47 protein-coding genes and 1 pseudogene (1 of these 48 running past the window's edge) are annotated in these 57,671 nt (G+C 68.3%); 14 read left to right on the top strand and 34 right to left on the bottom strand.

Annotated features, from left to right (window positions below):
• The 3 genes and pseudogenes from AB1634_02380 to AB1634_02390 form a co-directional block, all read right to left on the bottom strand.
• Window positions 1-1,433, bottom strand: a 1,433-nt coding sequence (locus tag AB1634_02380; protein MEW6218362.1) for a DEAD/DEAH box helicase, incomplete at its 3' end; no start/stop codon positions are given.
• Between the two features lie 97 nt (window positions 1,434-1,530).
• A pseudogene (locus tag AB1634_02385) lies at window positions 1,531-2,708 on the bottom strand (glycosyltransferase).
• A gap of 47 nt (window positions 2,709-2,755) precedes the next feature.
• Window positions 2,756-3,412 (bottom strand): DUF5752 family protein, encoded by a 657-nt coding sequence (locus AB1634_02390; protein ID MEW6218363.1) that lies wholly within the window; start codon window positions 3,410-3,412, stop codon window positions 2,756-2,758.
• Window positions 3,413-3,870: 458 nt separating this feature from the next.
• Between AB1634_02390 and AB1634_02395 the strand changes: the two genes are divergently transcribed.
• Window positions 3,871-6,153, top strand: coding sequence for a methyl-accepting chemotaxis protein (locus AB1634_02395; protein MEW6218364.1), 2,283 nt, complete (start codon window positions 3,871-3,873; stop codon window positions 6,151-6,153).
• Window positions 6,154-6,459: 306 nt separating this feature from the next.
• Here AB1634_02395 and groL read toward each other — a convergent pair whose 3' ends face one another.
• The 6 genes from groL to AB1634_02425 form a co-directional block, all read right to left on the bottom strand.
• Complete coding sequence (gene groL / locus AB1634_02400) at window positions 6,460-8,094, bottom strand: chaperonin GroEL (protein MEW6218365.1); 1,635 nt, start codon at window positions 8,092-8,094, stop codon at window positions 6,460-6,462.
• A 72-nt stretch (window positions 8,095-8,166) separates the two neighbouring features.
• Entirely contained in the window at window positions 8,167-8,457 is a 291-nt protein-coding gene (groES, locus tag AB1634_02405) for a co-chaperone GroES (GenBank protein MEW6218366.1), read from the bottom strand.
• Between the two features lie 199 nt (window positions 8,458-8,656).
• On the bottom strand, window positions 8,657-9,100 hold the full coding sequence (locus tag AB1634_02410; GenBank protein MEW6218367.1) for a cereblon family protein: 444 nt from the start codon (window positions 9,098-9,100) through the stop codon (window positions 8,657-8,659).
• Window positions 9,101-9,134: 34 nt separating this feature from the next.
• Window positions 9,135-10,118: an arsenosugar biosynthesis radical SAM (seleno)protein ArsS gene (arsS, locus tag AB1634_02415; GenBank protein ID MEW6218368.1), complete on the bottom strand. Its 984-nt coding sequence runs from the start codon at window positions 10,116-10,118 to the stop codon at window positions 9,135-9,137.
• Between the two features lie 13 nt (window positions 10,119-10,131).
• Entirely contained in the window at window positions 10,132-10,464 is a 333-nt protein-coding gene (locus AB1634_02420; GenBank protein ID MEW6218369.1) for an arsenosugar biosynthesis-associated peroxidase-like protein, read from the bottom strand.
• Window positions 10,465-10,533: 69 nt separating this feature from the next.
• Window positions 10,534-11,937, bottom strand: a complete 1,404-nt coding sequence (locus AB1634_02425) for an NAD(P)-dependent oxidoreductase (protein ID MEW6218370.1) — start codon at window positions 11,935-11,937, stop codon at window positions 10,534-10,536.
• 270 nt (window positions 11,938-12,207) lie between these two features.
• On the opposite strand from AB1634_02425, the gene AB1634_02430 reads away from it, so the two are divergent.
• Window positions 12,208-12,690, top strand: coding sequence for a chemotaxis protein CheX (locus AB1634_02430; GenBank protein MEW6218371.1), 483 nt, complete (start codon window positions 12,208-12,210; stop codon window positions 12,688-12,690).
• 85 nt (window positions 12,691-12,775) lie between these two features.
• Here the strand turns inward: AB1634_02430 and AB1634_02435 are convergent, their stop codons facing one another.
• The 14 genes from AB1634_02435 to tgt form a co-directional block, all read right to left on the bottom strand.
• Entirely contained in the window at window positions 12,776-13,189 is a 414-nt protein-coding gene (locus AB1634_02435) for a F0F1 ATP synthase subunit epsilon (GenBank protein MEW6218372.1), read from the bottom strand.
• 27 nt (window positions 13,190-13,216) lie between these two features.
• Entirely contained in the window at window positions 13,217-14,647 is a 1,431-nt protein-coding gene (atpD, locus tag AB1634_02440; GenBank protein ID MEW6218373.1) for a F0F1 ATP synthase subunit beta, read from the bottom strand.
• Window positions 14,648-14,696: 49 nt separating this feature from the next.
• A complete protein-coding gene (gene atpG / locus AB1634_02445) occupies window positions 14,697-15,569 on the bottom strand; it encodes an ATP synthase F1 subunit gamma (protein ID MEW6218374.1) in 873 nt (290 codons plus the stop codon).
• Window positions 15,570-15,603: 34 nt separating this feature from the next.
• Entirely contained in the window at window positions 15,604-17,124 is a 1,521-nt protein-coding gene (gene atpA, locus AB1634_02450) for a F0F1 ATP synthase subunit alpha (GenBank protein ID MEW6218375.1), read from the bottom strand.
• A gap of 5 nt (window positions 17,125-17,129) precedes the next feature.
• Window positions 17,130-17,675: an ATP synthase F1 subunit delta gene (gene atpH, locus AB1634_02455; protein ID MEW6218376.1), complete on the bottom strand. Its 546-nt coding sequence runs from the start codon at window positions 17,673-17,675 to the stop codon at window positions 17,130-17,132.
• Window positions 17,672-18,307, bottom strand: a complete 636-nt coding sequence (gene atpF / locus AB1634_02460; protein ID MEW6218377.1) for a F0F1 ATP synthase subunit B — start codon at window positions 18,305-18,307, stop codon at window positions 17,672-17,674. Before atpF ends, atpH begins: the two co-directional genes overlap by 4 nt.
• Before the next feature lie 2 nt (window positions 18,308-18,309).
• Window positions 18,310-18,735: an ATP synthase F0 subunit B gene (locus AB1634_02465; GenBank protein MEW6218378.1), complete on the bottom strand. Its 426-nt coding sequence runs from the start codon at window positions 18,733-18,735 to the stop codon at window positions 18,310-18,312.
• A 243-nt stretch (window positions 18,736-18,978) separates the two neighbouring features.
• A complete protein-coding gene (alaS, locus tag AB1634_02470; GenBank protein ID MEW6218379.1) occupies window positions 18,979-21,627 on the bottom strand; it encodes an alanine--tRNA ligase in 2,649 nt (882 codons plus the stop codon).
• Window positions 21,628-21,756: 129 nt separating this feature from the next.
• The gene (gene recA / locus AB1634_02475) at window positions 21,757-22,827 is read right to left on the bottom strand and encodes a recombinase RecA (GenBank protein ID MEW6218380.1); all 1,071 of its coding nucleotides are present in this window, start codon (window positions 22,825-22,827) and stop codon (window positions 21,757-21,759) included.
• Between the two features lie 102 nt (window positions 22,828-22,929).
• Complete coding sequence (locus tag AB1634_02480; GenBank protein MEW6218381.1) at window positions 22,930-24,183, bottom strand: CinA family nicotinamide mononucleotide deamidase-related protein; 1,254 nt, start codon at window positions 24,181-24,183, stop codon at window positions 22,930-22,932.
• 10 nt (window positions 24,184-24,193) lie between these two features.
• The gene (gene mtaB / locus AB1634_02485) at window positions 24,194-25,510 is read right to left on the bottom strand and encodes a tRNA (N(6)-L-threonylcarbamoyladenosine(37)-C(2))-methylthiotransferase MtaB (protein ID MEW6218382.1); all 1,317 of its coding nucleotides are present in this window, start codon (window positions 25,508-25,510) and stop codon (window positions 24,194-24,196) included.
• Window positions 25,511-25,538: 28 nt separating this feature from the next.
• Window positions 25,539-26,597: a tRNA 2-thiouridine(34) synthase MnmA gene (gene mnmA / locus AB1634_02490; GenBank protein MEW6218383.1), complete on the bottom strand. Its 1,059-nt coding sequence runs from the start codon at window positions 26,595-26,597 to the stop codon at window positions 25,539-25,541.
• Between the two features lie 139 nt (window positions 26,598-26,736).
• Window positions 26,737-27,111: a preprotein translocase subunit YajC gene (gene yajC, locus AB1634_02495; protein MEW6218384.1), complete on the bottom strand. Its 375-nt coding sequence runs from the start codon at window positions 27,109-27,111 to the stop codon at window positions 26,737-26,739.
• On the bottom strand, window positions 27,099-28,331 hold the full coding sequence (gene tgt / locus AB1634_02500) for a tRNA guanosine(34) transglycosylase Tgt (GenBank protein MEW6218385.1): 1,233 nt from the start codon (window positions 28,329-28,331) through the stop codon (window positions 27,099-27,101). The genes yajC and tgt overlap by 13 nt, the downstream gene beginning before the upstream one ends.
• Before the next feature lie 142 nt (window positions 28,332-28,473).
• Between tgt and AB1634_02505 the strand changes: the two genes are divergently transcribed.
• Complete coding sequence (locus AB1634_02505; protein ID MEW6218386.1) at window positions 28,474-28,914, top strand: MerR family transcriptional regulator; 441 nt, start codon at window positions 28,474-28,476, stop codon at window positions 28,912-28,914.
• Between the two features lie 66 nt (window positions 28,915-28,980).
• Here AB1634_02505 and AB1634_02510 read toward each other — a convergent pair whose 3' ends face one another.
• Window positions 28,981-29,469 carry a nitrous oxide reductase accessory protein NosL gene (locus tag AB1634_02510; GenBank protein ID MEW6218387.1) on the bottom strand — a complete coding sequence of 163 codons (489 nt, stop codon included), beginning with the start codon at window positions 29,467-29,469 and terminating at the stop codon, window positions 28,981-28,983.
• A gap of 233 nt (window positions 29,470-29,702) precedes the next feature.
• On the opposite strand from AB1634_02510, the gene AB1634_02515 reads away from it, so the two are divergent.
• Genes AB1634_02515 through AB1634_02530 form a run of 4 tightly spaced genes read left to right on the top strand, consistent with a single transcriptional unit; the run spans window position 29,703 to window position 34,779 of the window.
• Entirely contained in the window at window positions 29,703-30,608 is a 906-nt protein-coding gene (locus AB1634_02515) for a phosphate/phosphite/phosphonate ABC transporter substrate-binding protein (GenBank protein ID MEW6218388.1), read from the top strand.
• Window positions 30,605-33,034, top strand: coding sequence for an ATP-binding protein (locus AB1634_02520; GenBank protein MEW6218389.1), 2,430 nt, complete (start codon window positions 30,605-30,607; stop codon window positions 33,032-33,034). The genes AB1634_02515 and AB1634_02520 overlap by 4 nt, the downstream gene beginning before the upstream one ends.
• A gap of 10 nt (window positions 33,035-33,044) precedes the next feature.
• Complete coding sequence (locus tag AB1634_02525) at window positions 33,045-34,391, top strand: diguanylate cyclase (protein MEW6218390.1); 1,347 nt, start codon at window positions 33,045-33,047, stop codon at window positions 34,389-34,391.
• Window positions 34,366-34,779 carry a response regulator gene (locus AB1634_02530; GenBank protein ID MEW6218391.1) on the top strand — a complete coding sequence of 138 codons (414 nt, stop codon included), beginning with the start codon at window positions 34,366-34,368 and terminating at the stop codon, window positions 34,777-34,779. The genes AB1634_02525 and AB1634_02530 overlap by 26 nt, the downstream gene beginning before the upstream one ends.
• On the opposite strand, the gene AB1634_02535 is transcribed toward AB1634_02530, so the two are convergent.
• Entirely contained in the window at window positions 34,738-36,828 is a 2,091-nt protein-coding gene (locus AB1634_02535) for a bifunctional aldolase/short-chain dehydrogenase (protein ID MEW6218392.1), read from the bottom strand. The two genes, AB1634_02530 and AB1634_02535, sit on opposite strands and share 42 nt — an antisense overlap.
• A 48-nt stretch (window positions 36,829-36,876) precedes the next feature.
• A complete protein-coding gene (locus AB1634_02540; GenBank protein MEW6218393.1) occupies window positions 36,877-37,590 on the bottom strand; it encodes a hypothetical protein in 714 nt (237 codons plus the stop codon).
• Between the two features lie 247 nt (window positions 37,591-37,837).
• On the opposite strand from AB1634_02540, the gene dnaG reads away from it, so the two are divergent.
• The 5 genes from dnaG to AB1634_02565 all read left to right on the top strand — a co-directional run bounded on the left by dnaG (window position 37,838) and on the right by AB1634_02565 (window position 45,488).
• On the top strand, window positions 37,838-39,661 hold the full coding sequence (gene dnaG, locus AB1634_02545; GenBank protein MEW6218394.1) for a DNA primase: 1,824 nt from the start codon (window positions 37,838-37,840) through the stop codon (window positions 39,659-39,661).
• Window positions 39,662-39,677: 16 nt separating this feature from the next.
• Entirely contained in the window at window positions 39,678-41,339 is a 1,662-nt protein-coding gene (rpoD, locus tag AB1634_02550) for an RNA polymerase sigma factor RpoD (GenBank protein ID MEW6218395.1), read from the top strand.
• A gap of 242 nt (window positions 41,340-41,581) precedes the next feature.
• Window positions 41,582-42,700: a DNA-processing protein DprA gene (gene dprA / locus AB1634_02555; GenBank protein ID MEW6218396.1), complete on the top strand. Its 1,119-nt coding sequence runs from the start codon at window positions 41,582-41,584 to the stop codon at window positions 42,698-42,700.
• 42 nt (window positions 42,701-42,742) lie between these two features.
• A complete protein-coding gene (gene topA, locus AB1634_02560; GenBank protein ID MEW6218397.1) occupies window positions 42,743-45,028 on the top strand; it encodes a type I DNA topoisomerase in 2,286 nt (761 codons plus the stop codon).
• Between the two features lie 106 nt (window positions 45,029-45,134).
• Entirely contained in the window at window positions 45,135-45,488 is a 354-nt protein-coding gene (locus AB1634_02565; protein MEW6218398.1) for a flagellar basal body rod C-terminal domain-containing protein, read from the top strand.
• Window positions 45,489-45,901: 413 nt separating this feature from the next.
• On the opposite strand, the gene AB1634_02570 is transcribed toward AB1634_02565, so the two are convergent.
• The 6 genes from AB1634_02570 to AB1634_02595 form a co-directional block, all read right to left on the bottom strand.
• A complete protein-coding gene (locus AB1634_02570; protein MEW6218399.1) occupies window positions 45,902-46,480 on the bottom strand; it encodes a CPBP family intramembrane glutamic endopeptidase in 579 nt (192 codons plus the stop codon).
• Between the two features lie 65 nt (window positions 46,481-46,545).
• A complete protein-coding gene (gene amrS, locus AB1634_02575) occupies window positions 46,546-47,559 on the bottom strand; it encodes an AmmeMemoRadiSam system radical SAM enzyme (GenBank protein MEW6218400.1) in 1,014 nt (337 codons plus the stop codon).
• A gap of 28 nt (window positions 47,560-47,587) precedes the next feature.
• Entirely contained in the window at window positions 47,588-48,877 is a 1,290-nt protein-coding gene (locus tag AB1634_02580; GenBank protein ID MEW6218401.1) for an NAD(P)/FAD-dependent oxidoreductase, read from the bottom strand.
• An 82-nt stretch (window positions 48,878-48,959) separates the two neighbouring features.
• Window positions 48,960-49,502, bottom strand: a complete 543-nt coding sequence (locus AB1634_02585; GenBank protein MEW6218402.1) for a hypothetical protein — start codon at window positions 49,500-49,502, stop codon at window positions 48,960-48,962.
• 135 nt (window positions 49,503-49,637) lie between these two features.
• The gene (locus AB1634_02590) at window positions 49,638-50,909 is read right to left on the bottom strand and encodes a copper oxidase (protein MEW6218403.1); all 1,272 of its coding nucleotides are present in this window, start codon (window positions 50,907-50,909) and stop codon (window positions 49,638-49,640) included.
• A 7-nt stretch (window positions 50,910-50,916) separates the two neighbouring features.
• Window positions 50,917-52,314 (bottom strand): TolC family protein, encoded by a 1,398-nt coding sequence (locus AB1634_02595; GenBank protein ID MEW6218404.1) that lies wholly within the window; start codon window positions 52,312-52,314, stop codon window positions 50,917-50,919.
• Between the two features lie 624 nt (window positions 52,315-52,938).
• Here AB1634_02595 and AB1634_02600 point away from each other — a divergent pair.
• Window positions 52,939-54,675 carry an NAD-dependent malic enzyme gene (locus AB1634_02600; protein MEW6218405.1) on the top strand — a complete coding sequence of 579 codons (1,737 nt, stop codon included), beginning with the start codon at window positions 52,939-52,941 and terminating at the stop codon, window positions 54,673-54,675.
• Window positions 54,676-54,845: 170 nt separating this feature from the next.
• Complete coding sequence (locus AB1634_02605; GenBank protein ID MEW6218406.1) at window positions 54,846-57,011, top strand: methyl-accepting chemotaxis protein; 2,166 nt, start codon at window positions 54,846-54,848, stop codon at window positions 57,009-57,011.
• Window positions 57,012-57,017: 6 nt separating this feature from the next.
• Here the strand turns inward: AB1634_02605 and AB1634_02610 are convergent, their stop codons facing one another.
• Both AB1634_02610 and AB1634_02615 read right to left on the bottom strand, forming a co-directional pair.
• Window positions 57,018-57,467: a hypothetical protein gene (locus AB1634_02610; GenBank protein MEW6218407.1), complete on the bottom strand. Its 450-nt coding sequence runs from the start codon at window positions 57,465-57,467 to the stop codon at window positions 57,018-57,020.
• A 23-nt stretch (window positions 57,468-57,490) separates the two neighbouring features.
• Window positions 57,491-57,671: the end of an FAD-dependent oxidoreductase gene (locus AB1634_02615; GenBank protein MEW6218408.1), read on the bottom strand. Its footprint extends 1,451 nt past the window's final position; 181 of the gene's 1,632 nt are visible here — the last part of the coding sequence; the start codon falls outside the window, past its right edge; it ends in the stop codon at window positions 57,491-57,493.

The following is a 57,671-nucleotide window of genomic DNA, read 5'->3' on the forward strand; positions in this document are numbered from 1 at the left end:
AAGGTGCACGACAGGGGCTTGCCCAGCAACTGCTCGATGGGCGGCAGGTAGAAGGCCTCGTCCTCGGTGGCGAAGGAGACGGCGATCCCGGAGGCCCCGGCCCGGCCGGTGCGGCCGATGCGGTGCACGTAGTCCTCGGGATCATGGGGCAGGTTGTAGTTGACCACGTGGCTCACGCCTTCGATGTGCACGCCGCGGCCGGCGACGTCGGTTGCCACCAGCACCCGGATGCCGCCGCTGCGGAACCGCTCCAGGGTGGAGAGCCGCTTGCCCTGGGCCACATCACCGGAGATCTCGGCGCAGCTGATGCCGGCGCGGCCCAGTCGCTCGCCCAGCCGCCGGGTCTCGTCCCGGCGGTTGGTGAAGACCATCACCCGCTCCAGGCTCTGGGTGGTGATCAGGTTGTAGAGCACCGCGAACTTCTCGTCGCTGGTCACAAGATAGACCACCTGCCGCACGGTCTCCACCGCCACCTGCTCCGGCTCGATCTCGACATGGACCGGATTCCGGGCCCACTGGTAGGCCAGCCGCTTGACATCCTCGTTGATGGTAGCGGAGTACAGCATGGTCTGCCGCTTCTCCCGGGCCGGCAGCCGATCCACCACCCGCCGCACATCCGGGATGAAGCCCATGTCCAGCATGCGGTCTGCCTCGTCGATGACCAGGATCTCCACAGAATCCAGGCGCACGATGCGGTTGCGGATGAAATCGAGAAGCCGGCCCGGCGTGGCGGCCACCACGTCCACGGGGACACTCTCCACCGCCCGCTGCTGCTTGTCGTAGTCGGCGCCGCCGAAAAGGGCCACCACGGCCAGGGGGCAATGGCGGCTCAGGGTCTCGCCATCGGCGGCGATCTGGATGGCCAGCTCCCGGGTGGGGGCCAGGATCAGGGCCCGGGGCGAGGCAACAGGACGATCGGCGGCCGGGGGCTGGGCCAGCAGGCGCTGGAAGATGGTGACGAGAAAGGCCGCGGTTTTGCCGGTGCCGGTCTGGGCCCGGCCCACCAGATCCCGGCCGGCCAGGGTCTCCCGGAGGGTCTCGGCCTGGATCGGCGTGCAGTAGCGGAAATCCAGATCCGCGATGGCGTGCATGATCCGGAGATCCAGCGCAAAGTCGTGGAAACGGGCCAGGCCTTCCTGGGGCGTCACCGGGAAGGCGTCGAGCTCCCACGCCTCTTGGACCCCGGCCGCCGCCGGGGCAGGGACGGCTTCGGCCGCCGGCTGGTCTGGGCTGCCGGCACCCTTCTTGCGGCGCCGGCGGCGCCGGCGTACCGCCGCCTCGGCCAGCGCCTCGCTGGCATCGGCGGCAAGGGGTGAGGAATCCGGCTCCCCCTCGGCCGGCCGGACCTCCTCTGTGGACAGGGCCGTCGTCCGCCGGTCGATTCCCACCAGGCGGCGCAGGCGGTTGCGGACAGTCTGCAAAAGTTTTCGCATGCTCTTTTCCCGATGATGGCTCCCTGACGCCGGCCACGGCCAGCCGGAAACCCCCGGCTCCATGCCCGGCTGGCTGGCATTCCCTATGGCAGCGACACTATACCTCGATACGGGCCTCGCTGCCGCCAGTCAAAAGGGCATGGATCAAGGTCAGGTATTCCCGGAGATGGCGGGTGAGAAGAAAATTCTCTCGCACGAATTCCCGGGCCTTGTTTCCCATCTCGGCGATCAGCTCCCGGTGATGGAGGAGGAAGCGGGTCCGGTGGGCGGTCCCTTCCGGGGTGCTGACCAGAAAGCCGGTGTGATAGTTCACCACCTGCCGCCGGATGCCCCCCACATCCCCGCCCAGAACCGGCTTGCCCTTCCACAGCCCCTCGGTGACGGTCAGCCCGAAGCCCTCGCGGGTGGATTTCTGGATGACGATGGTGGCCAGGCGCTGCAGGGCGTTGATCGTACGGTGGGCGTCCGGCGGCAGGAGCAGGACATGGATGTCCCGATCCCCCTCGGCGGCCGCCAGCACCTCGTCCAAGACCTCCCTGCCCTCCGGGTCGTCGGTGGCGCCCCCCCGCCGGCCAGGACCAGCTGCACGGGCAGGATCTGCCGGACCAGGCGGTAGGCCTTGATCACGCCCAGGGGGTCTTTGAAGCGATCGAAGCGGGAGATCTGGACCAGGAGGGGCCGGGCCGGGTCCAGGTTGAAGCGGTTGCGCACCGCCTCCAACTCCTCGGCCTCCAGATCCCGGTTCTTGGCGCTCAGGGGGTCGATGCTGGGAGCCACCAGAAACTGGGGGTGGGGCAGGATCTGGGCGAACTCGGCCATGGAAAAGATGCTGGCGTCGTACTGGGCGACATAGGGCTGCAACGCCTTCCAGACCGCGCGCACCGGCTGGCTGATATCGATATGCCCCCGCCAGATCCACTTGCCCTTGCGGTTGGGACAAAGCGCCAGGAGGGCCGCCGGCTGCGGATCGTGGATGACCACCACCTCCGCCTCCTCCAGCAGCGGCCTGAGCCTCTCGGCGTTGTCCGCGTTGACCTCTTCGTAGACCCGCCAGGCCTTCCGGTCCAGAAGCACCGGGTGACCCTGGAGCCCGTTATGGATGGACTTGGTGACGGCAAAGAACTCGCCGCTACCCTGGAGCACCTCCCAGTGGGCATCAAGGCCCAGGTCCCGCATGAGCGGCAGCATCCAGCCCAGGATCTCGGCCACCCCACCCCCTTCCCGGGTGGAATTCACGTGGATCACCCGCCGGCCGGCCAGCTTCCGACCCAGCATGCGCAGCTGGTCGATCACCGCCGCCCCCACCACCGCCTCGTAGGCATCTAGCACGGCTGCCCTCCGTGCTCCCGGAGGCGCCGCACCACCTCGGCCCGCAGCTCCGCCAGGGTGAAGAAGGTGATATCGATGCCATGCAGCGCCTCGACGGCAGGCTGGTATGCCGGACCGGCATCCGTGAGCCAGGCCGAAAAATCGTCGCTCCCCGCGCGGGTCCGGCGCCGGGCCTCCAGAAAGTGGTAGTAGACGGAGCTGGTGGTCATCCGCTCCACCGCCCGGCACAGCTCCTCGGGCCGGGCCACCCGGCGGCCGGTATCGAACACCACCGTGGTGGCCTCCATGAAGAAGAGCTCCGAGCCGACAGGCGCCTGCGGCACCACAAAAACCTCGCTCAGGCGCTGGTCGAGGAGCTCCACGACCTGCTCCCGCAAGGCCTCCAGATCAGGATAGGCATAGGGATCGATGGTGCCCAGCCGCTCGGCGAGAACCCGATCCCCGAGGTGAAACTTGGCCCAGACCGCGAAATCGTTCCGGTAGTCCGGGTTGTCGAAGGAGGGCACCAGGGGCGTTTCACAGAAGTGGTGGTACAAAACCGCAGGGCTTGCGACCGCCAGCCGCTCCCGGAGCTCCCGCAGGTTGACGGCCGCCGGCAGGCCACTCATGCGGATCAGAAGGGCGCAGTCGCGGATGACGAATTCTCCCATGCCTTGGCCCCCGAAGCGTGAAAGGCGGCTGCCGGTCGGCGGTTGCCGCCCCGGGTCACCCAGGACCGGAGGCAACAGCTGGCCGCCAGGCGCCAATCCTCCTGGTCGGATACCTGAATCCACCGCCGGCTGTCAAGGGGAACTGTCCCGGCCGGATGGCGGTGGCCGCTGCCGCCTGGCCGCGGCGCGGGGCCTATCCTGGCCTGTTTCCGCTACGATTTGCTGTTCCCACCCGGAGACGCCTCTGCTATCCTGAGAAGGGCCTTGACCGCAGACCGCTTGCGGCGTGAGCCTGCTTCACACGGATGACACCTGCTGCACGGAGCCGACAACGGGCACGCTGCCTGGAGCCAACGGCCTGTCCCCGGAAGAGCCGTTCGTGTCGGCCACCGGCTGTGGCCGGTTCCCGGGCTGGGAGGGAGGGACGCAGGATGAGCAGGATGACGGTTGGAGGGCGGATGGGGATCGGTTTCGGCACGGTGCTGGTGCTCCTGGGGCTGGTTCTGGCCTTGAGCGTCGCGGGCATCAGCTCCATTGTCGGCACCGCCGGCGGGGTGGTGGCGGGCAGCCAGCTGGACACCGAGCTGGGCAACCGGTTCCTGGACCATCTGCGCTGGCGGGACAAGGTGCTGGCGGTGCTGAGCGAGGGCACCGCCGCCTCCTTCGAGGTGGAGAAGGACCCCCGGCACTGTGCCTTCGGCCAGTGGTATTACGGTGCGGGCCGGCAGGAGGCCCAGGCCCTGGTGCCTGCCCTGGCGCCCCTCCTGGCGGAGATGGAGGCGTCCCATTCGGCCCTGCATCAGTCGGTGGTCGACATGGAGGCCCTCTACCGCCCGGCCGACCGGCTTTTGCCCACCACCCTGGCCACGATCCAGAACGCCCACCTGCGCTGGGCAGCGGCGGTGCGGGATGCCCTGGTGGAGAAACGGTCCAGCCTGGGGGTCGAGCTTGACCCCACCCGCTGCGGCCTGGGTCAATGGCTGGCCGCCAGCGGCTCCCGGCAGGCCTATGCAGCCGCCAGCCCGGCCTTCCGCCAGGCCTTCGACGCCCTGGTGGCCGCCCACGAACGGCTCCATGCCTCCGGCCGGGCCATCGAGGGCAAGATGGCCTTCGAGGCTGCGACCGCCGCCGAGAAGGACCTGCAGGCGGCCCAGGCGCAGCTCCACCTGGCAGACAGTGAGGTCTTCTCCAGCATCACCTCTGTGATGGAGGAGTACATCAACCCCAGGCGGGACGCGGCCCAAAGCTCTGGCGACTTGGCCCGCATCCGCCACTGGAACGATCTCGACATGTTCACCAACGAGGAGGTCCTGCAGGGCTTCCTCATGGCGAGCCTGCTCCTGGGCCGCCTCCAGACCGCCGGCGACAGCAGCGCGGTCTGGGACGGATTCCAGGAGCAGTGCCGGCAGCTGGCCGCCGGGCTGGCCCACTGGCAGCAGCTGGTTCAGGGCGATCCCACCCTGGAGGCCCTGGCCGGCCGCGTCACCACGACGATCGACGGCTGGCAGGCGGCGGCGGACGCCTTCTGGCGCGCCCTCCAGGAGGAGCGCCAGGCGGCGGCCACCATCGCCGAGGCCGTCCGCATCCATGATGAGGAGACCCGGCCGCTGCTCCGGGAGGTTCTGGGGCAGCTGGACGCCATGAAGAGCGAGGCCGTGTCGGCCCTGGAAGGGTACGAGCGGGCACGGGACATCTTCAAGACCGAGACCGCTCCGGCCCTGGCCGCGGTGAGCGAGCTGTTCACTCGGCTGCGAGCCACCGTCAGGGAGAGCATCGGCACCGACACCGCCATTCTGGCTGCTGCCGAGAGGGCGCAAGCCCGAGTGCTGGCCGCCGGCGGCCTGGCCCTGACCGCCGGCCTCGTGGCGGCCTGGCTCATCACCCAAGGCCTGACCCGCCTGCTTTCCCGGGTCTCGGCCGGGATGCACCAGGGCGCCACCCAGGTCCGGCAGCAGGCCCAGCAGCAGGCCGGGGCCGGTCAGAGCCTGGCAGAAGGGGTGGCTGAGCAGGCAGCCAGCCTGGAAGAGACCTCCGCAGCCGTGGAAGAGATGGCCGCCATGTCGCAGCAGAATGCGGACAACGCCAGCCTGGCCAACGGGGTGATGCAGGAGGTGAGCGGTGTGGTCCGGCAGGCGGACGCCGTCACCCGGGACCTCACCCAGGCCATGGCCGCCATTGCAGCCAGCAGCAGCGATACGGCCAAGATCATCCGCGCCATCGACGATATCGCCTTCCAGACCAATCTCCTCGCCCTGAATGCTGCCGTGGAAGCGGCCCGAGCCGGCGAATCCGGAGCCGGCTTTGCGGTGGTCGCCGACGAGGTGCGCGGCCTGGCCGGCCGGGCCGCCGAAGCGGCCCGGCACACCGGCACCCTCATCGAGTCCACCATGGACAAGGTCCGGGCTGGCACCGCCCTGGCGGACCGCACCAACCAGGCCTTCGCGTCCCTGGCGGCCAGTGCCGGCAAGGTGGAGGCCCTCTTGGCCGAGATCGCCGCCGCCTCCCGGGACCAGGCCAAGGGGGTCGAGGAGATCAGCACCGTGGTCAGCCGGATGGATCAGGTGGTGCAGCAGACCGCGGCCAATGCCGAAGAGTCCGCCGCCGCGGCCTCCGAGCTGCATCGCCTGGCCGAGGGCATGCAGGGCGAAATGGCGACCCTGATGCTCCTGACCACCGGCCAGGCCGCGGCCACCGACACCCCCCCCGGCTCCGTCCCCGGTCGCCTGACCCTCCCCCGCTGACCAGCCGCCGCATCGCCTCAGCCCTGCCCCGGGGCCGCCCTCCTGCCGGAGAGCGGCCCCGGGCCTTTTTGGCGGCACCGCGGGGGCGCAGCCCCGCTGTCCTGAGCACCTGCCGGCCCGGCAGGTGCCGGCGGCAGCAAAGGCATGGCCCCCACCGCCGGCGGCCATGGCCAGGTGGTGGTTTCGTACGGGTTCTAGGGCTGGCGCTGCCAAGACGCCGCGCCTGGTCTTCCAAAAGACAAGGGGCCGCCCCCCGATGTGGGGAGGGCAGCCCCTTGTTGGTCTTCTGCGGAGGCGGCCAGCGGCCTAGTACATGCCGCCCATGCCACCCGGGCCGCCGGGCATCGGCGGCGCCGGCTTCTCCTCCTCCGGATGCTCTGCCACCATGCACTCGGTGGTCAAGAGCAGGCCGGCCACCGAGGCGGCGTTCTGGAGGGCGAAGCGGGTCACCTTGGTGGGATCGATGACCCCGGCCTCCATGAGGTCCTCGTACTGCTCGGTGCCGGCGTTGAAGCCCTTGGCCCCTTCCATGGCCTTGACGTGCTCCACCACCACCGAGCCCTCGTGGCCAGCATTGCCGGCGATCTGGCGGATCGGCTCCTCGAGGGCGCGCATGACGATCTTGCGGCCCAGGGCCTGCTCGCCCGGCAGAGCCAGAGCCTCCAGAGCCTTGAGGCTGCGCAGATAGGCCACCCCGCCGCCGGGCACGATCCCCTCCTCCACCGCTGCCCGGGTAGCGTTCAGGGCGTCCTCCACCCGGGCCTTCTTCTCCTTCATCTCGGTCTCAGTGGCCGCGCCGACGTTGATCACCGCCACGCCACCGATGAGCTTGGCCAGCCGCTCCTGGAGCTTCTCCCGATCGTAATCGGAGGTGGTCTCGTCGATCTGGGCACGGATCTGCTTGACGCGGCCCTCCAGCTTGGCCTTCTGGCCGCCGCCGTCCACGATGGTGGTGTTGTCCTTGTCGATCACCACCTTCTTGGCGGTGCCGAGATCGTTGACCGTGACGTTCTCCAGCTTGATGCCCAGGTCTTCCGTGATGACCTGACCGCCGGTCAGGATGGCGATGTCCTCCAGCATGGCCTTGCGGCGGTCACCGAAGCCCGGCGCCTTCACGGCCGCGCAGTTGAGGGTGCCCCGCAGCTTGTTCACCACCAGGGTGGCCAGGGCCTCGCCGTCCACGTCCTCGGCGATGATCACCAGGGGCTTGCCCATCTTGGCGGTCTGCTCGAGGACCGGCAAGAGGTCCTTCATGTTGGAGATCTTCTTCTCGTGGATGAGGAGGTAGGGGTCCTCCAGGGCGGCCTCCATCTTCTCCGGATCGGTGACGAAGTACGGGGAGATGTAGCCGCGGTCGAACTGCATGCCCTCCACCACCTCCAGGGAGGTCTCCATGCCCTTCGCTTCTTCGACGGTGATCACCCCTTCCTTGCCCACCTTGTCCATGGCCTGAGCGATGATGTTGCCGATGGTGGCGTCGTTGTTGGCCGAGATGGTGCCGACCTGGGCGATCTCCTTCTGCTCCTTGGTGGGCTTGGAGACCTTCTTGAGCTCGGCCACCACGCAGTCCACCGCCTTGTCGATGCCCCGCTTGATGTCCATGGGGTTGTGACCGGCGGCCACCAGCTTGGCGCCCTCGGCATAGATGGCCTGGGCCAGCACCGTGGCGGTGGTGGTGCCGTCACCGGCCACATCGCTGGTTTTGGAGGCAACCTCCCGGACCATCTGGGCGCCCATGTTCTCGAACTTGTCCTTGATCTCAATCTCCTTGGCCACGGTCACCCCGTCCTTGGTGATGGTGGGAGAGCCGAAGGACTTCTCCAGAAGGACGTTGCGGCCCTTGGGGCCCAGGGTGACCTTGACCGCGTCGGCCAGGGTGTTGACGCCGCGCAGGATGGATTCCCGCGCCTTTGCTCCGTACTTGAGATCCTTGGCAGCCATGTCTCGTCTGTCTCCTTATCGGTTCTTGGTTGCGTCCGTCGATGTCAGCGTCTGCACGACCCTGCCGGGTCGTTACTTCTCCACGATGGCCAGCACGTCGTCCTCCCGGAGGATGAGGTACTCCTCGCCCTCCAGCTTGACCTCGGTGCCGCCGTACTTGCCGAACAGGATGATATCCCCTTCCTTGACGTCCAGGGTCATCCGCTCACCCTTGTCGTTCAGCTTGCCCTTGCCAACCGCCACCACCTTGCCCTCCACCGGCTTCTCTTTGGCGGTGTCCGGGATGATGATGCCACCCTTCGTCTTCTGCTCCTCCTCCACACGCTTGACCAGGATGCGGTCATTCAACGGCCGAATCTTCATTGTGCAAACCTCCTCCTACGCTGTCGAGTTGTTGGGTGATGACCGGCGGGGCGCAGGGCGCCCCAGGGAAAAACACAAGAAAAACAACAAGATCGGCGAGAATCCCCTTGCCGGGCTCGCGAATGGCGCAAATGGTAGTCACGGGCCTTTCGAAAATCAAGGGCAGGCCGGGAAAAATCCGCTACCAAGGGACGAGACGTCAAGGGCGGGCGCGAAGCCGGTCCAGGACCAGACCAAAAAAGCGAAGGCCGCGGCCCTGGAACAGCCAGCCCAGATGGGCGTGGCAGCGGCAGCACAGGACGTAGCTCCAGGCGCAGCCGGGGAACCAGGTATGCTCCAGGGTGGGCAGGCCGGCCGCGCTGGCCCCAGGCGCCGCGTCAAAACAGCCGATGGTGAAGGCAAAGCCCGCCGGGTTGAAGAAGGTGTGGACATGACCACCGGCAACAGCGATCGCAGCCTCGGGCGTGGTGACTGGCTGGCCGCAGGCCGCGCACAGCAGCTGCGGTCCTTCGCCAGGGTGCGGGCGGCCCGGGCGGGCTTCCTCATGCTGCACCGGGACGATCTCGCTGGCCGGGCGCAACAGGTGCCAGGGCAGGACATGGTCTTCCGGGCCGATCCGGGCCGATGGTGACCAAGAAAACATGGCTTTGGCCAACCTAGGCCGCGATGGAGCCGCCTCAGGTGAAGCCGGCACCCGCGGTGCAGGCGTAGCAGTGGTCACCCACCGCGATGGGCCGTCCTGCCAATGGCAGGGTCGCCAAGTCCTGGACCCGGAGGCGACCGGCCTCCCAGGTAAGCCCTGCCGCCAGGTTGAAATCGCAGTCCGCCAGTTGGCCATGCCAGCCCACGGAAACGAGCGTCCGGCACATGAGGCCGTCCAGGGTGCAGGGATTGAAGCACGCCGCCAACCGGCCCTGGTAGCGCTCCAGGTTGCCTGAGGACTTGAGCCAGGAGCGGAAGCGGCCCAGGGGCGCGTTGGCGAAGGTGAAGAGCCGGTTGAAGCGGATCCCCCAGCGGCTGGCCAGGACCCGCCGGAACTGGCGTTGGGCCTGCTCCTGGCCGGGCGGCAGGAAGGCACCGGCGGGATTGACCACCAGGTTAAGGGTCAGGCCGGTGTCCTCCTGGCCGTAGCCCAGCCGGTTAAGGGCCGCCAGCGCCGCCAGACTGCGCTCCCAGACCCCGCGGCCGCGCAGGCTCGCGGTCTGGCCGGGATCGGTGGAGGGGAAGGAGGCCACCAGCGCCACCTGCAGGCGCCGCAGGAGATCCAGCAGCGGCCGGCCGCCGGGCTCGGTGATGAGGGTAAGGTTGGTGCGGAAGAGCAACTGCCGGCCGGGTTGCACCAGGCCGGCCACCAGTTCCTCGATCCCGGGCACCAGCTCCGGGGCGCCGCCGGTGATGTCGCAGACGTCTACCCGGGCGGTGGCGGCATAGGCCATGACCGCAGCCATGGTCTCGCCGTCCATGATCTCCGGGCGATCCGGGCCGGCCTCCAGATGGCAGTGGCGGCAGGTCTGGTTGCACAGCCGGCCGACGTTGATCTGCAGGGTGGTGATCCCCGTGCGCCGCAGCTCCAGGCCCTGGCCCTCCAGGCGCCGGGCAAAAGGCAGCCAGCTGGCCCGCTCCGGGGCGCCCTCCTCCTGGGCGGCGGACTGGAGGCTCACGGGCAGCGGCTGATCACAAGGAGATGTCCCGGGCCCGGCGGCGCATCTGCACGCCGTGCACCAGGGAGGCGCCGCCCCGGATGGCAGCTGCCACATGCACCGCCTCGGTCATTTCGGCCAGGGTGCCCCCCTTCTCCAGGCAGCCAGTCGTGTAGGCATCGATGCAGTACGGGCATTGCAGGGCGTGGGCCACGGCCAGGGCGATGAGTGCCTTCTCCCGCTCGCTCAGCGCCCCCTCGGCGAATACCGACTGGTAGTACGCGAAAAACTTTTCGGCCAGCTCTGGCGCCTCATTGCCGATCTCGGCGAAGCAGGCCAGATCTTGGCACTGGTAGTAGTCGGACACAGCTCTCCTCCGCATTTCTTGACGAGCCGCTCCTGCCGCCACCGTCCGGCGACCGGCGCGGCATCCTGGCTAGGCCGCCTCCGGCAGGCGACCGGCCCGCAGATCCTCGCCCTCCAGGAAGCGCCGGACGGACTCAGCCGCCTCCTTGCCCTGCAGCACCGCTTTGGCCACGGTCTGGGGGCCCAGCACCGAATCGCCGCCGGCAAAGATCCAGGGGATGCTGGTCTGCAGGGTCACCGGATCCACCACAACGGTGCCCCAGCGGGTCAGGTCCAGCGACGCGTCGCCGGTGACCGTGCGGTCAACGTCCTGGCTGATCGCCGGGATGATCGCCTCGGCCTCGATGATGAAATGGGAATCGGGCACCGGCACCGGACGGCACCGGCCCGAGGAATCGCATTCGCCAAGCTGCATGCGGATACACTCCACCCCGGTCATGCGGCCGTTCTCACCGATGATCCGCACCGGCGCCGCCAGGAATTCGATCTTCACCCCTTCCTCCTCCAGGTGGTGGATCTCCGCCCTGGAGGCCGGCATCTCCTCCCGGCCCCGCCGGTAGAGGATGAAGGCCTGGTCGGAGCCGGTACGAAGGGCCGTACGGGCCACATCGATGGCCACGTTGCCGCCCCCCACCACCACCACCCGTTTGCCCAGGTTGAAGCGCTCACCCAGGTTGACCCGGCGCAGATAATCGACCCCGTGTACGACGCCGGCCAGCTCCTCACCGGGAATGCCCAGCTTGCGGCTGACGTGGGCGCCCACCGCCACGAACACGGCGTCGAAGCCCTCGGCCCGCAAGCTGGCCAGGTCCCTGTCCTGGCCGATCCGCACCCCGGTAACCACCTCGACGCCACAGCTCTTCAAGGCCGCAAACTCGGCCGCGACGATGTCCCGGGGCAGGCGGTAGGCGGGGATGCCCACTGTCAGCATCCCCCCCAGGATGGGCAGAGACTCGAAGATTGTGCAGCTGTAGCCGGCATGCGCCAGATAGAAGGCCGCCGCCATGCCCGCCGGCCCCGACCCCACCACCGCAACCTTTTTCCCCTTGGGCAGCGCGCACGGGGTCGTGAGGTCCTTGTCATGGCTCACCATCCAGTCCACGACATACCGCTCCAGCAGCCCGATGGCCACCGGCTCGCCCTTCTTGCCCCGCAGGCACGCGCCCTCGCATTGGAGCTCCTGGGGACAGACCCGGGCGCAAACCGCCGGCAGACAGCTTGTCCGCCGGATGGTCCAGTAGGCGTCCTCCACCCGCCCCTCCCGCAGGCAGGCAATAAAGCCCGGAATGTCGTTGCCCAGTGGGCAGCCCTTGCGGCAGCCCGGCTTCTTGCAGGAGAGGCACCTCTCCGCCTCCAGGCGGGCCCCAGCCTCGTCGATACCGCAGCTCACCTCGGCAAAGCCCTGCACTCGCTCGGCGACCGGGAGCTCCCGCGGCTGCTGGCGGGAGATCTTCATCCGTTCTTTGACATCCATGACTGCTCGTTCCTCCTCAGGCAGTTTCTCCAGGCCACGGACCCGTGGCCGGGGCGGCTCGTTGATGCACGGCGAAGGTTAGCAGCCTGAGCCAGGAATGCAACGCGTTTTTCCAGGCCGGCCGGCCAGCCTCCGGTGGGCAACCCGCGCCGCTTCCTGCCGTTTTCACAAATCCTTTGGCCTTGTTGCTTGACAAGGAACTGAGTATTATCGGAAGCTGAAAAGGATGTTGGGCCTTCGTCCGTCAACCAGCTAGCGGGTAAGATCTGCATGGATGCCAATCTGATCAATCCCTTTCTGATCGCGGCCAAAAACGTCATCGAGACCATGGCGCAGACGCCGGTCAAGCCCCAGAAGCCGCGGCTCAAGCAGGCCAAGACCACCTACGGCGAGGTGACCGGCATCATCGGCATGATCTCGGATCAGGTGGCCGGCAACATGATCCTCTCCTTCAGCAAGGCCTGCATCCTGAAGATCGTCGCCAACATGCTCATGGAGCCGGAGAAGGATCAGGTGGATGATTCCATCATCGACGCCGTGGGCGAGCTCACCAACATGATTTGCGGCGGCGCCAAGGCGGAGCTGGCCAAGAAGGGCATGAAGTTCAATCTGGCCACCCCCACCATGGTGGTCGGCAAGGGTCTTGAGATCTCCTACTACTCGGAAGCTCCGACCATCGTCATCCCCTTTGAGACCCCGGGGGGGGAGTTCGTCATCGAGGCCAACCTGGGCACCCGTGCCAACAGGGGTTGAACAGGCTCGCTACAAGCACAAAAGGGCCATCGCCTGAGGCGACGGCCCTTTTGTGCTTGTAGCTCCTGCTGGTGGGGGGAGACGATCAGCTGCCCCGCGCCACCTTCAGCCGTGCCATGGCCCGCTGCAAAGCTGCCTGGGCCCTGGCCACATCGATCTGCTCCCGCTTCTGGACCGCCTCGGCCAGCCGTTGCTCGGCCCGCTCCCTGGCCCGCATCGCCCGGTCGACGTCGATCTCCTTACCCCGCTCCGCGGTCTCCACCAGGAAGGTGATCTTGTTGTTGGAGACCTCACAGAAGCCGCTCGAGACCATCAGCGTCTCCTCCTTGCCCCCGGCCTTGTAGCGAAGTATGCCGATCTTGATCGTGCTCAGGAAGGGCGCGTGGTTGGCCAGGACACCGAACTCGCCGGCGATGCCGGGGGCGGTGACGATGTCCACCTCCTCGCTCACTGCCGCGCCCTTCGGGGTCACGACCTCCATCTTGATCCGTTCAGCCATGGCGAGATCTCCTTGTCCCTGGCGTCATCAGGCGCTGGCCTGAGCCTTCGCCTTCTCCACCGCCTCTTCGATGCCGCCGACCATGTAGAAGGCCGCCTCGGGCAGATCGTCGTGCTTGCCCGCCAGGATCTCCCCGAAGCCCCGCACCGTATCCTTCACGGACACGAACTTGCCCTCCTTGCCGGTGAACGCCGCGGCCACCGTGAACGGCTGGGACAGGAAGCGCTGGATCTTGCGGGCCCGGGACACCGTCACCTTGTCCTCCTCGGAAAGCTCGTCCATGCCGAGGATGGCGATGATGTCCTGGAGGTCCTTGTACTTCTGCAGGGTCATCTGCACGCCCCGGGCCACCCGGTAATGCTCCTCCCCCACGACGTAGGGGTCGAGGATCCGGGAGGTGGAGTCCAGGGGGTCCACCGCTGGATAGATGCCCAGCTCGGCAATCTGCCGGGAAAGCACGACGGTGCCGTCCAGGTGAGCGAAGGTGGTCGCCGGCGCCGGGTCGGTGAGGTCGTCGGCCGGCACATACACGCACTGCACCGCGGTGATGGAGCCCTTGGTGGTGGAGGTGATCCGCTCCTGGAGCTCGCCCAGGTCCGTGCCCAGGGTAGGCTGGTAGCCCACCGCCGACGGGATGCGGCCCAGGAGGGCGGACACCTCGGAGCCGGCCTGGGTGAACCGGAAGATGTTGTCCACGAAGAAGAGCACGTCCTGGCCCTCTTCATCCCGAAAGTACTCGGCCGCCGACAGGCCAGTCAGGGCCACCCGGGCCCGGGCGCCCGGCGGCTCGGTCATCTGGCCATAAACCAGGGCGGCCTTGGGGAGCACGCCGGAGTGCTTCATCTCCATGTACAGGTCGTTGCCTTCCCGGGTGCGCTCGCCCACGCCGCAAAACACCGAGATGCCGCCGTGGTGCATGGCGATGTTGTTGATCATCTCCATCATGATGACCGTCTTGCCGCAGCCGGCGCCGCCGAACAGGCCCATCTTGCCGCCCCGGGGGAAGGGGACCAGAAGGTCCATGACCTTGACCCCGGTCTCCAGCACGTTCACCTTGGTGTCCTGCTCGGTGAAGGCCGGGGCCGGCTTGTGGATCGGCCGCATCTTGTCCGACTGGATGGGTCCGAGGCCATCCACCGGCCGGCCCACCACGTTCATGATCCGGCCCAGGGCCGGCGGGCCGCAGGGCAGCTGGATGGGCGTCCCGGAGGCCCGAGCCTTCATGCCCCGCACCAGACCGTCCGTCTGGTCCATGGCCACACACCGCACCACGTTGTCGCCCAGGTGCTGCGCCACCTCGATGACCAGGTTCTCCGGCTGGTCGTTGATAGCCGGGTTGCTGACATAGAGCGCCTCCATGATGGAGGGCAGCTGCCCCGGCTCGAACTCCACGTCCACCACCGGCCCGATGACCTGGGTGACCTTTCCGAACACATTCCCTGCTGATGGTGCGCTCATATCGTAGAAGCCTCCTGGACGAGATGTGAATCCTGTTGAGCTGGCAAAGCTAGGCCTTGCGGAGCGCCTCCGCACCGCCGACGATATCCATGAGCTCGGCGGTGATCCCTGCCTGCCGGGCCTTGTTGTACGAGAGCGTCAGGGCGGCCGCCATGTCCTTGCAGGCCCGGGTGGCATTGTCCATGGCGCTCATCCGGGCAGCGTGCTCGCTGGTCGAGGTCTCCAGCATGGCGTGGTAGACCATGACGTTCAGATACAGGGGCAGGAGCATGCCCATGATCTCCTCGGGCGACGGCTCGAAGATGTAGTCCGCTGCCTTCCTGGTCGCACCGGCCTCTGCCGCCGGCGGCTGGATGGGCAGGAACTGGGCGGCGGCGGGCCGCTGGGTCGCCACGTTGATAAAGCGGCCGTACATGAGCTCCACCGCGTCCGCTCCCCCGGCCAGGAAGTTGGCCGCCACGTCCTGGGCAATGGCCCGGGCGTTGTACATCTGGAAGGTGCCCATGATGTCCGTGAAGGCCTTGCGCACCCGGCCGGTCTTGCGGAAATAGATGTTGGCCTTGCGGCCAACCGCCACGATGGACACGGTCTTGCCGGCCTTCTCCAGCTCCCGGATTCGGGCCTCGGCCTGCTTGAAGATGTTGGAGTTGAAGCTGCCGCACAGCCCCCGGTCGGAGGTGACCACCAGGATTTCGACTGCCTTCACCTCCCGGGCCTCCATGAGAGCAAACTGGCCGCCGCTCATCTGGCCAGCCAGGCTGGCCATGGCGGTCTGAAACTCCCGGGCATAAGGCCGGAAGGCCTCCATCTTCGCCTGCGCCCCGCGAAGCTTGGACGCGGCCACCATGTTCATGGCCTTGGTGATCTGAGAGGTCTTCTTGATGGCCCCGATCTTCGTCTTGACGTTCTTTAGGCTAGCCATTGCGCGGTCCCCTGACCTGAAGAGAAATCCCGAGTTAGAGGCCCTTGGCCGCCTTGAACACCCCGGCAAAGGCGGTCAGGTTCTTGCGCATCCGCTCCTCAAGGGCGGCATCAATCTGCTGCTTGTCCTTGAGCTCTTTGTACATGCCGGGATCGTTCTGCTCCACATAGCTGAAGAGCTGCTCCTCGTACTCCGCCAGCACCGTGAGAGGCAGCTCATCCAGGAAGCCGCGCGTGCCGGCAAAAAGGATGGTCACCTGCTTCTCCATGGAGAGCGGCTTGTACTGGGGCTGCTTCAGGATCTCCACCAGGCGTGCCCCCCGGTTCAGCTGATGCTGGGTGGCCTTGTCCAAATCAGAGCCGAACTGGGCGAAAGCCGCCAGCTCCCGGTACTGGGCCAGGTCCAGACGCAGGGTGCCGGCCACTTGCTTCATGGCCTTGCACTGGGCGGCGCCGCCCACCCGGGACACGGACAGACCGACGTTGATGGCCGGCCGGACGCCCGCGAAGAACAGGTTCGGCTCCAGATAGACCTGGCCGTCGGTGATGGAGATCACGTTGGTGGGGATGTAGGCCGAGACGTCTCCGGCCTGGGTTTCGATGATGGGCAGCGCAGTGAGTGACCCGGCGCCCAGCGCATCGCTGACCTTGGACGCCCGCTCCAGCAGCCGGGAGTGGTTGAAGAAGATGTCGCCAGGAAAGGCCTCCCGTCCGGGGGGCCGCCTGAGGAGCAGGGACAGCTGCCGGTAGGCCACCGCCTGCTTGGACAGATCGTCGTAGATGATCAGAGCGTGCTGGCCGTTGTCCCGGAAGTACTCGCCCATGGCGCAGCCGGCATAGGCGGCCACGTACTGCAACGGCGCCGGATCCGAGGCGCAGGCCGCCACCACCGTGGTGTACTTCATGGCGTCGTGCTTGCGCAGGGCCTCCACCACCAGGGCGACGGTGGACTTCTTCTGGCCGATGGCCACGTAAATGCAGTGAACGTCGGTCTCCCGCTGGTTGATGATGGCGTCCACGCACAGCGCGGTCTTGCCGATCTGGCGGTCGCCGATGATAAGCTCGCGCTGGCCACGGCCCACCGGCGTCATGGCGTCCACCGCCTTGGAGCCGGTGTACATCGGCTCATGCACCGACTTCCTGGCGATGACGCCGGGAGCCAGCACCTCGATCCGGCGGTTGTCCTTGGCATCGATGGGGCCCAGGCCGTCGATGGGCTTGCCGACGGCGTCCACCACCCGGCCTTCCACCGCCGGCCCCACCGGCACCTCGGCGATGCGGCCGGTCCGCTTGACGATGTCGCCTTCCTTGATGTGCTCGACATCGCCCAGGACCGCGCAGCCGACGTTGTCCTCCTCCAGGTTCAGCGCCAGCCCCAGAATGCCGCCAGGAAACTCCAGGAGCTCCATGGCCATGCAGTTCTCCACCCCGTGGACACGGGCGATGCCGTCACCCACCGAGATGACCGATCCGGTCTCGCTCAAATCGATCTTGGACTGGTAGTCCTTGATCTGCCCCTTGATGATCTGGCTAATCTCTTCGGCTTTGATCTGCATGATCGCTACTCACTCCTCTTGATGGAATCTTTCAGCCCGACCAGCTGGCTCTTGATGCTCCCGTCCAGTACCAGGTCACCCACCTTGGCGACCATGCCACCGATGATTGCTGGATCCACGCGGGGCTCCAGAACGACCGTCTTGCCGGTGATCTTCTCCATGGCCGTCTTGACCTTCTTGGCCATGGCGGCATTGATGGGCAGCGCTGTGGTCACGGTTGCCCGGCAGACGTTACGGACCTCGTCCACCATGGCCTCCAGCTGGCGGGCGGTGTCGACGATGATGCCGGCCCGCCGCCGACTCACCAGGAGCCGGAGAAAGTTGGCCACCATCTCGGGCGCCCCCATGGCCTTAATGAGCTCCTCCATGCACTTGGCACGGGCATCCAGGGGATAGAGGGGGTTGCTCAGGGCGTCCCCGATCTCCGGATGCGCCGCGAGCACGGCGGCCAGGCCGCTCAGCTGCTGGCTGTAAGCCTCGTACTGGCCGTCTTCCTTGCCAAGGGCAAACATGGCCTTGGCGTACCGCTTAGCGAGGACTGTACTGGTCACTGGATGCGCCCCATGCCTTTCTGGTAGTCTTGGCTGGCTGCCCGCTCGAGACAGCTCTCAAGCAGCCGCATCTGATCCTCGGCCTTGATCTTGTCACGGATCATCGCCTCGGCCATCTCCACTGCGCCCTCGGCCACCTCTTCCCGCAGCCGGCGGATGGCGGCAGCCAGCTCCTGCTGGATGGCCATCTCCGCCTGGCGCTTCAGATCAGCGGCAGCCCGGGTCCCCTCCTCGATGATGCGGGCCTTCTCGGCCTCCCCCTGCTTCACTGCTCCATCGATGATGGCCGTGACCTCCTGCTCGATGGCCGTAAGCTTCTGCTCATACTCCCGGTAGGTCCGCTCCGCCGCCGCCTTCTGGCTTTCCAGGTCGGTGAACTGCTGGCGGATGGACTCGCGCCGGGACGCCAGGCCATTGGCAATGGGCTTCTTCAGATACTTGATCAGGATCAGCAAGAGGGCGGCAAAATTCAGGGTCCGCCAGAGGAGATCCCACCACTTCTCCGGCGGATAGCCGCCCCCATGGCCGCCGGCCTCGCCGCCGCCCGAGGCATATGCCACCGCCGCCGCCACCAGGACGGCCACCAGGGAAAGCCCGATGGCCGCCTTCCTGCCCCACGTCTTGGCTCGCATCGTCACACCGCCCTCCCCAGCACCTTGCTGGCAATCTCCTTGGCGAAGGAATCGATCTGCCCCTTGAGCTCGCCCTGGGCTGCGACCAGCTGCCGGCCAATCTCGGCCATCTGGGTCGCCTTGCCCGCGTCCAGTTCCCCGCGGAGCGCCGCCAGGGCCTCGGCCTGCTCCTTCTGGGCCACTCCCCGGACGCCATCCAGCTCGCCCTTGGCCTTGGCCCGGGCGTCCCGCAGCTTGCGCTCGATCTCCTCCAGGCGCAGCCTGGCGTTCTTGTTGAGGTCGTCGATGGACCTCGTCAGGCCGGCCAGGGCCTTCTCCCGCTCGGCAAGGACGCCCCGGATCGGCCGGTACAAATACATGTTGAGGACCACGATGAGCAGCAGGATGTTGATGATCTGGATCGGCATCGTGATGTCTATGTCGATCATGGGCGCCTCCTTGGGGTGCCGCCCCGCGTGGACGGCCTGGGCTGCTGGTGTGAGACTGAATGACGATTCAGAAATCAAGACCGTTTTCTAATCGATTCTCCCATACCTGTCAACGCTTTTTGTCGCTTTTTTGAACAAGGAGGCTGTGGCCCGCGGGCGCTACGGCCATAAGGCTCCCCGGCAGGCGCCGTCCGGTGGCCGGCGACCGCAGCCCTCTCCGGGCGTCGGAGCACCCCCGGTCGCTCAGGGCGCCACCGACGTGAGGATATATTCATAAAGATGCGCCAGAGCGGCAGCCAGGTTCTCAACCTGGGGGCCACCGGCCTGGGCCATGTCCGCCCGGCCGCCACCACTCCCCCCGACCCGCGCGGCCAGATCCTTGGCAATGGTGCCGGCGTGGAAGCGGCCTGCCAGATCCCGGCTGACGATGACCAGCAGGGCCGCCTTGCCATCCAAAACCCCGCCCAGGGCGGCGATGCCGGAGCCCAGGCGGTCCCGCACCCGGTCGCCAATCTCGCGCAGGGTCTTCGGGCTGTCCAGGGGCACCTCGGTCGCCAGCACCCGGACGCCGGCCACGCTGCGGGCCTCGGCCACCAGGCGGTCCAGATCGCTCACCGCCAGCCTGGCCATAAGCTCGGCCCGCTCCCGCTCCAGCTCCTTCTGGCGGGCCAGGAGCCGCTCGGCACGCTCTCCCAGGTCAGCAGCCGGCACCTTGAAGAGATCGGCCAGGGCCGCCAGCTGAGCCCCTTCCTCCTGGACCCGGCCCAGGGCCGCCGCCCCGGTCTGGGCCTCGATGCGGCGGATGCCGGCCGCCACCCCGCTCTCGCTCAGGATCCGGAAAAGCCCGACCTCTCCTGTCGCCTGGACATGGGTACCGCCGCACAGCTCCCTGGAAACCTCGCCTACCGAGACCACCCGCACCTCCGCCCCGTACTTTTCCCCGAACAGGGCCACCGCCCCACTGGCGATGGCCGCGTCCCGGTCGAGGACAGCAGTAGCCACCGGCCGGTTCTCCCGTACCAGGGCATTGACCCGGTTTTCAATCTCCCGCAGCACCGGGGCCGCAACCGGTGTGAAGTGGGTGAAGTCAAAACGGAGCCGCTCGCTGTCCACCAGGGAGCCGGACTGGCTGACATGCTCGCCCAGCACCTCTTTCAGCACCGCCTGCAGGAGATGGGTGGCGGTGTGGTTGCAGGCGGTGCGTTGGCGGCCGCCCTCGGCCACCACCAGCTCCACCTCCTCCCCCTCCGTCAGGGTCCCTTCCAGAAGCTGCGCCTGATGGACAATGATCTGGGGCAACGGCCGCCGGGTATCCTGCACCACGGCCCGGCCGAGGGGACCGCGGATCTCGCCCCGATCCCCCACCTGCCCGCCAGCCTCGGGGTAGAAGGGGGTCTCGGCACAGACCACCAAGAGTCCCACACCGCTGGCCGCACTCCGCAGCCGGCTGCCGTCCTCGGCCAACAGGGCCACAATGGAGCTTCGCGCCCGGCGGCAGTCGTAGCCCACAAACGAGGTGGCCAGGCCCGCTTCGGCCAGAGCCCGCAGGCCAACGCCAGCGGCCGCCGCCAGCTCGCCGCTCCAGGCGGCCCGGGATTGGCGGCGCTGCCGCGCCATGGCCTCGGCAAAGCCGGCCTCGTCCACGGCCAGCCGGTGCTCGCCGGCCACGTCCCGAACGATGTCCACCGGCAGGCCGTAGGTGTCGTACAGCCGGAACAGGAACTCGCCGGTGACGGTGTCCAGGCCGGCAGCGGTGAGCCGCTCCACCTCGGCGGCCAGCATGGTCAAGCCGAAATCCAGGGTCTCCAGGAACCGGCCCTCCTCGTTGCTCACCACCTGGCGCAGGAGCTGCCGGGCCCGGTCGAGATGCGGCGAGCTCGCCTGCATGCCTGCCACCACCTGATCGGTGATCTCGGTGAAAAAGGGCCGGGGCAGCCCCAGCACCCGGCCAAAACGGATGGCCCGCCGCATGATGCGCCGCAGAACGTAGCCGCGGCCCTCGTTGCTGGGCAGAACCCCGTCCGCGACCAGGAAGGCCGTGGCCCGGCTGTGATCGGCGATGACCCGCATGGCGGTGTCCAGGCGAGGCTCGGCACCGTAGGCGCGTCCGGCGAGGCTCGCCACCTTGGCGATCAGGCCGGAGAAAAGGTCGGAGTCGTAGTTGGTGTGCCGGCCCTGGCAGACGGCGGACACCCGCTCCAGTCCCATGCCGGTGTCGATGCACGGGCGAGGCAGCGGCGACAGCTTGCCAGCGCCGTTCCGGGAGAACTGCATGAAGACCAGGTTCCACAGCTCCAGATAGCGGTCGCAGTCGCAGCCCACTCGGCAGTCGGGCCGGCCGCAGCCCACCTCCGGCCCCTGATCGATGAGGATCTCGGAGCAGGGGCCGCACGGGCCGGTGTCGCCCATGGCCCAGAAGTTGTCCTTTTCCCCTAAACGGACGATGCGGCCGGGCAGCAGGCCGTCGGCCTTCTCCCACAAGGCCGCCGCCTCGTCGTCGTCACGGAACACCGTCACCCACAGCCGCTCCTTGGGCAGGCCCAGGATCCGGGTGAGAAAATCCCAGGCGTAATGGATGGCCTCGGCTTTGAAGTAGTCACCGAAGCTGAAGTTGCCCAGCATCTCGAAGAAGGTGTGGTGGCGGGCCGTGTAGCCGACATTCTCCAGATCGTTATGCTTGCCGCCGGCCCGGACGCAACGCTGGCAGGAAACAGCCCTGGTGTAGCTGCGCCGCTCTTCCCCCAGGAAGACCCGCTTGAACTGCACCATGCCGGCGTTGGTGAACAGCAGGGTCGGGTCGTCCTCCGGCACCAGACTGGAGCTGTCCACGACCGCATGGCCGTGCTCGGCGAAATACTGCAGGAAAAGGCGGCGGATCTGATCGCTCAGCATGGGCAACAATCCCGAAAGAGGTGTGAGTGGACAGCAGGTCCGTCTCCGGGGCCGGGCGCGGCCGTGGGCCGCAGCCGCCGGACAGGTCGGACGGGTCGGACCGGTCCGACCCGGAACAGAGCCGGTTGGTCAGCGGCCGGCCGCGGCTTTGCCGCCCGGGGGAGGCGTCTCAGGCCCGGCACCGGTGGCGGCCTCTGCGGCCAGGGCCGGCAGGGCATAGGCCAGGCGCACCTTGTTCTCGATCTCCGCACAGATCTCCGGATGCTGGCGCAGAAACTGGCGGGCGTTCTCCTTGCCCTGACCGATACGCTCGCCGCCGTAGGAGTACCAGGCACCGCTCTTGTCGATCACCTCGATGGCCACGGCCAGATTGAGGACGTCACCCTCCCGGGAGATGCCTTCGCCGTAATAGATGTCGAAATCGGCGCTCTTGAAGGGCGGCGCCACCTTGTTTTTCACCACCTTGACCCGGGTCTCGTTGCCGATGACCTCCTGGCCGTCCTTGATGCTCTGCTGCCGCCGGATGTCCAGGCGCATGGAGCTGTAGAACTTGAGGGCATTGCCGCCGGTGGTGGTTTCCGGATTGCCGAAGGTGATGCCGATCTTCATCCGGATCTGGTTGATGAAAATGAGGGCGGTGTTGGTGCGCTTGAGGACGCCGGTGAGCTTGCGCATGGCCTGAGACATCAGCCGGGCCTGCAGGCCCATCTGGGGATCGCCGATGTTGCCCTCGATCTCCGCCTTGGGCACCAGGGCTGCTACCGAGTCGACGACGATGACGTCCACCGCGCCGGAGCGGATCAGAAGCTCGGCAATCTCCAGGGCCTGCTCGCCGGTATCCGGCTGGGAGACCAAGAGATCGTCGACATTCACCCCCAGGCGGCCGGCGTAGGCCACATCCAGGGCGTGCTCGGCATCGATGAAGGCGGCTGCCCCACCCCGCTTCTGCGCCTCGGCGATGACGTGCAGGGCCAGGGTGGTCTTGCCGGAGGACTCGGGGCCGTAGATTTCGGTGACCCGGCCCCGGGGCACCCCCCCGACGCCGGTGGCGATGTCCACGGACAGGGAGCCTGTGGGGATGACCGGGATGTGCTCGTGCTCCTGGCCGCCGAGACGCATGATGGCGCCACGACCGAACTGCTTGTGGATCTGGGTGAGGGCGATCTCGATGGCCTGACGCTTCTCTTCGGTGACGGTCATGTCTTCCCCCTGAGGCGGCGGGGCGCCGGGGGCTCTCCCGGCGGTCCGCCGCTCATGGCTTGTGTTGTCGGAAGCCTGAAGTGCTGGCCCCAGTCCTGGCCTTCAGGCCCCGGCCCGGACGACCAGCAGCCGGCGCCGGACCAGATCGAGGCCGGTGTGGGCCGCCAGCTCCTGGATCTGCCAGCGGTCGCCCGAGAACAGGAAGCGGTGGACCTCCCCTCCCCCTTCCCAGGCCAAGGCGATATACACGGTGCCCACGGGCTTGTCGGCGCTCCCGCCCCCAGGGCCAGCGATGCCGGTGAGACCGAGGCCCAGGTGGGCGCCGGCCAGCCGGCGCACCCCCTGGGCCATGGCCTGAGCGGTCTCGGCACTGACGGCACCCCGGGCAGCCAGGATGGCGACCGGCACGGCCAGCACCTGCTCCTTCAGGCGATTGGAGTAGGCCACCACCCCGCCTTCAAAGCTGGCCGAGATCCCCGGCACCCGGACAAGTGCCTGGCAGACCAGGCCGCCGGTGCAGGATTCAGCCACCGCCAGGGTGCGCTTGGCCTCACCCAGCAGCCGCCCCACCTCGGAGGCCATGGTCGTCCCCTCGTGGCCGAAGATGGCCCCCGCAAGTCTGGCCTCCACCTCCCTGCCGGCGGCGGCCAGCAGCCGCTCCACCTCGGCCTCGTCCTCGTCGATGGCGGTCAGCGACAGGTGCACCTCCGGAAAGACCGGGTAGTAGCCGATGCGGACCCGGGGGTGATCCCGCTCCACCAGGGCCAGTCGCTGGTTGATGGCGCTCTCCTCCAGGCCGAACACCTTGTACAGCCGCTGCCCCACCTTCTTGCCGGCGTCTTCGGCCCAGGCATCAAGCCAGGGAATCACCCGCTCCACCAGGAGCTCCCGCATTTCGTGGGGCACGCCGGGCAGAAAGAAGATTGGCTTGCCACTGTGAACCAGGAGGTAGCCGGCCATCCTGGCCTGGGGGTTCAAGACCTCGGCCCCGGCCGGCAGCCAGGCCAGCTTTTCCAGGCGGGCCTGCGCCTCCGGATCCCGGCCAGCGGCGCTGGCCCTGATCCGGGCCAGGATCTCGGGGTAGAGGGTGACTGGCCGGCGCAGAACCCGGGAGACGGTCTCGTTGGTGCGGTCATCGGTGGTCGGGCCGAGGCCGCCGGTCACCAGCACAAAGTCGGCGCGGTTCAGGGCCTTCTCCAGGGCCTCCTCGATGGCGGCAGCGCTGTCCCCCACTGTGGCCATGGCGATGATCTCGTGACCAGCGGCAAAAAGCTTGCTGGCAGCGAAGAAGCTGGTGGTGTTGAGAATCCGGCCCGAGGTCAGCTCGTCGCCGATGGCAATGATCTCCCCCAGCACAGCCCCCTCCTCAACCGGCCACCACACTGGCCAGAAGACCGGCCGCGGTGGGCGGCCCGATGCGCACCCGCACCAGGGCATTGACCAGGGCCGATGACCCCTGAACGATCACCGGCAGATAGTTGTCGGTGTGGCCGGTGAGGCCGATGCCCCGCCGCGGGCGGCCCTCGATGAGGGCGGGCCGTTCCTGGCCCAGGAAACGGCCGGCAAAGGCGGCCCGCTTGTCCCGGTCCAGGCCGGCCAAAAGCTGCCGCCGCCGCTCCTTGTCCGCTGGCGGCACCTGATCGGCCATGGCGGCCGCCAGTGTGCCGGGGCGGGGCGAGTAGGCAAAGACATGCAGGGAGCTTAGAGGCAGCGCTTCGACCAGGGCAGCCGTGCGGCCAAAGGCCGCGTCGTCTTCCCCGGGGAAGCCCACCAGCACATCGGCGCCGATGGCCGCCTCCGGCAAAGCGGCATGCACCGCCTGCACCACCGCCCGGTAGTCTTCCATGCGGTATGGCCGGTGCATGCGGGCCAGCACGCCGTTGTCGCCGCTTTGCAACGGGATATGGAAATGGGGCATCAGCCGGGGCTGGGCGGAAAAGAGGGCCAGCAGCTCCGGGGTGATCTCGCTGGGCTCCAGGGAGCTCACCCGCAGCCTGGGCACGCGGGTCTCGGCCAGCAGCAGGCGCAAGAGGCCGGCGAGGGATCGGGGCGGCGCGAGATCGTGGCCATAGGCGCCGGCATGGATGCCGGTGATGACCAGCTCCCGGTAGCCGGCAGCCGCCAAGGCCTGCGCCTGGGCCAGCACCGCCTCCGGCGCCAGGCTGCGGCTCGGTCCCCGGGCCTGGGGCACGATGCAATACGTGCAGCCGTTGTCGCAGCCGTCCTGCACCCGCAAAAAGGCCCGGGTGCGGCCGGCCATGGCCGGCAGCGGCAGCTGCGCCACGTGGCGGCAGTCCGTCATGGGTGCCAGGTGACGACCGGCCGCCGGCCAGGGCTCGGCCAGGGCCAGGGCCACCAGCCGGTCCTTGGCGCTGTTGCCCACCAGACAAAGGGGCGCGGCCACCGATGCCGCCAGTTCGTCCGGCGCCGTCTGGGCATGGCAGCCGGTGACCACCAGCCGGGCCGCCGGCTGCAACCGGGCGACGCGCCGAACCAGCTGCCGGGACTGGCTGGCGGCCCGGGCGGTGACCGCGCAGGTGTTGACCACCACGATGTCCGCCGGCCCCCCCCAGGGCACCACCGCCAGGCCGGCCTGCCGGAAGCCGGTGGCCAAGGCCGCGGTCTCGTACTGGCTCACCTTGCAGCCCAGAAAGGCCAGGGCCGCCGTGCGAGGCTCGGTCATGCCGAAGCTCCCCCGGCCGCCAGCAACCTCAACCCGTCGCCGGCGGCACGATCTCGCCGCCCCCCAGGACCAGGTCACCCAGGTAGAGGACAGCGTACTGACCCGGTGTGACGGCGCGTTGCGGCTGATCGAAGACCAGCCTCCCTCCCAGCCCTCCCGGGACGGGATAGAGGGTTGCCGGCGCCTGGCGCTGGCGGTAGCGGATACGGGCCGCGCAACGCAACGGCAAGGCCGGCGGCCGGCCCGCCACCCAGGACAGGGGGGCCACCAGGACCTCCTGCTGCCAGAGGTCGGCCTCTTTGCCCACGACCACCCGGTCGCGATCGGCATCGATGGCCAGCACATAATAGGGGGAAGCGTCAGGAATGCCCAGCCCCCGCCGCTGGCCCACGGTGAAGTGGTGGATGCCCGGGTGCCGGCCCAGCACCCGCCCCATCCGGTCCACCACCTCGCCAGCCAGCCGGCCGGCACCCGGGCGGGCGGTCAGAAGATCCTCCACCGCTCCCCCAGCCAGAAAGCACACGTCCTGGCTCTCCGGGCCATGGAGCCCGGCCAGGCCGAGAGACCAGGCCAGCCGGCGCACCGCGGCTTTGGTCAGGCGACCCAGGGGGAAGCGCACCTCAGCCAGCTGCTCCTGATCGAGAAGGGCCAGGAAATAGGACTGATCCTTGGCGATGTCCCGGCCCTGGCCCAGGCCGATCCCACCGTCAGGGAGCGCCAGCCGGCGGGCGTAGTGCCCGGTGGCCAGGAACCGGCAACCCAGTTGGCGAACCCGGTCCAGGAGAGCGCCGAATTTTATTCTTCGATTGCAGATCGTGCAAGGATTTGGCGTGCGGCCGGCCAGGTAGGCCGCGACAAAGGGGGAGAGCACCTCCACCTCGAAGCGGTCGGCCAGCTCCAGAACTTCGAGCTCAATACCGAGGCGGACCGCAATACCCGCCACCCGGGACTCCTGGCGGTCGGCATCCGGCTGCCCCAGGTGCAAGAACATGCCCTTGACCGGCAAGCCTCGGCGGACCAGGAGGGCGGCGGTGACGGAGCTGTCCACCCCGCCGCTCATGGCCACCGCCACCGGTGCCCCCGGCATCAGCCCCTCTCCTGCCAGCAACGATCGGCCTCCGCCAAAACGCCTTCGGCCCGGTCAGGGCGCTGGGCGCTCTGCCGGGCCGAAGCCCAGTGCCACATGCTCCGTCCCATCACCGATGAGACTACGAGCGCCGGATCCCTCAACCGCCACCGGCGCTGGGGGTGGCGCAGGACTCCTCCTTGCCCTCTTTCAAAGCCTCCACCGAGCCTTGCACATGGGCCCGGGAGACCTTCACCCGCACCTTGTCCGCGATCTCCAAGGTCACCACCTTGTCGGTAAGACCGGTAATCATCCCGTGCAAGCCGCCGCTGGTGATCACCTGATCGCCCTTCTTGAGGCCGTCCAGAAACTGCTGGTGCTCCCGAGCCCGTTTCTGCTGCGGTCGAATCAGCAGGAAGTAGAAGATGCCGAAGATGAGGATGAGGGGGATGAAGGAAGCGATACCGGCGGCCGGGCCGCCTTCGCCTCCTGGCGGAGCACCGCCGGCGCCCATCGCGAAAGCTATTCCGTACATGGCTGTTCCTCGCAAACCAGGGTTCTCATGGGGACACAGGAGGACCCCGGGGACTGGCGGGACCTGGGAGCCTCCGGATCCTCTTCCGCAATGTCGGCGGCCGGGCCGCGCCGGGCATAGAACTCGGCCCGGAAGGCCGCAAAACGATCCGCCACGATAGCCGCGCGCATCTCCTGAACCAATCTGACGAAGTGGTGCAGATTGTGGATGGTGCTCAGGTGGTAAGCCAGGATCTCGCGGGCCAGAAACAGATGCCGCAGGTAGGCCCGGGAGAAGGTGCGGCAGGTGTAGCAGCTGCAGAGCGGGTCCACCGGCCCGGGGTCGGCCGCGTATTTGGCGTTCTTTATAACAAGCCGGCCGGAGGAAGTAAAGAGCATTCCGTTACGGGCGTTCCGGGTGGGCATGACGCAGTCAAACATGTCCACGCCCCGGTAGACCGCCTCCACCAGATCCTCCGGCCGGCCGATACCCATGACGTAGACCGGCCGCTCCTGGGGCAACAAAGGGACCGTCTCGGCGATGAGCCGGTACATCAGCTCCGGGGGCTCGCCCACGGACAGGCCGCCCAGGGCGTAGCCGTCAAAGCCCAGGGCCACCAGCTCTGCGGCTGCCTGGGCACGCAGCTCCGGATAGACGCCGCCCTGGACGATACCGAACAGGAGCTGGTCGGTCCGGGTACGGCTGGCCAGGGAGCGCTCGGCCCAACGGCCGGTGAGGCTGGTGGCGGCCTCGGCCTCCTGGCGGCTGGCCGGATAGGGGATGCAGGTGTCCAGGGCCATGATGATGTCCGCGCCCAAGGCCTCCTGGATGGCGATGGCCCCTTCCGGTGACAGGAAAAGCGAGGCGCCGTTGAGGTGGGAGCGGAACCTGGCCCCGTCCTCGCTGATCTTGACGTTGGCGGCCAGACTGAAGATCTGGAAGCCGCCGCTGTCGGTCAGGATTGGGCCCGGCCAGGCCATGAAGGCGTGCAGCCCCCCCAGCTTTCGGATCAGCTCCTGACCGGGACGGATATGGAGATGATAGGTGTTGGCGAGCACGATTTCAGCTCCCAGGGCGGTGAGGTCCCGGGGGCTGATGGCCTTCACCGAGGCCTGGGTGCCCACTGGCATGAAGACCGGTGTGCCGATGGCGCCATGGGCAGTCAGGATCTCGCCCGTGCGGGCGGCACACTCTGAGGAGCGGTGCCGCAGCCGAAAAGGGGGGGGAGGGCAGGAAACCATTTTTTGCATTTCGCGATTGTCAATATTCAATTAAGTTATTAGCGCTCAGAAATTGGTCAAGAATCGCGGGTGCTTTTCGTTGTCAACCATCTTCGGCCAGATAACCTCCCAACCCCACAGGCATTCCCGAGAAGGAACCAGCATGGCTGTCCAGAGCAACGATCCCATCTACCCGATCAGCGTCGCCGCGAAACTCCTGGGCGTCCACCCCCGTACCATCCGCATCTACGAGGACGAAGGTCTGATCAAGCCGGCCCGCCTCGGCCAGAAGCGTTACTTCTCCAACGACGACGTGGAATGGATCCGGTGCATCCGTCATCTCATCCACGATCAGGGCATCAGCATCCCGGGCATCAAGAAGCTTCTGGAGCTGACCCCCTGCTGGGAGATCAAGGACTGCCCCACCGAGAAGCGCGAGAGCTGCTCCGCCTATGTGGACCGCTCCATCCCCTGCTGGCAACGGGCCTGCACCGCCTGCCGCCGGGAGGCCAAGGCGTGCGAGCACTGCGAGATCTACCGCAAAGCGGCGCAGGAGACCCAGGGTGTCGCCGCCGCCCGCAAGGCCGTCGCCGCCCGGGCCTGATCTTCCCGCCACCGCGGCAAGCAGCAACCGCTGCTGCCAGGCTGGCAGGGCAAGTCTCCGCACGGGCTATTGCCCGGCCCGCAGGGACTCCACCAGCTCCGGCGTGATCTCGGCAAAGCCCAGCACGCGCTTGCCCTTGTGATCGGCCCGGAAGCTCTCCGCCGCCGCCCGTGTCCCGAAGGGAATGAGCTCGTGGCCCATGGGCCCCAGGGTGTCGCTGCCCAGCACATACCAGGCCAGGCGGCCGTCCACCCACGCCAGGGTGTAATAATCCTTGACCCAGATCTCCAGGGGCTGGCCGCCGGTCTTGTCGCCATACCGGCCAGGCTCCCCGAGATAGACGGCCATATCCTTCACCCCGTCAAAGTAGGCCACCGAGCCGTCCCTGTGGCGAACCTGGGCCTGCCAGACCGGATACTTGGCCACGAACATGCCGCAGACCGGACACCTGGCCCTTTCCGGCGCCAGGGCCGGCTCGGCGGCAGCCATGCCGATGGAGACAAGAGCCCCCAGAATCCCAAGGAAGATGCCATGCAGCCGCCGCACCATGTCCATTCCCCCCTCACGCGCGCGTGGTGATCCCCGAGGCCTGCCGGGTGCCGCCCATCCTAGCCCGGAGCCGCCGCTTGCGCAAGGCAGACGGGCCGCCCGCCTGCGCTTGCCATTTCGCCTTGCCTTGGGGTACGATCCAATGATGAGTCAACAGGCTGAGGAATCTGCCGGGAAACCGCCTGGTTGTGGCCGGAAGGCCCGTCACGCCCCTTGCGCTCGATCTTGAGGAGGTGATCATGAGACAAGCCGCGGTGCTCCTGTCTGTCCTTGTCGCCGTCCTGCTGGCCGGGCCGGGGCGTCCGGCGCCGGCCATCGCCCAGGATGCCAGCCGGCCCTTGGTGATCGGGCTTCTGCCCGAGCTCAATGTCTTCGCGCAGATGGAGCGGTTCCGGCCCCTGGCTGCCTACCTGGGGCCACGCCTGGGCCGACCGGTGCAGCTCACCATGCTCAGCCGCTACGGCAACATCATTGACCGGCTCCGGGACGGGGAGGTGGACGGTGCCTTCCTGGGCTCCTTCACTGGCGCCCTGGCTATTGCTCAGCTCCATGTGGAGCCCCTGGCCCGACCGGTGAATCTGGACGGCACCTCCACGTACACCGGTCTCCTCTTCGTTCGCCGGGCCAGCGGCATCCATTCCATTGCCGACATGAAGGGCAAGAGCCTGGCCCTGGTGGAGCGGGCCACCACGGCCGGCTATGTCTTCCCGCTGGCCTTCGTGCGCTCCCAGGGCATCCCCAGCCTGGAGGATCACTTCCGGGAAATCTTCTTTGCCGGCAGCCATGACGCGGCCATCCAGGCGGTCCTGGACGGCCGGGCCGACGTGGGGGCCGCCAAGAATACCATCTTCCAGCGCCTGCGGCTCGCCGCTCCAGCCCTGGACGAGCGGCTGACCGTCCTGGCCGAATCGGCACCCGTGCCCTCCAACGGCCTGTGCGTCAAGCCCGAGGTGCCCGCTGCCGACAAGAGCCGTCTGAAGTCCCTGCTCCTGGGCCTGGACATGGATCCGGACGGCCGCGAGACGCTGGCGGCTCTGGGAGCGCTGCGCTTCCTGGCCACCAGCGCCGACGACTACCAGCCGGTGCGCCAGCTGACCCATGAGGCTGGCCTCCGGCTTGCGGACTACCAGTACCACAACGAATGATCCGCATCATTGTCGGCTCCTTTGCCGTCATCTTCGCCCTCTTCCTGGGCGGCTCCGGGCTCATGCTCCGGCAGCTGGCGGACTCCACCGACCGACTACGCACCCTGATCGTGCTGCACGAGATCGAGGATCTGCGCCAGGACCTGGCCGAGCACGTCCAGAATATCCGCTACGTCATCCGTTCCACCCCGGCTGAATTCACCACCCACCTGGACAGCGTCATCGACAGCGTCCGGGGCATGAGCCAGGCCATGGCCCACTGCCACGACTGCCATCATGGGGCCAGTGTCCAGGAGGAGCTCGATTATACGAGCCAGCTGGTGGCGGATCTGCAGGAGCGCCTGTCCTTTCTCATCACCTCCCTGGGAGAGGGCCCCTGGCGCCAGGAAAACGCCGGCCGCGTCGAGGCGGTCGGCGAGGTGATCCTGACCATGGTTCAGGCCATGGCCCGGCGGGCGGCGGTCACCATCCAACTCCGCACCCAGGCGGTGACCGCCACGGTGGAGCGATCCGAGGAGCTTCTGGCCCTCACCCTGGTCGCCACCCTGCTCACCGCCCTGCTCGTGGCCCGCCATCTGACTGTCCAGGTCACGCGGCCCTTGGCTTCCCTGGTGGCCGCCACCCGCCAGCTGACCAGTGGTGCGACCGGCACCCAGGCGCCGCTGCAAGGTCCCGGCGAGATCCAAGAGCTCATCGGCAGCTTCAACACCATGAGCACCGCCCTGGCGAACAAGGAGATCCTGCTGGCTGAAACCATCGACCGCCTGGAGCGCCTGAGCACCCTGACTCTGCCGTTGCACACCTCGCGCCAGAGCGCCAGCCCGGATAGCGACTCCCTCCTGGCCCAAGTGGAGACCAGCCTTCTGAGCCTCATGGACTGCGAGGTAGCCGGCACCCTGCTGCCAGCCGGCGACCAGGGCTTTCGTTTGCACCTGGTGGCTGGGCCGGAAAGCGAATTCGGCCCCCTCACCCTCCTGGTGGACCGGTCCACCGTGGTGGCGGCCCGGCAATCCTCCTCCGACGCCGACCCCGCCTGGCCGTTCGGCCAGCTGCCCCGGGGGCTCGCGCCCCGTCACCTCCTGGTGGCCTGGCTGCCAGACAAGGACCAGGAGCCGTCAGGAGCGCTGGTGGCGATCAACCGCCGCCAGGGCGCGCCAAGAAGCCAAGACAGGACCATCCTCACCCTGTTGGCCAGCCATCTGGGCATCGCTCTGGACAACGAGCGGCTGTATGCGGATCTGGAGCACGGCCTGCTTGAGCTGCGGCAGACCCAGCGCCAGCTGGTGGATGCCGAGAAGCTCACCGCCCTGGGGACCCTTGCCGGGGGTATCGCCCACGACTTCAACAACATCCTGTGCGGCATCCTGGGCCATATCGCCCTGTTGAAAAGGAGCCGGCCCGCGGGGGACCCGGTCACCCCCGTCCTGGACATCATCGAGCAGGCCGGCTTGCGGGCCGCCGGTCTGACCAGGCAGCTCCTGGCCTTCGCTCGCCGCGGCACGGCCAGAACAGAGCCCGTGGATCTGAACCGCTCCGTCGCCAGCGTCGTGGCGATCGTCCGCAACACCATCCCCAAGACCATCACCATCCGCAGCGAGCTGGCGGCCGATCTGCCGCTCCTGGCGGGGGATGCCAGTCAGCTGGAGCAGGTGATCATGAACCTGTGCGTCAACGCCCGGGATGCCATGCCGCAAGGCGGCGAGATCCTGATCGCCACCACGGCCATGGAGGTGGACGAGGCCTTCAGCCGGCTGTTCGCCGGCGCCCAGCCCGGCCCCCACGTGCGCCTTCTGGTCAGCGATACCGGCGTCGGCATTCAGCGGGAGATCATGTCCCGCATCTTCGAGCCGTTCTTCACCACCAAGGAGGTGGGCAAGGGCACCGGCCTCGGCCTGTCCACCGTGTACGGCATCGTCCGTGGCCACAACGGGTTCTGCCACGTGGACAGCCAGCCGGGGCACGGCACCCGGTTCAGCGTCTTCCTGCCAACCCAGGCGGCGGCCAAGGCGGTTCCCGCCGAGCCCGCCAGGCCCGAGGGCGCGGCGACTGCACCCAGCCCCTGCCGGGGCCGGATCCTGGTGGTGGACGACGAGGAGCCGGTGGCCGGCATGCTGGCGGAGTACCTGGGCTCCCTGGGCTGTACCGTCAGCGTGGCCACCAACGGCCAGCACGGGGTCGAGCTGGTGGCCCAGGCCGAAGTCCCCTTCGACCTGGTGATCCTGGACGTCAATATGCCGGTCATGGACGGCCGGGAGGCATTCCAGCGCATACGCTCCCTGCGCCCGGCGCTCAAGGTTCTTGTCTCGTCCGGCTATCCTGAGGATGGCGTCGTCCAGGACATCCTGCGCCAAGGCGCCGACGCCTTCCTCCAGAAGCCCTATTCCCTTGATGCGGTGACTGTCAAGCTCCGGCAGCTTCTGCCCTGAGGTCGGAATCATGAGCCGCTATCCCGTACTCCTGGTGGAGGACAGCCGCTCCCTGGCCCTGTTCGTACGCCGCAAGCTGGAGGCGGCGCTGCCCGTGGTGGTCACCTGGGCCCAGGACTACCGGGAGGCGGTGGCGCACCTGGCCAGCGGCCGCGACTTCACCTTGGGCATCCTCGATCTCACCTTGCCGGATGCCCCGCAAGGCCAGATTGTCGACCTGGCCGCGACCCGGGGCCTGCCGGCTATCGTTTTCGCCGGTCAGTTCGACGAGCGCCTCCGGGAGGAGCTGTGGGCCAAACGGGTGGTGGACTATGTGCTCAAAGAGTCCCCCGAGACCATTGACCTTCTGGTCGGCCTGGTACGGCGCCTCTTGCGCAACCGCGAGATCAAGGTGCTGGTGGTGGACGACTCCCGGGGAGCCCGCCAGGAGCTGCAGGAGCTGCTGGCGATCCACGGGTACCAGGTCTTCACCGCCAGCTCCGGCCAGGAGGCCCTGGCAGTCGCTGCCCAGGAGCCCGATCTGCGGCTGGTCCTGGCCGACTACGCCATGCCGGAGCCCAACGGCGTCGAGCTGACCCGGCGGTTGCGCGCCCGCTATTCCAAGGACCAACTGGCCATCATCGGTCTGTCCGCCCGGGCGGATCGGCATCTGTCGGCCATGTTCCTCAAGAACGGCGCCAATGATTTCGTGCACAAGCCATTCCTGGCCGAGGAGCTGTACTGCCGGGTGAGCCAGAACATCGAGCTCATCGAGCACATCGCGGCCATCCAGGAGAGCTCCAACCGGGACTTCTTGACCGGCCTTTACAACCGGCGCTACCTGTTCGAGCTGGGCGAGAACCTGTTAGCCTCCGCCTTGCGGGGCCACATCACCCTCACGGTGGCCATGCTGGATATCGATTTCTTCAAGAGGATCAATGACACCCACGGCCACGACGTCGGGGACATGGTCCTCAAGCACCTGGCCGGGATTCTGGCCAAGCGCTTCCGGGCCACCGACGTCGTCAGCCGTTATGGCGGGGAGGAGTTCTGCCTCCTGGCCGTCAACATGGACCGGGCCGCGGTACCGCGGGTGTTTGCGGAGGTTCGAGACCGGATCGCCGCGTCCACCCTGGAGGCAGGAGGCCGGACGGTCAAGGTCACGGTGAGCATCGGGGTGAGCACCGTCATCGGCAGCTCCCTGGAAGAGATGATTCGGCAGGCGGATGCCATGCTCTACGCCGCCAAGGCCGCCGGCCGGGATCGGGTGGTGGTGGATGAGCCGGAGCCCGCCGACCTTGGCGGGCCCGAAGCAACAACCAGCGACAGGCTAATGAGGAGGGAGGAGGCCCATGGCCAAAATTCTCGTGGTGGATGATGAGCCGTCGATCCGGGACCTGCTGCAGCGCCTCCTGGCAGACGCCGGTCATGCAGTCAGGACCGCAGCCGACGGCGAGGAGGCGTTGACCTTCTTCCAGCAGGAGCCGGCGGATCTGGTCATCGTCGACCTGATTATGCCCCGCAAGGATGGCCTCAACACCATCGTCGACATCCTGGAGGCGTCGCCCAACACCGGGGTGATCGCCATCTCCGGGGGCGGCCAGGCTATCGGCGCCGGCCGCTACCTGCGCCTGGCCCAGGAGCTGGGGGCCGTGCATGTGCTCTCGAAGCCCCTGGACATGCTGGAGCTGTTCGGGGCCATCGATGCCACCCTGGCCCGGCGGTCATCGGGGAAAGGCCTCGGGGATCCCGGCGTCCACGGGTAGGGAGGCCCCCGTGGTCGGGGTCAGATCCGAGGCAAAGAAGACCACGGCGTTGCCCACATGCTCTGCCGTCACCTCGGTCTTGAGCAGGCTCCGGCTGCGGTAGAACTCCCGCAGTCCCGCCGGATCCAGATTCCGGGCCCGCATCCGCTCCGGGCCCACCGTTTCCCAGAGTCCGGAGGCCACCGCCCCGCCGGCGAACACCGCGTCCGGATTCACCATATTCACCCGCACCCCCAGCGCCGCCAGCTCCAGGGCAGCGATCCGTCCCAGCTGGTGCGCACCGGCCTTGGAGGCGCTGTAGGCGCCGAAGGCCGCCCCTGGCGCCAAGACATTCTTGGAGCTGATGATCACCACGTGGCCGCCGGTGCCCTGCCGCCGGAAGACAGGGATGCTCGCCTTCATGACCAGGAACACGCCCACCAGGTTGACGGCCAGGAGCCGGGACAGATCCGCCAGCTCCAGCTCGGCCAGCGGGGCGACATGGGCTACCCCGGCGTTGGGCACCAGGATGTCCAGCCCGCCGGCAGCGGCCACCACTGCCGACAGCCCCCTGGCCACCGAAGCCGGATCGGTGACGTCCATGACCAGGGTGGCCACCCGCTCCGCCGGGAAGCGCTGCGTCAGCTCGCCTTGCACCACGGCCAGGCGGCCGGCGTCCAGGTCAGCCAGGAACAGCTGGGCGCCGGCGGCCAGGAGCTGCCGGCCGACGCCACAGGCCACCGCCCCACCGCCACCGGTCACCAGGGCCACCTTGCCGGCCAGGGGCAAAGGCTGGGTCCGGCCGAGCTTGGCCTGCTCCAGGCTCCAGTACTCCATCCCGAAGATGGTCGCCTCGTCCAGGTCCTGGTAGATGCCGACGGCCGCGGCCGCGGTCTTGGTCACCAGGGTGCGCTCGGCAATGTCTGCCACCACGCCGGCCTCCCGGAGGCTCGCGCCCGCCGCCGCCAGTCCCAGTCCTGGCACCAGGATCACCCGGGGGCTGGTGTCCAGCTTGACGAAGGTCCGACCGCGCGCCTGCGCCTGGGCGGCGAAGTAGTCGTCATAGCGCTGCCGGAAGGCCGCCACCGCGCCCCCCACCGCGGCCATCGTCCCGGCCTCGTCCTCCCGGCCTGAAAGCTCCAGGAACAACGGCCGATTCTTGGTGCGGATGACATGGTCCGGGGTCACAACGCCGGTGGTGAGCAGGGAAAACGCCTGGGGATGCGCCAGGGCGGCCTTCACCTCTGGCCCATGCCGCCAGGCCAGAAGCCAGGTTTGCCGGCGACCGCCGGCCGCCGGATTCGCCAGCGCCCCCCGCAGGATGGGCAGCACGAGATCAGGATCCAGGGCGGACGCGCCGGGGATGAGGGCGGGGGCCGGCCGGCGGCGGGCGGCGATGAAGGCCTCGGCCCGGCTGACCACCTGGATCATCCGCTCGTACGCCTCGCGGGCGGTGCCGCCAAAGGTGAACAGGCCATGGTGGGCCAGGACCAGGGCCTCCATCCCGGGGCGGGCCGCGTACAGCTCCGCCACCGCCTTGGCCAAGGGAAATCCCGGCATGATGAAGGGCAGGATGCCCACCTCCGGACCCAGGGCCTCGGACACCAGCTCCGCGGCATGGGGCTGGTTGGTGAGAACCAGGATGGCGTCGGCGTGGGTGTGATCCACAAAGGCATGGGGCAAAAAGGCATGCACCAGGGTCTCGATGGAAGGGGTGGGGGCCTTGGCATCGAGAAGATGGGTGCGGAAGGCGTTGACCATGGCCTCGTCGTCCAGCCGGTCCAGGGCCCGCAGGCGCCGCAGATACGCCAGGTCCACCGCGGCGAAGCCCTGGGGCTCAATCGAGGCCAGATCCCAGCCGCTGCCCTTGACCCAGATCACCTCCTGCTCCTCTCCCAACAGGCTTGTGACCCGACCTTTGACCGAGGTGTTGCCGCCGCCGTGCAGGACCAGGCCCGGCTCGGCGCCCAGCAGCCGCGAGGTGTAGACCCGCAAAGCCAGCTCGGGCGGCTCGGCGGCATACTGGCTCGCGAGCTGGGCTGCCACGGCCTCGTCGTATCGGTTGTCCATGGTGTCTCCCCAGGCTGAAGGAAGGTCTCGCCGGGCAGGGGGAATCTTTCAGATGCCGGCAAACACCCGGCGGTGCCGCCCGAAAGCCGCATCCGCCAGGCGGGAAAGCCGGCCGCGCACCGCCGCCAGCTGCGGCAATGCCGGCACCACGGGGAAGATCTCCTCCAGGGGGACCACCGGCGTGAGGAGCAGACGGCGATCCAACTCGTCCGCCGGCGCACAGGTGCCGGGCACCGCCAACCCCCCTGCCAGCTGGCCACACTCCAGGCTGCGCAGGAACTGCAGGATCTCGCCCAGGTCGTTTTGCCGGTAGAACTGGACGATCTCCTCGTTGATCAGCTCCCGTTGCGCGGCCAGATTGTCCAGCCCCTCCCGGTAGGCGGCCACATCCTTCGCCAGCTGGTCGTAGCTTAAGAAAACCAGACGCCGGAAACGGCCGCGCTGGGTGAAGCCCCGCAGGACAAAGCCCCGAAGCAGCCGCTCCTGGAGCTGCCGCGACTCCCGGAAATAGGGGTCATAGCAGACCAGCTGTTCCAGACCGACGACAGCCAGAAAGCTCTGGATGAGGTCCTCATCCCGCAGCAAGATGTAGAGCCGGGCCAGATCGGTGCACAGGCTCTGCTCCAGGGTGAGGGTGTGCTCGCGGACCTGGCCGGCAAAGGCGGCCTTGTCCTCCTCGATGAGCTTGCGCTGTCCGAAAAAGCGCTCGGCCAGCTCCCGCTTGAGCTGGCAGGTGAGGGCCAGCCCGATGTCGGGCTCCATGCGCCAGGCCACGCATCCCCGGTCCCCGGGCCACAGGTAACACCCGGGAAACCTTATCGGTTTGCACTTGACACCAGAGGGGCTTCCCAGAATACTTAGGCCCTGTGATCATAGCCCCCCGAGGGACGCGATCGCCCCCCTGTGGACGGCATTATATACCGTGTTGCTGGAGGCCGCGCACCCCCCTTTCGGTTGGCCGGCTGTGGCCGCGATCCCTTGGGGGCACCGCCGGCCCCGGAGGCGAGGCGTGAGCCTGCCGGTGCGAGGGCACAAGAGCGTCATGGCGACCTCCTATCCTTCCGAGAGTGTCCGCCGGGTCAAGGAGGCGGCAGACATCGTCGAGGTGGTTGCGGGCCATGTGGCCTTGAAGAGGACCGGCGGCTCGTACAAGGGGCTTTGCCCTTTTCACGGCGAGAAAACCCCCTCCTTCGTGGTGCACCGGGAGCGCGGATTCTACCATTGCTTTGGCTGCGGCGAAGGGGGAGACGTCATCGCCTTTGTCATGAAGCAGCAGGGGTTGAGCTTTCCTGAGGCGGTGCGGGAGCTGGCCCAGCGCTTCCACGTTCCTTTGCCAGCAGAAGAAGCAGGCGACGACGGCCGGGAGCGGCGCCTGCGCGCCGCCCTCTATGAAGCCAACCGCAAGGCCGCGGAGCTGTTCCGGCGCCTGCTGTTGGGCCCGCCGGGCGCAGCCGGCCGCCGCTACCTGGCCGAGCGGGGCATTCCCGGCGCCCTCGGCGAGCGGTTCGGCCTGGGCTTTGTGCCGGACCGCTGGGACACCCTGGTCAAGGAGGCTCCCCGTCTCGGGCTGGACCCCGAAACGCTGCTCGCCGCAGGCCTGGTCAGCCGTCACGAAACGGGTCGGCTCTATGACCGCTTCCGCGGCCGCCTGATCTTCCCGATCTTCGATCCCCGGGGCCGGGTGATCGGTTTCGGTGGCCGGATCCTGGGGCCGGGGGAGCCCAAGTATCTCAACAGCCCCGAGACCCTCGTCTTCGACAAGGGCCGAACCCTCTTCGGCCTGTGCCAGACCCAAGCCGCCATCCGCCAGGCAGGCCGTTGCGTCCTGGTGGAGGGCAACTTCGACCTCTTGGCCCTGGTGGCCCATGGCATTGAGGCCGTGGCCGCCCCTTTGGGCACCGCCCTGACCCGGGCTCACCTGCGTCTCTTGCGCAGCCATTGCCAGGAGCTCATTCTGCTGTTCGATGCCGATGCTGCCGGCCTCAAGGCCGCCTTGCGCGCCGTGCCCCTGGTCCTGGCCGAAGGCTTTGAGGCCCGGGTGGGAATCCTGCCCGCGGGTGAGGATCCGGATACCTTCGTCCGCCGCCACGGCCGAGCCGGCCTGGAGGCATGCCTGGCGGCGGCCCAACCTTTGCCGGAGTTCGTCTGCGAGCGGCTGGTGGCCGAGCACGGGCTGTCCATCGCTGGCAAGGGCCGCATCCTCGGGGAGTTGGCGCCGCTGATCCGGGACATGGCCCAGGATCCCATCCGTCGCTCGGTCCTGGTCTCCCATGTCAGCGACCGCCTGAAGTTGGCGCCGGACCAGGTCCTGGCGGCGGTATCCCGGCCCCAGCCCCAGACACTCCCCCCACCACGCCAGTCGGCTGGGCGCCAGGTCGACCTGCCCCTGCAGGAGCGGGAGCTCCTGAACTTCCTCTTGGCCTGCCCCGGCGAGCTCGACCGCCTCGCCGCGGCAGGGGTAGGCGCCGTGTTCAGCTCGGCCGCCGGTCGCGCGATCTGGGAGGCCATGCAGACGGTCCGGCAGCAGGAAGGCTGCCCGGACTGGAGCGCGCTCACCCTGTTGCTGGGGGACGGGCCGGAACGGATCCTGGTGACAGCCGGCCTGGCGGCTGCCCCGGCTTGGACCCCGGAGCTGGCTGCCCAGGCTGCCGCCGAGATGCTCACCCGCCTGGAGCGCCTGCACCTGCGCCAGGAGCGTGATCAGATCCTCACCCGCATCCAGGAGGCGCAGGCTGCCGCCAACGACCGCCTCCTGGCCGAGCTCCTCAAGGCGAAAATGGCCTTGGACCTCCGCCTGGCTTCCCCGCCCGGGGCTGGCGGCCACTTCCACTGAGGACACAACACGAGCCATGCCGGTCCGTCACAAGGACGACGACGAATTCGAAGAGCCGATCCCTCTGGACGACGATGGAGGAGAACCGGCCGCGGCCGACGCCGACGAGGGGGCCATCCTCTTCGAGAGCGAAGAGACCGCCGAGGAGATGCCCCTGGTGGGCGCCTTCCTGGGCGCCGACGAGGAGGGTGGTCTGGCCCTGGCCTACGGCGACGAAAGCACCACCGCCGACGGCGCCCCTCTTCTGGATGCCCTGGACGAGGGTTTTGAGGAGGGGGGTGAGGAAGAAAGCCGGGATGTGGATCCGGTCAAGGTCTACCTGCGGGAGATGGGGGCCGTCCCCCTTCTGACCAGGGACGAAGAGATCGAGATCGCGAAAAGGATCGAAAGCGGCGAGAACCGCGTCCAGAACGCGGTGCTGGCCACCCCCCTGGCTTTGAGCCGGATCAGCAAGCTCGGCCGCCGCCTGCAGGCCGGGGCCCTGGGCGTCAGCGATATCCTCCGGGGCTATGACGACGCCAGCCCTGCCAGGAAGGAAGAGCGCAAGGCCCGCTTCTTCGCCCAGCTGGAGGAGGCGCGCACCCTGGATCAGGAACGGATCGGCCTGTGGCGGCAGTTCCACCAGCCGACCGCCGCCGATCCCGGCCGCCAGAAGAAGATCCGCAAGGAGATCGAGCGGCTGTCAAACCGGATTGTCCAGATCTTCCAGGAGGATCATTTCTGCCCCACCCATGTCAGCGCCATCGTCACCCAGCTCCGGGAGCTGGCCCGGACCTTCGAATCGGTGCATACCGAGGTGCTGCGCATGCGGAGCCTGGACGAGCCCAGCTACCTGGAGGCGCCACCGCCCCCCTCTTCCGAGCTGCTCAAGGTGCTGGAGGAGCGTCACGGCATCAGCTTCGAGAAGTTCCACGCCATCCTCTACAAGATCGATCTGGGCGAAGAAGAGGCGCGCACGGCCCGCAACGAGCTGGTGCGCGCCAACCTGCGCCTGGTGGTCAGCGTGTCCAAGCGCTACGCCAACCGGGGCTTGCAGCTCTTGGACCTCATCCAGGAGGGCAACATCGGCCTGATGAAAGCGGTGGAAAAGTTCGAGTACCGGCGCGGCTACAAGTTCAGCACCTACGCCACCTGGTGGATCCGCCAGGCCATCAGCCGGGCGATCGCCGACCAGGCCCGGACCATCCGCATCCCGGTGCACATGATCGAGACCATCAACCGGCTGGTGAAGGTCTCCCGGGACATCTATCAGGAGGAGGGCCGCGACCCCACTCCGGAGGAGATCGCCGAACGGCTGGAGATGCCGGTGGACAAGGTGCGCAACATTCTCAAGATCGCCCGGGACCCCATCTCCCTGGATTCGCCGATCGGTGACGGCGAGGATTCCTTTCTGGGGGATTTCATCGAGGATCAGGAGTCGATCTCCCCCATCGAGGCGGCCACCCAGAGGGGCCTCAAGGAGAAGCTGCGCTCGGTCCTGGCCTCCCTCACCCCCCGTGAAGAACGGGTGCTACGGCTGCGCTTCGGGATCGACACCCACAGCGATCACACCCTGGAGGAGGTGGGCCGCGATTTCTGCGTCACCCGGGAGCGGATCCGGCAGATCGAGGCCAAGGCCTTGAAGAAGCTCAAGCACCCCAGCCGCACCAAGACGCTGGCCATCTTCCGGAACAACTGATGCCGCCCATTCCTCCCCCTGCCCGGCCAGGGACCATCGGGAAAAGGCCTTGACAGGCCGCCCTGCCATCGGGTAGTTGTTGCCCGCATCTCGGTGTCTGCCGGCCGAGGCGGTTGCTCGTAAGGTCCCTGTTCGCCGGACCGGTTTTTCGCTTCGAGATCCCACGTGCTGATCAATCCCTTGCCCTCGCGCCTGCCTCCCGCTCCCTGGCGGGGCCGTCCCTGGCTGCCGGCCCTCCCGCCATGCCCTCGGTGCACGACTGGCTGACCCTGGCCCTGGTCCCCGGCATGGGGCCGGTGACCATGCGGCGTCTTCTGGAGCGCTTCGGCGATCCGGCGGCGGTGCTGGCCGCCTCCCGGGAGAGCCTGGCCGGGGTGCCGGGGCTGAAGCCGGCCCTGGCTGCGGCAATCGTGACCCAGCCACCCCGCCAGGAGGCGGACCGGATCCTGGCCAGAAGCGCCCGCCTGGGGGCCAGGATTCTGACCTGGGAAGCGGAAGATTATCCGGAGAACCTGCGCACCATCCCGGATCCGCCGCTGGTGCTGCACATCCTGGGCAATATCCTGGCCGAAGATCGGCTGGCGGTGGCCATGGTCGGCTCCCGGGACGCCAGCGGCTACGGCCTGGCGGTGGCCAACCGTTTGGCGGCCGGCCTGGCCGGTTGCGGCGTCGCGGTGGTCAGCGGCCTGGCCCGGGGCATCGACGGCGCCGCCCATCAGGGAGCCCTGGCTGCCGGCGGCCGCACCCTGGCCGTCCTGGGCTGCGGCCTGGATCGGATCTACCCGCCAGCCCACGCCGCCCTGTTCCGGGAGATCGCCGGCAAGGGGGCGATCGTGACCGAGCTGCCTTTAGGCACCCGCCCCAGTCCCTGGCATTTCCCAGCCCGCAACCGGATCATCAGCGGCTTGGCCCTGGGGGTGGTGGTGGTGGAGGCGTCTGGCCGCTCGGGATCGCTCATCACCGCCACTCTGGCTCTGGATCAGGGACGGGAGGTCTTTGCCGTCCCTGGCCGGGTGGACTCGGCCACCAGCGAGGGGACCCACCGCCTGCTCCAGCAGGGGGCGAAGCTGGTCCAGAACGAGACCGACATCCTGGAAGAGCTCAGGCTGACCGTCGCCGCCCGGAGTACCGTACCGGCGCCGGCCAGCCCGCCGGCACCGGCCAGACCTCGGGAGCAGGAGCGGATCCTCGGCCTGCTGGCCGCCGGGCCGCTGGACATCGATGCCATCATCCACGCCGCCGCCATGCCGGCCGCGGCCGTCAGCGAGGCCCTTTTGCTGCTGGAGCTTGCCGGGCTGGTGACCGTGCTGCCCGGCCGCCGCTACCAGGGGCCCTCGGGACCTGGCCGCGGCAAGACCTGATCATCCCCGGGCCGGCGCCACACCGGCCGCCAACGTGATCCCATGGGAAAATCCCTCGTCATCGTCGAATCGCCGGCCAAGGCCCGCACCCTGCAAAAATATCTGGGCCGGGACTTCCTGGTGAAGGCCTCGGTGGGCCATGTCATCGACCTGCCCCCGCGGGCCCTGGGGGTGGACATCGAGCACGACTTCACGCCCCAGTATGTGACCATCAAGGGCAAAGGGCCGGTCATCAAGGACCTGCAAAAGGCAGCCGGCCAGGCCGACACCATCTTCCTGGCCTCGGATCCGGACCGGGAGGGGGAGGCCATTGCCTGGCACATCGCCCAGCTCCTGGCCGCCGCCCGCCGGCCGATCCGGCGGGCGCTCTTCCACGAGCTGACCAAGAAGGCCATCCTGGCCGCCCTGGCAGAAGCGGCCGATCTCAACCAGGACCGCTTCGAGGCCCAGCAGGCCCGCCGGATCCTGGACCGGCTGGTGGGCTACCAGATCTCGCCGCTCCTCTGGGACAAGGTGCGACGAGGGCTGTCCGCCGGGCGGGTCCAATCGGTGGCGGTGCGGATGATCTGCGACCGGGAGGAGGCCATTGAGGCATTCCGGCCCGAGGAGTACTGGACCATCGGCGCCGGCCTGACCGGCCCCAGGCCCCCGGCCTTTGTCGCCCAGGTGGACAAGGAGGCGGGCAAAAAGATCCGCCTGCCGGACGAGACGGCGGCCCTGCGGGTGGTGGCGGATCTGCGACCCGCTACCTTCGTCGTCCGCGACCTCGATCGCAAGGAGAAGAAACGGCACCCCAGCCCGCCTTTCATCACCAGCACCCTGCAACAGGACGCCAACCGCAAGCTGCGCTTCTCCGCCAAGAAGACCATGACCCTGGCCCAGCGCCTCTACGAGGGCATCGAGCTGGGCGATGAAGGCCCGGTGGGCCTCATCACCTACATGCGCACCGACTCGGTGCGCACGTCGGCAGAGGCCATCGCCGAGGTGCGCACCCTCATCGACACCCGGTTCGGGAAGGACCACCTGCCCGGCAAGCCGGTCTTCTACCGGAGCAAGAAGGGCGCCCAGGACGCCCACGAGGCCATTCGGCCCACCCAGGTCGCTCTGACCCCGGAGGAGGTAGCTCCTCTCCTGGATCGGGATCTGGCCGCCCTCTACAGCCTGATCTGGAAGCGCTTCGTTGCTTCCCAGATGGCGCCGGCCCTCTATGATCAGACCGTGATCCTGATCGAGGCCGGCCGCTATGAGCTCAAGGCCACAGGCTCGGTGCTCCGCTTCCCCGGCTTCTTGGCCGTCTACGAGGAGGGCCGGGACGAGGGGGCCGAGGAGGAGGCTGCCCTGCCGCTCCCGGCCCTGGCGAAGGGGGAGACTCTCACCCTTACGGAGCTCACCCCCAAGCAGCACTTCACCCAGCCGCCTCCCCGGTACACGGAGGCCACCCTGGTCCGGGCCCTGGAGGAGAACGGCGTCGGCCGGCCCAGCACCTACGCCACCATCCTGTCCACGATCGTCGACAAGGAATATGTGGCGGTGGAGGAGCGCAAGCTGCGTCCCACCGATCTGGGACGCCTGGTCAACGGGCTTCTCGTCCAGCATTTCCCCGGGATCCTGGACGTGGAATTCACCGCCGGCATGGAAGAGCATCTGGACCAGGTGGAGGACGGCACGAGACCCTGGCTGGCGATTCTGAAGGAGTTCTACGGCCCCTTTGCCGAGAGCCTGGAGCGGGCCCGGGAGGAGATGCAGTCGGTGCGCCGGCGAATCACCCCCACCGGCATCCCCTGCCCCGCCTGTGGCGCCAAGCTGGTGGTCCGCTGGGGCCGCAACGGCGAATTTCTGGCCTGCGAAAACTACCCCACCTGCAAGCACACCGCCGACTTCCAGCGCCAGACCGACGGCACCATCGTCCCCCTGGAGCGACCCTCTCCCGAGCCCAGCCAGGAGATGTGCGACAAATGCGGCCGGCCCATGGTCTTCAAACAGGGCCGCCTGGGCCGCTTCCTGGCCTGCTCTGGCTACCCGGAGTGCAAGAGCACCCGGGCCCTGGGAACCGGCGTCCCCTGCCCGGCCAGCGACTGCGACGGCGAGCTGGTGGCCCGGGTCTCCAAACGGGGCAAGCCCTTCTTCGGCTGCAACCGGTATCCCAAGTGCACCTTCGCCCTCTGGGACAAGCCGGTGGCCCGCAGCTGCCCGGCCTGCAGCGCCCCGTACGTGGTGGAGAAGGTGAGCAAGGACGGCCGGCGCCGGCTGCGTTGCGCCCAACGGTCCTGCCGGTGGAGCGAGGCGGTCCCCACCTCGTCTCCGGACGAGGCGAATGCCGCGGAGTAGCCGCTCCCCATCCCGGTCTTGCCAGGAGGGCTCCTGTTTGCGACAATGGTGGAAGGGGACTGGCGCCCGCGGTCGGGCCTTACCACGGTCCCCAGGAGGTCTTGCCATGATCGACGGGATCAAGAGCGCCATGTCCGGGCTCCAGGCCCAGGCCAAACGGCTGGGGGTCACGGCCAACAACGTCGCCAACGTGGAATCGGATGGCTTCAAGAAGGGGCGGACCGTGCTGGCCGAAACAGCCGGCGGCGGCGTGACGGCCCGGGTGGAGACGGTGGCCACCCCCGGTCCGGAGGTGCTGGAGGAGACGGCGGCCGGCCTGGTGCTGGTGGAGAAATCCAACGTCGACCTGACCGAGGAGATGCCCCACATGCTCCTGGCCCGCCGGAGCTTCGAGGCCAACCTCAAGGTGATCCAGACCGGCGACGAGATGCTGGGCGCCCTCCTGGATCTCAAGACGTGATCGACCCGTCACGCGGCGGCCGACCCCATCGGGGCTGACCTGGCGCACCTGGCCCGGTGGCGGGCCGCGCGATTCCGAAAGGCCGCCCGGGATCTGCCTGAACCGGGCGGCGAGGCTTCTTCCTGCCCGCCCCTCGCCGGCCCAGGCCTTCGGCGGCCCCGAGCGGTCCCTCGGCGCCTTGAGCGAAAAGGGCTGACCGCTGGGCCGAATGGATCCTCACCGTACGCCAGACCTGCCGCCTCCGCCGCCTGCCCACCTTCCCCATCGCGGTCGCCGCCATCGCCGCCGCCAAAGGCCAAGCTCCGGCCCTCTCCCGGCTCAGGAAGGAACCGCGACTCCGCCACCTCACCCAGGCCCCCGAGCCGGCTCGGGCGTGGCCCCCCTGTGATCAGGCACCCGGGTGGGGGCACCCGTCACCGGATGGCGCCGCTGTAGAAATACCAGCCAAAGCCGGCGGTGAACAGGAGGTTGCCCCACAGGGCATGCTCAATGCTGGTGGCGAGCAGCGATTGGGAGCGGAGATAGCGCCACCCGAACAGGATGCCGCCGAAGCCGGACAGGACCGGCGCCAGCCAGTTGCCGTAGACGGCGTGGGCGATGCCGAAGCTTACGGCATTGACCAGGATGAGATGCCGGTCATCGGCGAACAGGGGGCGGTAGCGCTGGAAGAAGAAGGCCCGGAAGACCAGCTCCTGGGGATAGACCATGACGGCCGGGTAGAGGAGCATGACCAGGCCCCACAAAAAGGGCCGGGTGCGGGGAAAGGCCAGGAACTGCCGGGGCAGGAAGTGCCAGGCGGCAACGGTCAGCACCAGGGCCAGAGGCAGGAAGATGCGCAGCATCTCGGCCAACTGCCGCCGCAGGGCCTTGGTGTTCCAGAGCATGGCCCGGTCGAAGCCGTCGCACCTGGCCAGATACAGGCCGCTGGCCAGCGCCAGGCCGCACACCAGGGGGATGATCCGGAAGGCCATGGCGAAACGAACGAGGTACAAGGCGGCCGGAGCGACGAAGAATAGGAGCCCGCATTCGAGCCCCAGACCGACCCTTCCTCCCGGCCTCACGACCAGATGCCCTCGATCCGCTCCCGGCAGGCAAAGCACCGCCCCTCCTGCAGCCGGTTGGCGAGCACGCTGAAGCCCAACCGCTCCACGAGCGTCTCCCCGCAGGCCGGGCAGGTGGTGTTTTCGCCGCCCGCCCCCGGGACATTGCCTTCGTAGACGAACCGCAGGCCCTCCTCCCGGCCGATCTCCCAGGCCCGGCGGACCGTGGCCACCGGCGTGCGCGGCCGGTCGGTCATCCGGTAGGTGGGATGGAAGGCGCTGACATGCCACGGCATGGCCGGGTCGACCCCCTTGACGAAGCGGGCGATGTCCCGCAGCTCGGCCTCGGAGTCGTTCCAGCCGGGGATGACGAGGGTGGTGATCTCCACCCAGACGCCCAGCTCGTGCATCAGGCGCACGTTGTCCAGCACCGGCGCCAGCTTCGCCTTGCAGACCTCCTTGTAGAACCGCTCGGTGAAGGCCTTGATGTCGATGTTGATGCCGCCGAGCACCGGCGCCAGGTGCCGGGTCACCTCGGGCCCCATGTAGCCGTTGCTGACAAAGACGTTGGCCAGCCCCTGGGCCCGGGCCGCCTGCGCGCAGTCGTAGGCGAATTCGTAGAAGATGGTCGGCTCGACGTAGGTGAAGCAGACGCTTTGGCAGCGGGCGCGGATGGCGGCGGCGACGATCTCTTCCGGGGTGCGCTCGCCGCCGATGATATCCGCCCCCTTGGTATGGGGATACTGGGAGATCTGGTAGTTCTGGCAGTGCTCGCAGAAGAAGTTGCAGCCGACGGTGGCGATGGAGTAGGACCGGGAGCCGGGCTGGAAGTGGAACAGGGGCTTTTTCTCGATGGGGTCAGGGTTCTCGGACACCGTCCGGCCATAGACCAGGGTGTACAGGGTGCCGCCCCGGTTCTCCCGCACCCCGCACAGCCCCCGGCGGCCGTCCTTGATGTGGCAGTGGTGGTGGCACAGCCGGCAGCCGGCCACCAAGTCCTTCTCCTTTTCATAGAACATCGCTTCCTTCATGGCGCTCCTCCAACAAGGCTCTGCACGGCTACGGGTCGGGACAGCCCTTCTTCGGCTGGCCGTTGTAGAAGCGCCACTGCTTGCCGACGATCAGTCGGGCACCCCGGCGCAGGGTCAGGAAGGACCAGGCCCATTGCAGAATGACAAAGACCCGGTTCCGGAAGCCGGTCAGATAGAAGATGTGGACCAGGAGCCACGCCATCCAGGCCAGCGCCCCCGACAGCCTGATCCGGCCGATCTCCAGCACCGCCTTGCTCCGGCCGATGGTGGCGAGCTGCCCCTTGTCCAGGTACCGGAACGGCCGCCGGGACTCACCTTTCTGCTCGGCGACAATGGTCCGGGCGATGAAGCGGCCCTGCTGCAGGGCCACCGGGGCCAGGGCCGGCAGCGGGCCACCGGTCTGGTGGGAGAAGTTGGCCAGGTCGCCGGCCACGAACACCTCCGGGTGGCCCTTGATGCTGAGATCCGGCTCCACCAGCACCCGGCCGCTGGCATCGAGGTCGGCCCCCAGCCGCCGGCCCAGCTCCGAGGCCTTGATGCCGGCCGCCCACAGCACGGTACCGGCTTCGATCCTCTCGTTCATGATCTCCACGCCGCCGGCATCCAGGCGCGTGACCATGCTCGATGTCCAGACCTGAACACCCAGGCTTTCCAGGTCCCGGGTCGCCCGGCTCGCCTGCTCGGCGGTGAACGCCGGCAGAATCCGCGGCCCGCCTTCCACGAGCATGATCCGCGTCAGCTTGGGGTCGATGTTGCGGAAGTCCTTGACCAGCGTGTATCGGCTCATCTCGCCGATGGCGCCGGCGATCTCAACGCCGGTGGCGCCGCCGCCGACAACGACGAAGGTGAGCAGCTTCTTGCGGATGGCCGGGTCCGGCTCGCCTTCGGCCTTTTCGTAGGCGGTGAGGATGCGGCGCCGGATCTCGGTGGCCTGCTCCAGGGTTTTGAGGCCCGGGGCGTGCTCCTCCCATTCGGAATGGGCGAAATAGGTGTGCTGGGCGCCGCAGGCCACCACCAGGTAGTCGTACCCAAGACGGCCGATGGAGGTCTCCACCGACCGCGCCGCCAGATCGAACGACCGGACCTCGGCCAGCAGCACCCCGATGTTCTGGTAGCCCGCCAGGATGCTGCGGATGGGCATGGCGATGTCCGCCGGGTTGAGGCCGCCGGTGGCCACCTGGTAGAGGAGCGGTTGAAAGAGGTGGTGGTTCTTGCGGTCCACCAGTTCCACCGCAATGCCATCCCGGTTGCCGAGCCTCTTGGCGACATTGAGCCCGGCAAAACCGGCGCCGAGGATGAGAACGCGTTTTCGGTCCATAGGTCCGGAAGATCCTGCCTCGGCCGCCTACCGGGGACTTCGGCACCGGGCACCGGTGCCGGATGTTGTTTTGGGCCAGTACTCACTGGATCCGCAGGAAGGGATAACGCTCCAGGTCGGGTCGCTGCCAAAGCGCCAGCCCGGCCCGGGGTCCCACGGTCTCGATGGCGATGACCGCCTCCGGGCTGGCAAAGCGGATCTGGCCCGGGGTGCCCGCCTCCTCCAGGGCCGCCAGGAGGAAGTGGTCCAGGAAGCGCTCCTCGTCCATGCTGGACAGCCGGCCCTTGAAGCCCCGGCGGGTCATCCGCACATGGAACGCCTTGTTGGCCAGGGCCGGCACCAAGGCGGCCACGATCTCCTGGGCCTGGGATTCGAACTGCGCCGGCGTCTGGAAGTTGAAGACCGCGCTGGCCGGCAGCACCCGGGCCAGGACCTGGCTCAGGAGATCCGGCTCGGCCGTCACCTGCTCCCGGAGCGTTTCCATGTACTGCGGCCGATCGCCGGCCTTCATCACCAGGACGTTGTAGAAATCTGTCCGGCCCACCTCACCGAGGCTCTCCAGCAGACGCCGCGCCCGGGCGAAGCCCCCTTCCCGCACCGTGATCACCACATTCCAGTCCCGCATCAGGCCCTCTGAAACATCGAATGTCGAATCTCGAACAAGGAATGTCCAACCGCAGAAGGGACCGGCAGCACGGATCCGAAACGTCAACGACCAGTCCCTTCGACCTTCGAAATTCCTTGTTGGACATTCTGCGGTTCATCTGATCCCGTCCGCGGCCAGCTCCTCGGCTGTGGCCGGCCGGGCCGTCGTGCCGGCCGGCTGCCGGTACCAGCCCGGATCCTCGTAGCTCGCAAGGCCTGGGCGCACCTTGAGGACGGTGACCATGCCGCCCATGTCGATAAAGCCCCAGGGCCCCTCCTTGCCGGCCATCGGGATGCTGTTGCGGGGCACCGGCATGCCCATTTCCGCCATGCCGGCCATGCCGGTCTGGCCTATGATCATGGAGCCGGACACCAGATCGCCCACCCGCTGATCCAGGCCTGCCGGGTCCAGGCCCAGCAGGCTCGGGCCATGTCCCATCTGGTTCATGACGTGGTGGGTCATGTGGCAATGCATGAGCCAATCACCGGCATGCGAGGCGACAAGCTCGATGTCCCGGGTGGTGCCCACCGGCACCAGGACCGTGGTTTCCGGCCACTGCGCCGGGGCTGGGATCGGGCCGCCATCCGTGGCGGTGATCTTGAAGGAGTACCCATGCAGGTGGATGGGGTGATGCTCCATGGCGCTCAGGTTGCCCAGGCGGATGCGCACCCGCTCGCCCTGACTCGCCACCAGGGCATCGGTGGCCGGGAAGGCCTTGCCATTGATGGTCAGCACATTGAAGCCGCTCATGGCCCCCGGATGCGGCCGCCTGGTGCCGGGCTCGATCAGCCACTCGTGCAGCATCAGGGCAAAATCCCGGTCGGCCCGCTCCTCCTTGCCCAGCCGGGGATGCACCACAAACATGCCGGTGAGCCCCATGCCCATCTGGATCATCTCGTCCCGATGCGGGTGATACATGAAGGTGCCGGCCGTGCGGAGGGTGAACTCGTAGCGGAAGGTCTCCCCTGGCCGGATCTCCCGCTGGGTGAGCCCAGCCACCCCATCCATGCCGTTAGGCACGATCATGCCGTGCCAATGGACGCTGGTGCCTTCCGGCAGGCGGTTGGTCACGTAGATCCGCACCCGGTCCCCTGCCACGGCCTCGATCACCGGGCCAGGGGTCTGCCCGTTGTAGCCCCAGACCCGGGCGATAAGGCCGGGCGCGAATTCATGCTCGAATTCCGCGGCCACGAGATGGAAGACCTTGACACCCTCCACCAGGTGCCAGGGCAGGGTGGTGCCGTTGGGCACGACCACCGGCGCATAGTCGCGACCAGGCCGGCCCGGCGCGGCGGCCCAGGAGGGGAGCCTGGTGCCCGGGACCGCCAGGGCCCAGACCACCAGGATCAACAGCGCTGCCTTGCCGATACGCCCGGTCACCGTCATTCCTCGCTCAATGCCCGGCACTGCCGCCGGAACCGGGGGCCGGCCGCGCCCCCATGGCCGGCTCCATCCCCGCAGCCGGCGGCAGGCGGCCATTGAGGATCTGCTCCAGTTCGGCCCGGGCCAGCCAGTAGTCGCCAAGCGCCGCAACCGCCTGGCGCCGGGCCTGCGTCTCCTGCCGCTGGGCGGCCAGAAGATCGGCGGGGCCGATCTGCATGGCGTTCAGTGCCAGGAGGGTTTCGGATGTGATCGTCTCGTGGAGCGGCACCAGCACCGTGGCGCAGTACCGGGCCCGCTGGCGCGCCGCCATGAGGCGCTGGGCCGCAGCCCGCGCCGCGGCGCGCACCTCCACCGCCATGGCGGTGTATTCCCGCCAGGAGCCCCGCAGCTCGGCCTCAGCCGCCATGGCCGGTCCCTGGCCCCAGTCGACGATGGGGACGGCCACCTCCACCGCGGGACCCGCCGACCATTCGCCTGCCTCCCGCTGCAGGTCGGCACCAAGCCCGGCGCCGTCGAGGAGCTGCTGCAGCCGGCCGCTGCCCAGGCGCTCGGCCGCCACTGCCGCCCGGTGGCGGGCGATCCCCAGGTCCAGGCTCGCCTCGATCGCCCGGCGCTCCACCTGGGCCGGCTCCGGATCCGCGGCCGGCAGCTGCGGCAAGGGTGCGGCCCGCCAGGCGGTATCCTCGCCGAAGAGGCCCAAGAGCCCGTTCAGCCGCTCCCGGCCCGCGGCCACCGCCTGTTCCGCCTCCGCAAAGTCGAGCCGGACCCCTGCCGCCATCGCCCGCTCCCGGGCCAGATCCAGATCGGTCAAGTTGCCGGCCGCATGGAGCCGCCGGGCGATCTCCGCGGCCAGCTCGGCGCTGGCCACAAGTCGGCGCCCGAGCGCCAGCTGCTCCAGCTCCGTCTGGTAGCGCAGAAAGGTAGCGCGAACCTCCCAGGCCAGATCCAGGACCGCACCCACCACCCGCCGCTGGGCCAGCGCCAGCTCGGCTGCGGCCAGCCGCTGCCGGAGCGGGATGGCGAAGATGCCCAGAAAGCTCTCCGCCACCGCCAGCTCGATGGCCGGCGAGCCGCCGTCCTCCCAGCGCACCGAGGCGGCGAGCACCGGATTGGCGAGCAGGCCGGCCTGCACCAGATCGGCATGGGCGACGCCCACCTCCTCGTACACCGCCTGCACCCGCCGGTTGTTGAGCAGCGCGATCTGGACGGCGCGGTCGGCGGTCAGCTCCTGCCGGAGCAGCTCCGGTACCGGCGCCGGCGCCGTTCCCTCGTCCGAGAGCTGCCGATTCCAGGGGGGGACGGTTCCGGCCCTTGCCTCCAGGTCCCGCCGCACCGCCTCGAAGCCCCGGTCCTGGGGCACGGCTGCGCAGCCGGCAAGAAGAAGCAGCGCGACCCAGACGGCCTTCATGGGTGCCCCCCCTCTGCCCCGTGGCCGTGGTGGTGTCCGGCCGCAGGATGGGCCGGCGCCGGCGGTTGCGCGGCCTCCTGCTCCGCCGGGGCAGGGGCGGCCGGCCAGGGCCTCGCCTCCGGGGCCGCCACATGCGCCGGATGGGAGAGCGGGAGATCGGGCAGCGGTACCGGCGCGCAGCCGGCGACCAGGAGGCAGGTGGAGAGCGTGACGGTCAGGAGGCGCATCATGCTATCGCCCATTTGCAAGACCAGGGCCGGACGCGCCCTGTCCCGCGTCCGGCAAAGGAGAGATGGTGGGGAATGCACTCGGCGGGCGTGGACCTTCGGTCAGGCTGCATCAGCCTGGCACAGGCCCCAGCCAAAAGGCAAGGGGCAGGCTGCCGGCACGGGGAGACACCGGCTGCTGGTCGGCGCGGCTGGCGATTCGGGTCTTTTCTTGCAGCACAGGACAAATCCTGCCGCGATGGACAGTTCGGCCCTCCGGCGCTTGGCGGCCGCCGTCCGCTCAAACGCCTTCTCCGACGATGGTATGCAAATCTCTGGGCAGAGATATGGCAAATGGTGTACCACAGAAGAGCCGGCGTTGCCCAGGCCGGCGGAGGGAGGGCGCAGGGAGGATGACATGCCGAACCGGCCAGTGAGCTTTGTCTACGACCAGTATGGCAACACCCGGCGGCTGCTGGCGCACCGGCGGGGGGTAGAGGTGCTGGCCAACGGCTTCACCAACAAGGGCACCTCATTCGGCCTGGCAGAACGGCGGGCCCTGGGGCTGGAAGGGCTGGTGCCGCCGGCGGTGCGGACCATGGCCAGCCAGGTGGCCAACTGCCGGCTGCGGGTGGAGGCCAAGGCGGATCCCATCGACAAGTTCATCGAGATCCGCTCCCTCTTCGACCGCAACGCCACCCTGGCCCATGCGCTTGTGGCCAGCGACATCGAGGCCTTCATGCCCATCATCTACACGCCCACCGTGGGCCTGGCCTGCCAGCGCTACTCCTCCCTGTTCCGCCGGGCCCAGGGCGTCCATTTCTTTCCCGGCAACATCGGGCAGGCGGAGGCCATCCTGGAGCAGTTCGGCCACCGGGAGATCCGGGTGGCGGTGGTCACCGACAACCAGGGCATCCTGGGCATCGGTGACCAGGGGGCGGGCGGCATCGCCATCTGCCTGGGCAAGCTGATGCTCTATACCCAGGGGGCCGGCATCGCCCCCTGGCACTGCCTGCCCATCTCTCTGGACGTGGGCACCGACAACCAGGCCCTCCTGGACGATCCCGACTACCTGGGCTGGCGCCACCCCCGCCTCCAGGGCGAAGAATACGTCCGGTTCGTGCAGCGCTTCGCCCAGGCCTTCCGGGCCGTGTTTCCCAATGCCCTGTGCCAGTGGGAAGATTTTTCCAAGCAGAACGCCTTTGCCATCCGGGATGCCTATCTCCACGACCTCATCTCCTTCAACGACGACATCCAGGGCACCGGTGCCGTGACCCTGGCGGCGATGCTGTCCGCCATGGCCATCAAGAAGGAGCGCCTGGCCGACCAGGTGTTCCTCATCCACGGCGCCGGGGCCGGCGGGGTGGGGATCGCCGAGCAGATCGCCGTGGCCCTGGAGGAGGAGGGGGCGACCCCGAATGAGGCCCGGGCGCGGATCTTCACCGTGGACCGCCGGGGCCTGGTAACCTTGGATCGGCCGCTGGAGCCGTACAAGGTGAAGTTCGCCAAGGAGCCGGCGCTCTTCGCCCCGTTGCTCGCGGACCGGCCGGCCAGCCTGGCCGGGATCATCCGCCAGACCCGGGCAACGGTGCTGGTGGGCACGTCCGGCCAGGCCGGCTCCTTCACGGCCGAGGTGATCGCGGCCATGGTCGCCAACAGCCCCCGGCCGGTCATTCTGCCCTTGAGCAACCCCACCGCCAACTGCGAGGCCACGCCGGAGGCGATCATGGCCGCCAGCAACGGCCGGGCCCTGGTGGCCACCGGCAGCCCGTTTCCGCCCCTGACCGGGGGCGGCCGGTCCGCCCGGGTCGGCCAGGCCAACAATGTCTTTGTCTTCCCGGGCCTCGGGCTGGGGGTGCTGGCCTCCGGCGCCCGGGCGGTGCTGCCGGCCTTCTTCACCGCCGCGGCCCGGGCGGTGGCGGCCCAGGTGAGCGCCGCCGACCGCCGCCAGGGGATCCTGATGCCGAAGGTGGCCTCGTTGCGGACCATCAGCCTGGCCGTGGCCCACGCCGTGGGCCAGGCCGCCATCCGGGAAGGGGTGAGCGGCCTTTGCGTGTTCTCCCAGTTCCAGCACAACAACGACCCGGAACGGCTGCGCACCCTGGTGGAGCGGCTGCGCTGGCGACCCGAGTACCTGCCGGTGGATCCCGCCTGAGGTCCGCTCCGGCAGCTGGTGCTCCGGCCGGCCCGGTCGCCCCCCTCCGCCCTTGACGCTCCTCGCTGCCTTGTGCGCATGATAGAGAAGGCCCGGAAGCCAACCTGGGGATGGCCGACTGCAATCCCTTGGCGCTTCCTAGAGTTCACCTTCGGGGGGAGGGACGGGCGATGGAACGTCAGGCGTCGCGGTGGCTGCTCGGTATCGTGGGATCTCTCACCATCATCATCGGCACGGCGGGGCTGGGATGGGCCTTGGATGAGGGGGCAGCGGCTGCCGGCCATGGCAGTGCGCCGGCCCGGACCGCCACGGTGGGCACGGACCCGGGATTGGCAGCGGAGCTGGGCCGGGGGGCGACGGTGCGGGCCGAGGGCGCCCGGCCGTTGCCGGCGGAGTCGGCCAGAGCCGCGGCTACCGCCGGGCGGGAACCGGTGTCCCAGGCCCATGGTGGCGGCAGCGAGGAAAGCCAGGCCGGAGCGGTGGCCTGGGCAGCCCTGGGGGTCGGCATCGTCGCCATTCTGCTGCTCCTGGTGCTGCTCGTCAGAAGTGGCGACAGCCAGCGCTTCATCCGCAACCTGAGCATCGGCGCCAAGATCCTCAGCCTGGTGGCGGTGCTCCTGGTGCTGATGGTCGCCATGGCCGGCTTCGGGATGACCAAATTCTGGTCCATCGGTGACGAGATCGTCGCGGTCGGCCACCGGGATATCCCGCTCACCGCCATCGTCACCGACATCGAGACTCACCAGCTGGAGCAGGCGATGTTTGTGGAGCGGGCCTTGCGCTTCGGCGAGGTGCTGGCGGCCAAGGATGTGGCGGCCACTGGCCTTGCCCACGCCCAGGAGGCCTTCGGGGCAGCCTCCAAGGTGGTGGAGGCCAGGATCAAGGAGGGCGAAAAGCTGGCCGAGCAGTCCCTGGCCACGGCCGACAGCGGCCGCGACCGGGCGGAGCTTGAGGGGGTCCTGGAGCAGCTGGCCAGAATCGCCCAGGAGCACGAGGACTTCGCCAACCATGCCGAGCGGATCTTCGGCCTCATCAAGGCCGGCCAGGTGCACGAGGCCGAGGCCTGGGCCGAGCGGGCGGAGGAGGAGGCGGATCAGCTGGACAGCGAACTGGGCGCGCTCTACGCCGAGATCGAGGCCTTCACCGAGGAGGCCATGGCCACGGTGGAGGCGGACGAGAAGGCGGCGGTGCGGGGCATGGTGGTGGTGAGCCTGCTCTCCCTCCTCTTCGGACTGGGGGCGGGCATCTTCATCGCCCGGGCCATCACCCGGCCGGTGGCCCGGATGGTGGAGTTCATCAGGAAGGTGGCCCAGGGGGATCTCACCGACACCTTTGCCGTGGATTCCACCGACGAGGTGGGCGTGATGGGCAAGACCCTGAACCTCATGGTGAGCGAGCTGCGGGGCATTGTCCACAAGGTGCAGGATGCGGCCAACAACATGGCCGCCTCCGCCGAGGAGGCGGCCAGTGCCGCCCAGATGCTGTCCCAGGGGGCCTCCGAGCAGGCGAGCAACGTCGAGGAGGTCTCGGCGGCCACCGAGGAGGTCTCCTCATCCATGGAGGAGATGAACGCCTCGGTGAGCCAGAACGCAGACAACGCCCAGGCCACCCAGGCCCTGGCCGTCAAATCGGCGGAGGATGCCATCCGCGGCGCCCAGGCCGTGCAGGAGATGGCCCAGGCCATGGGGGATGTGGCCCAGAAGATCGTGATCGTCGAGGAGATTGCCCGGCAGACCAACCTTCTGGCCTTGAACGCCGCCATCGAGGCGGCCCGGGCCGGGGAGCACGGCAAAGGCTTCGCGGTGGTGGCCTCGGAGGTGCGGAAGCTGGCCGAGCGGAGCCAGAGCGCAGCCCAGGAGATCAGTGAGCTGTCCCGCCGGACCATCAGCGTCAGCGACGACACCTGCCAGCTCATCAGCGGCGTGGTGCCGGATGTGCGCAAGACCGCCGAGCTGGTGCAGGAGATCTCCGTGTCCAGCAAGGAGCAGGCCTCGGGGGTCGCCCAGGTATCCCGGGCCCTGGAGGAGATCTCCAACTCCATGCAGCAGGTGGAGAAGGCCATCGGCCAGAACTCGGCGGCGGCTGAAGAGATGGCCTCCACCAGCGAAGAGATGTCGGCCCAGGCCGAGGTCTTGCGCCAGCAGATCGCCTTCTTCAAGGTGGAGGCCGGGGCCAGCCCGGCGCCGGCCCCGGCACCGCGGGCCAGGCCGGCCAGGCCCGAAGCCGGCCCTGCCTTCGGCGGCAGCGTGGCGCTGCCAGCGTCACCGGAAAAGAAGGGAGCGGCCGCCTCGGGCTGCAACCTGGACCTGGACAACGAATTCCAGCGGATGAGCTGATCCGGGCTAACGCCCGTCGTTCCCGTTCCACGGCACCGGCGCGTCGTAGATGGTCCAGCTGTCCACCCGGTCGTTGAGGAGGACGACCTCTTTCGTGATCACCTCCCGCTGCACGGTGTAGGGCTGGTCGATATACTCCCAGCGGCCGCTGCGCTCGTCGAAGTAGCGCAGGGTTCGATAATAGGTCTCCGCCCGGTTCCAGGTGTAGATCCAGGTGGTGACCCGGCCCCGACTGCCCTGGGTGACCGCCTCGTGGGAGGGCTTGCCCCAGGCCAGGTAGACCTCCTGGCTCGAAAAGCCCACGGCCAGCTGGCCGCGATCGATCAGGGCCTGGTGCTCGGGGGGCAGGGAGTGGAAGAAGGGCAGGTTGCGCTCGATGCGGCTGTCCCGGGTGTCGCAGCCGGCAAGAAGAGGCACCAGGAGGGCGACCAGGAGGGCGGCGGACAACCAGCGCATGGGTAGCCTCGCTCCCGGGCGGATCAGGCCGACCCGGATTCGGTCCAGTAGGGGTGCACCAGGTCCTCGAAGATGGCCATGGCCGCCTCTGCTCCCTGGCCGGCCGCGGTGACAATCTGCCGGGCGCCGCCGGCCACGTCGCCGGCGGCATAGACGCCGGGCACCGTGGTCCGGTGGCGCTCATCCTGCTGCAGATAGCCGTCC

The sequence above is a fragment of the Thermodesulfobacteriota bacterium genome (genome assembly GCA_040755095.1).
Lineage (GTDB): Bacteria > Desulfobacterota > Desulfobulbia > Desulfobulbales > JBFMBH01 > JBFMBH01.

Bases quoted from the DNA above. Each gene is read 5' to 3' on its own strand.
- AB1634_02390 (MEW6218363.1), bottom strand. From the start codon at position 3,412: ATGGGAGAATTCGTCATCCGCGACTGCGCCCTTCTGATCCGCATGAGT.
- AB1634_02395 (MEW6218364.1), top strand. From the start codon at position 3,871: ATGGGGATCGGTTTCGGCACGGTGCTGGTGCTCCTGGGGCTGGTTCTG.
- groL (MEW6218365.1), bottom strand. From the start codon at position 8,094: ATGGCTGCCAAGGATCTCAAGTACGGAGCAAAGGCGCGGGAATCCATC.
- groES (MEW6218366.1), bottom strand. From the start codon at position 8,457: ATGAAGATTCGGCCGTTGAATGACCGCATCCTGGTCAAGCGTGTGGAG.
- AB1634_02410 (MEW6218367.1), bottom strand. From the start codon at position 9,100: ATGTTTTCTTGGTCACCATCGGCCCGGATCGGCCCGGAAGACCATGTC.
- AB1634_02425 (MEW6218370.1), bottom strand. From the start codon at position 11,937: ATGGATGTCAAAGAACGGATGAAGATCTCCCGCCAGCAGCCGCGGGAG.
- AB1634_02430 (MEW6218371.1), top strand. From the start codon at position 12,208: ATGGATGCCAATCTGATCAATCCCTTTCTGATCGCGGCCAAAAACGTC.
- AB1634_02435 (MEW6218372.1), bottom strand. From the start codon at position 13,189: ATGGCTGAACGGATCAAGATGGAGGTCGTGACCCCGAAGGGCGCGGCA.
- atpD (MEW6218373.1), bottom strand. From the start codon at position 14,647: ATGAGCGCACCATCAGCAGGGAATGTGTTCGGAAAGGTCACCCAGGTC.
- atpG (MEW6218374.1), bottom strand. From the start codon at position 15,569: ATGGCTAGCCTAAAGAACGTCAAGACGAAGATCGGGGCCATCAAGAAG.
- atpA (MEW6218375.1), bottom strand. From the start codon at position 17,124: ATGCAGATCAAAGCCGAAGAGATTAGCCAGATCATCAAGGGGCAGATC.
- atpF (MEW6218377.1), bottom strand. From the start codon at position 18,307: ATGCGAGCCAAGACGTGGGGCAGGAAGGCGGCCATCGGGCTTTCCCTG.
- AB1634_02465 (MEW6218378.1), bottom strand. From the start codon at position 18,735: ATGATCGACATAGACATCACGATGCCGATCCAGATCATCAACATCCTG.
- alaS (MEW6218379.1), bottom strand. From the start codon at position 21,627: ATGCTGAGCGATCAGATCCGCCGCCTTTTCCTGCAGTATTTCGCCGAG.
- recA (MEW6218380.1), bottom strand. From the start codon at position 22,827: ATGACCGTCACCGAAGAGAAGCGTCAGGCCATCGAGATCGCCCTCACC.
- mtaB (MEW6218382.1), bottom strand. From the start codon at position 25,510: ATGACCGAGCCTCGCACGGCGGCCCTGGCCTTTCTGGGCTGCAAGGTG.
- mnmA (MEW6218383.1), bottom strand. From the start codon at position 26,597: ATGCCGGGGGCACCGGTGGCGGTGGCCATGAGCGGCGGGGTGGACAGC.
- yajC (MEW6218384.1), bottom strand. From the start codon at position 27,111: ATGTACGGAATAGCTTTCGCGATGGGCGCCGGCGGTGCTCCGCCAGGA.
- tgt (MEW6218385.1), bottom strand. From the start codon at position 28,331: ATGGTTTCCTGCCCTCCCCCCCCTTTTCGGCTGCGGCACCGCTCCTCA.
- AB1634_02505 (MEW6218386.1), top strand. From the start codon at position 28,474: ATGGCTGTCCAGAGCAACGATCCCATCTACCCGATCAGCGTCGCCGCG.
- AB1634_02510 (MEW6218387.1), bottom strand. From the start codon at position 29,469: ATGGACATGGTGCGGCGGCTGCATGGCATCTTCCTTGGGATTCTGGGG.
- AB1634_02515 (MEW6218388.1), top strand. From the start codon at position 29,703: ATGAGACAAGCCGCGGTGCTCCTGTCTGTCCTTGTCGCCGTCCTGCTG.
- AB1634_02520 (MEW6218389.1), top strand. From the start codon at position 30,605: ATGATCCGCATCATTGTCGGCTCCTTTGCCGTCATCTTCGCCCTCTTC.
- AB1634_02525 (MEW6218390.1), top strand. From the start codon at position 33,045: ATGAGCCGCTATCCCGTACTCCTGGTGGAGGACAGCCGCTCCCTGGCC.
- AB1634_02530 (MEW6218391.1), top strand. From the start codon at position 34,366: ATGGCCAAAATTCTCGTGGTGGATGATGAGCCGTCGATCCGGGACCTG.
- AB1634_02535 (MEW6218392.1), bottom strand. From the start codon at position 36,828: ATGGACAACCGATACGACGAGGCCGTGGCAGCCCAGCTCGCGAGCCAG.
- AB1634_02540 (MEW6218393.1), bottom strand. From the start codon at position 37,590: ATGGAGCCCGACATCGGGCTGGCCCTCACCTGCCAGCTCAAGCGGGAG.
- rpoD (MEW6218395.1), top strand. From the start codon at position 39,678: ATGCCGGTCCGTCACAAGGACGACGACGAATTCGAAGAGCCGATCCCT.
- dprA (MEW6218396.1), top strand. From the start codon at position 41,582: ATGCCCTCGGTGCACGACTGGCTGACCCTGGCCCTGGTCCCCGGCATG.
- topA (MEW6218397.1), top strand. From the start codon at position 42,743: ATGGGAAAATCCCTCGTCATCGTCGAATCGCCGGCCAAGGCCCGCACC.
- AB1634_02565 (MEW6218398.1), top strand. From the start codon at position 45,135: ATGATCGACGGGATCAAGAGCGCCATGTCCGGGCTCCAGGCCCAGGCC.
- amrS (MEW6218400.1), bottom strand. From the start codon at position 47,559: ATGAAGGAAGCGATGTTCTATGAAAAGGAGAAGGACTTGGTGGCCGGC.
- AB1634_02580 (MEW6218401.1), bottom strand. From the start codon at position 48,877: ATGGACCGAAAACGCGTTCTCATCCTCGGCGCCGGTTTTGCCGGGCTC.
- AB1634_02585 (MEW6218402.1), bottom strand. From the start codon at position 49,502: ATGCGGGACTGGAATGTGGTGATCACGGTGCGGGAAGGGGGCTTCGCC.
- AB1634_02590 (MEW6218403.1), bottom strand. From the start codon at position 50,909: ATGACGGTGACCGGGCGTATCGGCAAGGCAGCGCTGTTGATCCTGGTG.
- AB1634_02595 (MEW6218404.1), bottom strand. From the start codon at position 52,314: ATGAAGGCCGTCTGGGTCGCGCTGCTTCTTCTTGCCGGCTGCGCAGCC.
- AB1634_02600 (MEW6218405.1), top strand. From the start codon at position 52,939: ATGCCGAACCGGCCAGTGAGCTTTGTCTACGACCAGTATGGCAACACC.
- AB1634_02605 (MEW6218406.1), top strand. From the start codon at position 54,846: ATGGAACGTCAGGCGTCGCGGTGGCTGCTCGGTATCGTGGGATCTCTC.
- AB1634_02610 (MEW6218407.1), bottom strand. From the start codon at position 57,467: ATGCGCTGGTTGTCCGCCGCCCTCCTGGTCGCCCTCCTGGTGCCTCTT.